A 56611-nucleotide genomic window follows, 5' to 3' on the forward strand; every position below is an offset into this window, starting at 1 on the left:
GGGGGCGAGCGCATCGTCTACGTCACCTCGCCGCACAACCCCTCTGGCTCGACGATGCCGCTCGACGAGGTCGAGGCGATCGCCGACGCGACCGCGCCGGAGACGCTGGTCGTCGTCGACGAGGCGTACGGGGAGTTCTCGGACGTCGACAGCGCGATCCCGCTCGCCGACGAGCGCGACGACGTGGCGGTCCTGCGCACCTTCTCGAAGGCGTACGGGCTCGCCGGGCTCCGGATCGGGTACAGCGTCGTCCCCGAGGCGTGGGGCGAGGCGTACGCCCGCGTCAACACGCCGTTCGCGGCCAACGAGCTGGCGTGCCGGGCCGCCCTCGCCGCGCTCGACGACGAGGACCACGTCGAGCAGTCGATCGAGTCCGCCCGCTGGGCCCGCGAGTACATCGCGGACGAGCTCGACGCGCCCACCGTCGACTCCGCGGGGAACTTCGTCCTCGCCGCGGTGGGGGACGGCGAGCGCGTCGCGGAGGCGGCTCAAGAGCGCGGTGTGATCATCCGCGACTGTACCTCGTTCGGGCTCCCCGAGCACGTCCGTATCTCGACGGGGACCCGCGAGGAGACCCGCGAGGCGGTCGAACTGCTCAACGAGACGCTGGCCGACCTCGACCTCGGTGTTCGGGCGTGACGGCGGGGGCCGACGACGCCGACGCCACCCCTGACCGCGACCGCGCCGACCGCGTCGCCGTCACGGGCACGCCCGGGACCGGGAAGACGACCGCGACGGCGCTGCTCGAAGGGGAGTACGACGTGATCCACCTCAACGACCGGATCAAGTCCGACGACGACCTCTGGACCGAGCGCGACGACGAGCGCGACACGCTCGTCGCCGACCTCGACGCGGTCCGCGAGGACCTCGGCGGCTGGTCCGGGGTCCTCGACTCGCACCTCGCGCACCGGTTCGCTGTCGACCGCGTCGTCGTGTTGCGCTGTCACCCCGAAACGGTCGAGTCCCGACTCGAGGCGCGCGGCGAGACGGCCGAGACGGCGGCCGAGAACGCCGAGAGCGAGGCGCTCGACGTGATCCTCTCGGAGGCGGTGGCCGAACACGGCGCGGAGAACGTCTACGAGGTGGACGCCACCGACCGCGACCCCGAGGCGGTCGCTGACGCGGTCCGGGCAGCGATCGAGGGGGAGCGCGAGCCGAGCGCCGGCACCGTGGACTTCATCGATTATATATGAGCCGGCCGCGAGCGTCGAGACGGTAGATGACCCTCGACCAGTACCGCTCCGTGGCCGACCGGCTGCTCGGCCCGTGGGTGTCCGCGGCCGACAGGCTCGGCCTCTCGCCCGACCAGGTGAGCGTGATCGCCTTCCTCGTCGCGGTCGGGGCCGCCGCGGCCTTCGCCGCCGGGTCGACGCCGCTGTACGCGGCCGGCGCGCTACTCGTCCTCCTCAACGGCTGGCTCGACCTCGTGGACGGCGCCCTCGCGCGCCACCAGGAGATCGCCTCCGACGGCGGGGACTTCCTCGACCACGTCCTCGACCGCTACGCCGACGTGGCTGTCATCGGCGGGCTCACGGCCGGCGTGGAGGCGTACGCGCTGGGCTTCGCCGCCGTCACGGGCGTCCTGCTCACCTCGTACCTCGGCACGCAGATCCAGGCGGTCGGGATCGGCCGCGAGTACGGCGGCCTCCTCGGCCGGGCCGACCGGCTCGCGCTGATGGGCGTCGTGGGCGTCGTCGCCGCGGTCTACTCGGCGCCGATCGTCGCCGGACTGAACGTCGTCGGCCTGCTGCTCGCGCTGTTCGCCGTCGTCGGTCACCTGACCGCGGTCCAGCGGTTCCTCGGCGCGTGGAGCGACCTGTAGCCGCTCGCGGTTCCCTCCCCCGGTCCGGTCCTGCCCAAGAGCGGCGCCTGAGCAGATGTTCGGATCGTCGTCGGCGATGGGTTCTCAGCCGTTCTCGCCCGCCCGTGATCGCAGTTCCGACCCCCGCGCGTGGACGTCGTCGACGGCGTCGCGGACGATCGACTCGTCGACGTCGAACGCCCGGGCGGCGTACGCCACCGACAGCCTGACGGCGAGACACGTCATCCGGACCTCCTCGTCGGCTCGGACGACCGAGGGCGGGGTACCCCGTCTGCCGGTCTGTCTCTCGTCGAACCCGCCGGCGATAGCGTACAGATCGGCGTACAGCCGGGCCGCCTGCGGGAGGTCGGACGGCGCGATGCGCCCGTCGGGGCCGTCGAAGTGGTACGCGTCAGGGCGGACACGCTCCTCGCGGACGATCCGATGGCCGTCGTCGTACGTTTCGATGATCGTCTCGGCAGAGTCGCTCACTGGAACCAGCCTCTCCGAACGCCTCGCGAAACGAGGGAACAATTTAAAAGCGTCCGGTCGATACGGGAGGTATGCCCACTTTCGAGCTGAACCTCTCGGACGACGTGTACGCGGAGTTTCAGCAGCTGGCCGATGAGGAGTTCGTTTCCGAGGAGCAGGCCGCCGAGGACCTCATCGCGTCCGGCATCGAGGCGTACAACGTGAGCGTCGTCGACGACGATCCCCGCGACGAGATGCTCGACGGCGCCGAGAACAACATGTTCGACACCGCCGAAGACCCCGGAAGCATCGAAGACGACCGGCTGTAAGGGTCGTCTCGACGCCTGACCCGGCTTCTTCCTAGAAACGCACCACGCCGACAGCGAGCGGCGTCCGGCGGACTACGGCCGCCGCGTGTGAGTCAGAAGCGGGAACTCCGTGCGAACGGTGAGCCGAAGGTCCCCGGCCAGCGGTCGCGCCTCGGCGGGCGCTTCGCTCTCGTCGATCAGGAGGCCGCCGCTCTCGGAGAGTCCGACGAACAGCACGTCGCCGACCGAGAGCGGCTCCGAAAGCCTGCTGCTGGCGCTCCCCCGTTCGTCTCGCAGACGAATACGTGCGTCTCGGGACACGTCGTCGCCGCCCGTCATCTCCACCCGGAACGCGGTGCCGTCGTCGGTGAACGCGACGTCGAACCGGACGCCCTGCTCTCGCGCCGCGTCCGCCCAGTCGGGCTCGTCCACGCTCGTGTCGCCGACCGCGGTTATCGCGGCCGTAACGTCGAACGCGATCGTTTCGCCGCCCTGGAGCTCCGTCTGATCGTACTCCAGCTGGCTCACGAATCCGGACTCGCTGACCGTTATCGACGCGTCGAACTCCCGCATCTCCCCGAAGCTGAGTCGCTCCGAGTAGCCGACCGACTCGTAGACGACCCCCAAGCCGCCCGCGGTCTCGACCAGTTCCGTCGCCGCTCCCCACTCCACCTCGGAGATGTACCGCCTGAACTCGCTCAGCCCGGTCACCTCGTCCGTCGGCGGTGCGCGCTCGTCCACCCTGTAGGCCTGCTCGAACCCGGACTCCATCCTGACGTACGCCACGTCCTCGTCGGCCGGCGACCAGACACGCTCGGTCTCCCCGTTCTCCGTTACCTCACGCGAGACGGCGTTGTCGTCGAACTTGCTCGTCTGCGTCTGGGAGAACTCGTTGTCGTCGAACACGTCGGTGCGCTCCCCCTCGTGCGTCAACGACCCCGCCTCGACCAGGGTCGATTCGTGCGTGCCGAACAGCGTCGCTCCGTCGACACCGTCCTGACGTGCCCCGTCCGGGTAGTCGAAATCGTCCAGTGTCGGCGCCGCGTCTTCGGTGCTTTCCGTCTGATTCTCCGAGCCGTTGTCGTCCCCGTCGGACGCTTCCTCGGACCCGTTCGGCGGCGCCGACTCGTCGGGGGTCGAACCGCTACAGCCCGCAAGTGGAAGAGAGACGGCCGCCGCGCTGGTGAGAACGTATCGCCTGTTCATATGTGGTCTACGGTACCCTCCAGACACGTACGTAAATACGTGCTGACTTGTTTTGTATATTATATTCTGGCTGGCGTTCGAATCGGGGTTCAGTCGACCGAATCTGTGTGTAGTAACTCTACAACAGGCATGTAGCTGACATACCTGCGGCGAGTCAGTACCCCAAGCCAAACAGCCGGTTCGCCGACAGCGTGGCCAGCCCGAGCGCCATCACGCAGGCGAGCAGCCCGAACGCGACTGGCCACCCCGCGGCGTCGGAGACGGCGCCGACGACGACGCTGCCGGAGGCCCCCGTGACCATGTACGCCGTCCGGACCAGCCCGAACCCGGCGCCGCGCTCGGCGTCGGAGAGGAGGTCCATGAACCGCGACTGTACCGGCGCGCCCCACGACATCGCGAGGCCGACGAGGCCGACGCCCGCGACCGTGACCGGCAGCCCCAGGTCGAGCGTCGCAGTCGCGACGAGGGCCCCGTACCCGACGACGCCGGCGCTCATGGTCACCATCGCGGTGGCGTCGCGGCCGATCCGGTCGGATATCGACCCGGTGACCGGCTGTGTTCCCCCGTGGACGAGGAAGTACGCCGAGAACAAAAGCGCCGACAGCGCGCTCGATAAGCCGGTCCCGACCTCGAGGAACGTCGGCAGGAAGGATGCGGTCGCCTGCCACGTGAACGCGCCCATCGTCGCCAGCGCCGTCGTGTAGAGGATCTCGGGCCGCGAGAGCAGCTCGGCGAGCGGACCGAACGCGAACCGCTCGCCCATCGGCTGGTCGGGGCGGAGCGGTTCGGTCGGCCGGACCCGCCACGCGAACAGCGCGAACACGGGGACCGCGACGGCAGCGCCGAGGAGGACCCCGGCGCGCCACCCGTACCGCGATCCGACGAGCGCGGCCGCCGGCGGCGCGGCGAGTCCCGCGAGCGGTCCCCCGGCCACGTGGACGCCGATGGCGCGGCCGGTGTCGTCGAACTGCCGCGTGAGGAACGTCGTCGCGACCGAGTAGTGGAGCCCCGCCCCGACGCCGAGAACGGCCGCGAACAGTCCGAACGCGAGCATCGAGGGCGAGGCGGCGAGGAGCACCGACGCGATCGCGGTGGCCCCCACCGCGGTGAGGATGACGCGGCGCTCGCCGTAGCGATCGCCGAAGACGCCGGAGGGGAACTGCGCCAGCGCGTAGGTGAGCCACATGCCGCTGAGCGCGAGCCCGACGGTGCCGTTGGTGACGCCGAACTGCGTCGTGATCTCCGGGACCAGCGGGCTGACGACCAGCCGCGCCACCATGGTGCCGGTGAACGCGAGCGTACAGAGCGCGAGCGCCGTGTGTTCGTACCGCCAGTTCACGGTCGCCGTACCGGACACGGGTCAAAGCGGCTTCCGATCGCGGTCAGACGAACCGGAGCCTCCCCGGCCGGACCGCCCGAGAGCTTACTCGGCCGCGAACCGGATCGGGTAGTCGGTGAGGTTCTCGTAGCCGTCCTCGGTGACGACGACGAGGTCCTCGATCCGGACGCCGCCCACGTCGGGGTCGTAGAGGCCGGGCTCGACGGTGATCACGTGGCCCGGCTCCAGCTCTCCGCCGCCGCTCGCGAGCCGCGGCGACTCGTGGACGTCGAGACCGATGCCGTGCCCCGTCGAGTGGATGAACCCGGTCTCCGTCTCCGGGTCGGTGCGGAAGGTCGGCTCGCCGGCCTCCTCGTACACCTCGCAGGCGGCGGCGTGGACGTCTTCCCCGGTCGCGCCCGGCTCGACCGCGTCGAGCGCGGCGTCGAGGGCGCGCTCGGTGAGTTCGTACCACTCGCGGAGGGTCTCGTTCGGCTCGCCGACGCAGAACGTCCGCGTCATGTCGGCGTTGTACTTCGTCGCCTTCGACCGGGGGAAGATGTCGACGATGATCGCCTCGTCCGCGCGGAGCGGGCCCGAGCCGCGGTCGTGGGGGTCCGCGGCCTGCGCGCCGCCGGCGACGATCGTCTCGTCGAGCGCGCAGCCGTGCCGGAGGAGGGTGACCTCGATCTCCTCGGTCACCCGCTCGCTGGTGAGCGGCTCGCCGTCGCGGAGCAGGACGCCCGTCTCCGCGTCGTCGCTCTCGGTCGCCACGTCCGCGCCGGCGATCAGGTCCTCGGCGGCGCGCATCGCCGCCTCGTTCGCCGCCTGGGCCTCGCGGATCGCCTCGATCTCGTCGTCGGTCTTGACCGCCCGGACTTCCCGGAGCCGGTCGTCGGTGTCGACGGTCACCGCCACGCCGCGCTCCCGGAGGGCGTCGGCGGTACCGACCGGGCCGCGGGGCGGCATCGAGACGGACTCGACGCCCTTGTCGCGGACGAACGCGGCGTACATGTCGTTTCGCGCCTCGCGCCCGCCGTACTCGTAGTCGTAGTCGGCGTGGCGCTCGACGCCGTCGGCCGTCGCCTCCTTCTTCGCCCGCCCGTACTCCAGGCCGCCGACGAGGACGTGGACCGCTCCGTCGGCGTACAGCGTGAGGAACGGGTCGGGCCCGGTGAACCCGGAGAGGTACAGCTGGTTGGCGTCCTCCTGCGAGGCGTCGATCAGGTAGCCGTCCGTCTCGAGGTCGGCGAGGCGGTCGTCGAGCCGCGGTCGGTTCATACGTGCCCCTGTTCGGGGAAGGGCAAAGCGGTTGTCCTCTCGGAACCGGCGAGACGGTGAGGGGCCTCGACGACCCGCGACAAAGCATATGCCCGCCAAGCCGGAACGACCGGGGCGTGATGTCGACGGACCGACGAACTACCCTCCTCTCGCTCGTACACCTCCCGTCCGGCTGGCTGCCGGTCGCCGTCGCCTGCGGGAGCGCTGCGGCGCTGCTCGGACTGGCGCTCACCTGGATCGGGCTCGCGGTCGCCGGCGTCTCGCCGGGGGAGTCCGAGGTCGCCCGGTGGATGGTCGGCGGCCCGATATCCGCGGTCGAGGGGTCGATCTGGTTCCTCCTCGACGCCCACTGGGTCCGGGTCCGGACGGGACCCGGGCTGTCGAACCACGTCATCTTCGGGCATCCGCTGATACAGGCCGACGCCGCGCTGTGGCCGCTCCGCGCGGTCCCGCTGACCTTCGCTCTCGGCGCCGCGGCCGCCGTCCGATACCTCGGTGTCGACGACCTGCTCGCCGGCGCCGTGACCGGCATGGGCGCGACCCTCGGATACCTCCCGACGATGCTCGCGCTGCGGGCGGTCTCTCGGGTGCCGTTGACGCGTCACGCGACCGACGGGACGGTGCCGATCTCCGACGCGGACGGGATACCTGTGACGGAGGCCGCCGGCGTCACCGCCGGTCCGGACTTCGCCGCGACAGTGCTACTGGTGACCGGACTGGGCGTCGTCGTCGGCCATCTCGTCGGTGCGAGCGCGACCTTCGCGACCGGGGACTGACGGCCGGATCGGTCGCCGCGAACGCCGTCCCGTCACCGCGAAACGCCTATATACTATATCCCGGGGAGAGTCCGTCTGTTTCGCTCGTGACGTGGTTTCGCAGGAGGCATCTCGAATACCGAATCTTACAGGGTTGTACACTCCGTTTTCGGGCGTGTCTCAGAGGGACCAACCACACAAACATTTAAGTATTTGGCTCACTTACCCGAAGGTGAGGAAAACACCGAGATCCGTCTCTCGGTTTCGTTGTTCCCTCCACGTACCAAACCAATGAGCGAGAACCTTCGAACGTACACGACAGAGACGGCCGACGACGAGCGCGAAACCGAGTCGGAGAGCCAAGAGGAGGAACTGCGGTGTCCCGAGTGCGGCGGTCAGCTAGCGACGGACACGGAACACGGCGAGACCGTCTGCGTCGACTGCGGACTGGTCGTCGAAGAGGACGAGATCGACCGCGGGCCGGAGTGGCGCGCGTTCGACTCCAAGGAGAAGGACAACAAGTCCCGCGTCGGTGCCCCGACGACGAACATGATGCACGACAAGGGGCTCTCGACGAACATCGGCTGGCAGGATAAGGACGCTTACGGTAAGTCGCTGTCCAGCCGCCAGCGCGAGAAGATGCAGCGGCTGCGGACGTGGAACGAGCGGTTCCGCACCCGCGACTCCAAGGAGCGCAACCTCAAGCAGGCGCTCGGCGAGATCGACCGCATGGCCAGCGCCCTCGGCCTCCCCGACAACGTCCGCGAGACCGCGAGCGTCATCTACCGCCGCGCGCTCGACGAGGACCTCCTGCCGGGGCGCTCCATCGAGGGCGTCTCGACGGCCTCGCTGTACGCCGCAGCCCGGCAGGCCGGGACGCCGCGGAGCCTCGACGAGATCGCGGGCGTCTCCCGCGTCGAGAAGGACGAGATCGCTCGGACGTACCGCTACGTCGTCCGCGAGCTGAAGCTGGAGATCCAGCCCGCCGACCCCGAGAGCTACGTCCCGCGGTTCGCCTCCGACCTCGGCCTCTCCGACGAGGCCGAGCGCCGCGCCCGCAGCCTGCTCGACACGGCGAAGGAGCAAGGGATCCACTCCGGCAAGTCGCCGGTCGGGCTCGCCGCCGCCGCCGTCTACGCCGCCTCGCTGCTGGTCAACGAGAAGGTGACCCAGAGCGAGGTCAGCGAGGTCGCGAACATCAGCGAGGTCACCATCCGGAACCGGTACCACGAGCTCCTCGAGGCCGAGGACTCCGTCGCGCTGAACTGAGCCGCTTTTCTGCCCGCCGCCGCGTCGGTCGCCCTCCGTCCGGGTCGAAACCGCGAAGGTGACGCGTCGCCACCCGCACGTATGGAGACGACCCGCCACTTCACGGCGACGACGTACATCGTCAACGACGGCGCGACGGCGCTTCACGACCACGAGCGGCTCGGCATCCGGCTGCCGCCCGGCGGCCACGTCGACCGCGACGAGCTCCCGCACGAGGCCGCTCGCCGCGAGGTCCGCGAGGAGACGGGGCTGACGCCGGAGCTGGTCGCCGCCGAGTCGCAGATCACGGGCCCGAACACCCGCGGGCTCCCGGAGCCGGCCCACCTCATGCTCCACGACATCAACGTCCACGAGGACGGGTCGGTGGGCCACCAGCACGTCGATCACCTCTACTACGCCCGCGTCGGCTCCCGAGAGATCGCTCCCGTCGGCGACGACGAGGTCGACCCGGACCAGTGGCGCTGGTACACCCGGTCTGAACTCGCGGCGAGCGACCTCCCGGAGGACGTCGTCGACCTCGGTCGGGAGGCGATCGCCGCCGTCGACGAGGGGTGAGCGGGACGGGCCGTCGAGAGCGCTCTCGGGGCCGCCGCCGTCCGCCGGTCGGAGCGGCGGAGCGGGGCGTCAGACGGCCGTCTCACGCTCCGGAAGGTATTTGAGTCGGTGTTGGCGACGTAAACGCAAGGATGGACGCACAGCGAAGGGAAGCGATCGCCGAGTGGGACGAGCGCTCGTTTTCCGACGGGCTCGCGGGGCTCGGGCGGATCGTCGACGACGGGTTCTCCGGCGCCGCGACCGACGGGGTCGGGTGGGTGTTCCTCGTCGACGGTCGCGTCGTCGGCGTGGTCGACGCGACGCTCGACGCCTTCGCGGAGGCCTCGGGGACCGTCTACCGGGCCCCCGACGACGCGCTCCCGGTGCTCTTCGCGATGCAGGAGCTCGGCGGCGAGCCGCGGGCGAAGTACTACACCAATGACACGCCGCTCAAGGAGGCGGACCGGAAGCTCTCGCAGGGCGGATTCACCGGCTACATCGAGCTGTCGGAGAACGTCCTCTCCGGCGACTACTACGTCGCGTACACCGGCGGCGAGTCGATGGCCGCCGCGTACGTCGGCAACGCGCGCCGGCTGGAGACGGGGGACGACGCCTTCGAACTCGCCGCGGACGAGGTCGGCATCTACACCGTGTACGAGGTCGATCTCGACGTCCGCCCGCTCCCGGACGACGCGGGGACGGCGGACGCTACGGACGACGGGACGACCGACGAGACGGAAGACGCGGGGAGCGACCCCGACTCGAGGGGCGACGACGGGAGGGACGCGCCGGGCGGAGCCGATGAAGCTTCCCCCGCGGACGCCGTTGATCCCGCGCCGAACACCGGGCGGGACGACGGCTCGGCGGCCCGGCCCCGAGACGACCCGACGACCGCCGCTCGCGACTCAGATTCGGACGGGCCCGACGCGGCCGAAGCGGGCGGTGAAGCGACGACGGGGGAGGGCGAAGAGTCGCCCGACGCGGTACAGATAGGAGCCGCCGACGCCGCGGAGATGGACGCCGCGGAGACGGACGTCGAGGCGGCGGGGGTGGCGGACCGCGAGCGCCGGCCACCGACCGAAGCGACCGGAGACGGTGCTTCGCGGGACACCCGGGGAACGCCGGACGCGGGAGACGCATCGAACGCCGAGGGCGCGTCGGGCACCGGGAACGCGTCGAGCGACGAGGACGTCTTCTCGGAGGAGGCCGAGTGGCGGGAGCAGAAGTCCATCCCGGCGCTCGACCCGTCGGAGGCTGGCGACGAACCCCGCGGGGCCGACGAGCGTCCCGACCCGCCGTCGCAGCGTTCTCGTTCGGCGGCCGACCCCGGGCGGGCCGAGCGGAGCGGATCGAACGCGAACGGCGGGTCGCCGTCGCCGCGCTCCACCGAGCGGTCCGCGTCGACGCCGTCGGCGGTCTCGAAGCGCGACGCCCGCGACGCCCGCGACGCGACGGGCGACGCGAGCCCGGAGCGGCTTCGGAAGCTCGAGGCGGCCCTCGAGGAGACGGAGACGAAGCGCCAGTCGCTGGCCGACGAACGCGACCGGCTAGCGGCCGAGCGCGACGAGATCGCGACCGAACGCGACGAGTTGGTCGACGAGGTCGAGCGGCTCGAGTCCGAGGTCGGCGACCTCCGGGAGGAGCGCGACCGGCTCCGCCGCGAGCTCTCCGAGGCGAAGGACCGGCTCCCGGACGCCGAGCGGACGCTCACCCCCGCGAAGGCGCGCAGCGGAACGAACCTGTTCATCAGGTACGAATCGAAGGAGGGCGCGACGCTGGCGGACGCCCACAACGGGAGCGTCGACCGCGAGGCCCTCCGCGAGAACCTCCGGGTCGAACACCACACCAGCTTCGAGACAGAGGGCCTCGCCGTCGACGGGCGGCCGTTCGAGGAGTTCCTCGGGGACACCATCGAGTACGGCTTCACCCGCTGGCTCGTCGAGGACCTCCCGTTCGAGGTCCGCGGTACCGGGAACGAGGGGACGCTTCGGGACCTCTACGACGCGCTCCCGGACATCGACCGCGCCGAGATCGGCGGGGCAGTGTCGGTCGAACTCCGCGAGGGCGGCGAGGAGGTCCGCGAGCAGCGGTCGTTCGACCTCGTGTTGCGCGATCGCATGGGGCACCCGCTGTTCGTCGCCGACCTGAACGACAGCCGGGACCCGACGCCCGAGGGGACGCTGGAGTCGCTCGTCGAGAACGGGCGCGACATCGCCGCCTCCAACGAGACGTTCGCCGGGGCGTTCGCGGTGACTGAGAGCTTCTTCGAGCCCGGGGCCTTAGAGACCGCGAGCGATGCGGTCGGCGGCGGCCTGTTCAGCCGGTCCAAGCGGGCGAGCTTCGTGAAGCTCTCGCGCAAGCAGGGGTTCCACCTGTGCCTCGTCGAGGCGCGCGACGGCGGGTTCCACATGACGGTCCCGGACCTGTAGTCGGTCCGACCGCCGCGGCTCGCGAGCGCGGGCTGAGAGAGAAAACGCGGCACCTACGTCGGCGGGCCAAATCGGAATCGCAGTCAGTTCTGGAGTTCCGCGGCGTCGTCGATCCGCATCGACCCCAGCTTATCAACGGTCTCGTCGAGCTTCTCGTCGAGTTCGTCGACGAACTCGTGGGTCCGCTCCGTGGTGATCGCTCCCTGGCTGGACGGCTCGATGAGGTTCTCCTCTTCGAGGACGCGCAGCGAGTATCGGACCTTGTGGTGCGGGTACCCAGTCTCGTTCGACATCTTCACGATGCCGATCGGCTCGTTCTCGATGACCATCCGCAGGACTTGGAGGTGACGTTCCAGCATGTCTACCTCTTTCTCTAGTCGATCTATCATGGCACATGTTAACTTGTCATGCCCCCGTTTAAAAGTTGCTGTCGGCGACCGCGGTCACCCTGTCAGATCGCACTCTTTGACGTGGCAGTAATTAACGTGTTCGATTGCGGCGCAGCGCGCGGCTCGGACGCGGCGCGCCCGATCGCGACGGAGACCGCGAGAGTGAGTACAGGTCCGGAAACTGCGAAGATACACGAACGAGCCTATTTCCTGTGAGCCGTTTATTCAGTGATCCTCATTCGTGGTTATGTCGCAGTCACAGACCGTAATCGGTTTTACCCCCCGCCGGGAATCGGCAGGTCGTATGACACTCACCATCGTCGGCTCCCAACTCGGCGACGAGGGCAAAGGCGCGCTCGTCGACCGGTGGGGAGGGGACGCGGACGTCGTAGTCCGTTATCAGGGCGGCGACAACGCCGGCCACACCGTCGTCGAAGGCGGCGCGGAGTACAAACTCTCGTTGGTTCCCAGCGGCGCGGTCCGGGGGACCGTCGGTATCCTCGGCAACGGCTGCGTCGTCAACCCGAAGACGCTGTTCGCCGAGATCGACAACCTGCGCGAGCAGGGGCTCGACCCCGACGTGCGCGTCGCCCGCCGGGCGCACGTGATCATGCCGTACCACCGCGTGCTGGACGGGATCGAGGAGGAGGTAAAAGCCGACGACGACGCCGGCGACGCGGTCGGCACGACCGGTCGCGGTATCGGCCCCACCTACGAGGATAAGGCCGGCCGCCGCGGGATCCGGGTCGCGGACCTGCTCGACCCCGAGACCCTTCGCGAGAAGCTCGAGTACGCGGTCCCGCAGAAGCGCGCGCTCGTCGAGGACGTGTACGGGCTCGACCTCGACAGCGAGGCGCAACGCGCCTCTGGCAGCCGGACGCAGTCCGGCGACGACGACAGCGATGACGACCGCGCGGCCGCCTTCGACGTCGACGCCCTCCACGAGGAGTTCGCCGCGATCGGCGAGCGCCTCGCCGACGAGGGGATGACCGTCAACTGTTCCGACTACCTTCACCGCCGTCACGAGGCGGGCGACGAGATCCTCTTCGAGGGCGCGCAGGGGACGCACATCGACGTCGACCACGGGAACTACCCGTTCGTCACCTCGTCGAACCCGACCGCGGGCGGCGCGGCCGTCGGCTCCGGGCTCGGCGTCACGACGGTCGGCGACGGCGAGGTCGTGGGCATCGTGAAGGCGTACCTCTCGCGCGTCGGCGAGGGGCCGCTCCCGACCGAACTCGACGGCGACGCCGACGAGGAGGCGCTCGCCGACGAGATCCGCGAGAAGGGCGGCGAGTTCGGCACGGTCACCGGCCGCCCACGCCGGATCGGCTGGCTCGACCTGCCGATGCTCCGTCACGCCGCGCGCGTCTCCGGGTTCACCGGGGTCGCGGTCAACCACGTCGACGTGCTCGCCGGGCTCGACGAGCTGAAGGTGTGTACCGGCTACGAGCTCGACGGAGAGACGCTCGACACCGTCCCCACCACGACCGACCGGTGGGAGCGCTGCGAGCCGGTATACGAGACGCTCGACACGTGGGCGCCGTTCGACTCCTCGGCGGTCGCCGAGGCGGGCTACGACGCGCTCCCCGAGGCGGCCCGCGACTACCTGGAGTTCGTCGCCGACGAGATCGACACGCCGGTCTACGCCGTCGGCGTCGGCCCCGACCGCGAGGAGACGGTCGAACTGACGAACCCGTTCGACGAATAGGAACTCGCCCGTCTACCGTCGGATTTCGGGCCTATTCCCGCGGATCTATCGCGTTCAGCGCGGCCATGTCTTCCGCCGTCAGCGACAGGTCCGCGGCCGCGAGGTTGGATTCGAGGTGGTCGACGCTCGACGTGCCTGGGATCGGGAGCGTCACGTCGGAGTGATCGAGGAGCCACGCGAGCGCAACCTGCCGCGGCGTGGCGTCGCGTCGCGCCGCGACCTCGTCGAGCGCGTCGGCGGACTCGTCGTCGTCGACCGCGTACATCGGGCCCCACGGGATGAAGCCCACGCCGCGGCCCTCGCAAGCGCGCAGCACGGCCTCGTCGTCGCGGTGGCCGACGTTGTACCGGTTCTGGACGGTCGCGATGTCGACGATGTCCGTCGCGGTCTCCAGCTGCTCGACGGTGACGTTGGAGAGCCCGACGTGCGCGATCTGCCCGGCGTCTTTCATCTCCGCGAACGCGTGGACCGACTCCGCGAAGTCGGTGTCCGGGTCCGGGCGGTGGAACTGGTAGAGGTCGATCGTGTCGGTGCCGAGGCGGTCGAGGCTACACAGGACCTGGTTCTTGAGGAAGTCCGGGTCGCCGTGGGGGAGCCAGTCGCCCTCGCGGTTGCGGAGCAGCCCGGCCTTCGAGGCGATCACCACGTCGTCGGGATCGCCGATCGCCTCGCGGATGAGCCGCTCGGAGACGCCCGGGCCGTAGGAGTCCGCGGTGTCGACGAAGTCGACGCCGAGGTCCACTGCCCGCCGGAGCACGTCCCTCGCGTCTTCCTCGTCGGCGGGCCGGCCGATGACGTCCTCGCCGGTGACCCGCATCGCGCCGAAACCGAGTCGGTCGACCGTGAACGCCCCGCCGATGTCGAACGTGTCGCGTCCGCCGCTGGTGTCGGAAGCCATGGTCCGTCCGTCTCGCGCCACGCTGAAAGCGGTAGGGGTGGCGGAAGGGGACGCGACGAACGGGCGCGGCGCGGCGCGCCGCCGCCCGTCTTGCGCCCGTCGCTACTCATAAACCGCCCCCGAGTAATCGTAGGGTATGGACGCCGAGCGCGAGGTACTCGACGTGTTGGCGCGGAACGCCCGCGAGGACATCGACGACATCGCGGCCCAGACGGGCCTCGACGCGGCGGCGGTAGCTGACGCGATCGACGCGCTGGAGGGCGACGGCGTCGTCCACGGCTACCAAGCCGTGGTCGACTGGGACCGCGTCGAGGAGGGGAAGATCCGCGCCGTCGTCGAGATCAACGTGGAACTCGACCGCGAGACGGGGTACGAGCAGGTCGCGGACCGGATCGCGAAGTTCCCCGCCGTCGACGCCTTACACCTGGTCTCGGGCGACTACGACTTCGCCGTCGAGGTGCTCGGCGAGAACATGCAGGACGTCTCCGAGTTCATCTCCGAGCAGGTCGCGCCGATGCCGGCGGTCACCCAGACCGTGACCCACTACATCATGGAGACGTACAAGGACGGCGGGATCCGGTTCGAGGACGGGGACGACGACGACCGCCTCTCCGTGTCGCCATGAGGATCTCGGACCGCGCGCGCACCCTCCCGGAGTCGGGGATCCGGAAGTTCTTCGAACTCGCTGAGGCGCGCGACGACGTGATCTCGCTGGGGGTCGGCGAGCCCGACTTCTCGGCGCCGTGGGCCGCCCGCACCGCCGCGATCGACTCGCTCGAACGCGGGAAAACGTCCTACACCGCGAACCGCGGGATGGCCGCGCTCCGCGAGCGTGTCGCCGCGCACCACGAGCGCTACGACCAGTCGTACGACCCGTCCGAAGAGGTCCTGGTCACCACCGGCGCGAGCGAGGCGGTCGACCTCGCCTTCCGCGCGCTCGTCGACCCCGGCGACACCGTGGCGGTCCACGAGCCGACGTACATCTCCTACGGACCGGGGATCGAACTGGCAGGCGGCGAGCGGCTGACGGTCCCCACGCGCGCCGCGGACGATTTCGCGCTCACCCGGGAGTCGCTGGAGGCCGCGGGCGCGGCCGACGCTGACCTGCTCGTGCTGTGTTACCCGAACAATCCCACGGGCGCGACGATGACCGACGAGCAACTCGCGGAGGTCGCGGCGTTCTGCCGCGACAACGAGCTCCGCGTGGTGGCCGACGAGATATACGCCGCGCTCACGTACGGGGGCGACCACGCCTCGATCGCGACTCAGCCGGGGATGCGCGAGCGCACGGTCGTCGTCAACGGCTTCTCGAAGGCGTACGCGATGACCGGACTGCGGCTGGGGTACGCGCTGGGGCCGACCGACGCGATCGACGCGATGAACCGGATCCACCAGTACACGATGCTGTCGGCGCCGACGACGCCGCAGTACGCGGCGATCGAGGCGCTCGACCGCTGCGACGACGAAGTGTCGGAGATGGTCGAGGAGTACAACCGCCGCCGGCGGCTGGTCGTCTCCCGGTTCAACGAGCTGGGCCTCGACACCTTCGAGCCGGGCGGCGCCTTCTACGCGTTCCCCGAGTGCGGCGGGGACGACGAGGCGTTCGCCGAGGAGCTGCTGGAGGCGCAGGGCGTCGCCGTCGTCCCGGGGTCGGTCTTCGGCGAGGGCGGAGAAGGGCACCTCCGGGTGTCGTACGCGACCTCGATGCGCGAGCTGAAGGAGGCGACCGACCGGATCGCGGCATTCGTCGAAGGACGCTGAGGCCGCGGTCGCGGCGCAGTCCCCGTCGCGATACGGCCGTCGCGGGGCGCCTGACGCGCTGGTGGCACACTCGCGGCGCGTAAACGAACAACTACTTCCAAATTTATTTCTGTTCGCCAAAGATTATCACGCTCGATCCTGATGTTTGAGCCATGGAGTTCCAGCTAACCGACGAACAGAAGCAGCTGCGCGAGGAGGTACGGAAGTTCGCCGACGAGGAGATCCGACCGGTCGCGACCGAGTACGACGTCGACGAGGCGTACCCCCACGAGGTGATGGACAAGGCCGCCGACATGGGGCTGCTCGCGCCGCATGTCCCGGTCGAGTACGGCGGGATCGGCTACTCCTCGCTGGAGAACGCCATCCTCACCGAGGAGCTGTTCGCGGCCGACCCCGGGATCGGGCTCTGTATCTCGAGCGCCGGGTTCGGCGCCGAGGCGCTGATGGAGTTCGGCACCGAGGAACAGAAGGAGCGCGTCCTTCCCGAAGTGACCGCGGGCGACGCAGTGATGGGGTCGGCCATCTCCGAGCCGCAGGCCGGCTCGGACGTGACGAGCGTGACGACGCGGGCGGAGAAGGACGGTGACGAGTGGGTCATAAACGGGTCGAAGATGTGGATCACGAACGGCACCGTCGCGGACTACTTCGTCGTCGTCTGCGAGACGGACCCCGATATCGACGACCGCTACTCGGGCTACTCGCAGATCCTCGTCGAGGGCGACCGCGACGGGCTCACCCGCGACAAGATAACCGGGAAGCTCGGCATCCGCGCGAGCGACACCGCGGAGCTCCGCTTCGACGACGTGCGGGTGCCGGAGGAGAACCTGATCGGCCAGCGCGGGATGGGATTCCTCCAGCTCATGCAGTTCTTCGACGAGACGCGGACCGCGGTCGCCGCGCAGGGCGTCGGCATCGCCCGCGGCGCGGCCGAGCGCGCGCTGGAGTACGCCGAGGAGCGCGAGCAGTTCGGCCGCTCCATCTCCGACTTCCAGGCGATCAAACACAAGCTCGCGGAGATGCACACGAACACCGAGGCCGCCCGCTGGCTCACCTACCGCTCCGCGTGGGCGGTCGACAACGAGGCCGGCGACCTGACCGCGCTCGCGTCGATGGCCAAGGAGTTCGCCTCCCGGACCGCGGTCGAGGTCGCCGACGAGGCGGTCCAGATCCACGGCGGCGCCGGCTTCGTCAACGACCACGACGTCGAGCGGCTCTACCGCGACGCGAAGATCACGCAGATCTACGAGGGGACGACCGAGATCCAGAAGAACATCGTCGCCCGCGAACTGCTCGACGAGGGGGTGTGAGGGCGGCGACGGACCGCCGGTCGCCCGCGACCGACATCTAAAACCCCCGGTAGGCCTATATCGTCGGTATGAACGAGGAGGAGGCCCTCGGAGAGGGTAACGACGCGCGCTTCGAGGGCGGCGACAGGGCGGACCCGGAAGAGCGCCTCAAGCGACAGCGCGACGATCTACAGCTGCTGAACCAGGTGATGCGCCACGACATCCGCAACGATCTCCAGCTCGTCGGGGCGTACGCCGAACTGCTCGACGACCACGTCGACGAGGAGGGGCGGGAGTACCTCGACGTGATCAAGCGGAACACGCAGAGCGCCGTCTCGCTCACCACGACGGTCCGCGACCTCGCCGAAGTGATGCTCCGCGAGGACGCCGAGCCGAGCCGTGTCGCGCTCGACCGGGTCCTCTCACAGCAGGTCGAGGAGGTGCGGTCCGCGTACTCAGAGGCCGTCTTCACGGTGGAGGGCTCGTACCCGGAGGTCGAGGTCGTCGGCGACGAGATGTTGAGCTCGGTGTTCCGGAACCTCCTGCGGAACGCGGTCCAGCACAACGACGAGACCCCGCCGAAGGTGACGGTGTCGGCGACCGTCGACGAGGGCGAGGGCGTCGCCGAGGTCCGCGTCGCCGACAACGGGCCGGGGATCCCCGAAGGCCAGCGCGACGAGATATTCGGGAAGGGGGAGAAGGGCCTCGACAGCCCGGGCGCGGGGATCGGGCTGTACCTCGTCCGCTCGCTCGTCGAGATTTACGGCGGGGGCGTGTGGGTCGAGGACAACGAGCCGAGGGGCGCTGTCTTCGTCGTCAGGCTTCCGCTCTGCTCGGAGTGACCCCGCGACGCGCCGTGTCGCGGCGGCTCACTCGTCGTCGTACTCCATCGCGACCGAGTTGATGCAGAACCGCTTCCCCGTGGGCTCCGGGCCGTCGTCGAACACGTGCCCGAGGTGCGAGTCGCAGTTCGCGCACCGGACCTCGGTGCGGCGCATCCCGTGGCTGGTGTCCACCGTCGTCGTCACCGACTCCTCCTCGGCGGCGTAGAAGGCGGGCCAGCCGCAGCCGGACTCGTACTTCGTCTCGGCCTCGAACAGGACCGTGCCGCAGGCGCGACACTTGTACTCCCCGTCGTCGGGGTGGTGGTCGACGTACTCGCCGGAGAACTTCGCCTCCGTGCCGCTCTCGCGCAGCACGCGGTACTCCTCGTCGGAGAGTCGCTCGCGCCACTCGTCGTCGGTCAGCTCCGCCGGGTCGCGCTCGTCTGTCTCGCTCATACCCCCGATACGCGCCCCACGGGCAAGGGGGTTGCGACGGGCGAGCCGCGGAGAAGTTGCGGCCCGCGGCCCCAAACGGTATCCACCCGGCGGTCCGATTCGCGCCCATGGCACGCGAAGTCACGCACGAAGACCGGGGGCCGACGATACTGGACGACGACGACAAGGGGGACGACGGCCTGATCTACGTCTGTCGGTGCGGGCTCTCCGACTCGCAACCGCTCTGTGACGGCTCGCATAGGGCCACGGCCGACGAGGAAGACGGCGTCGTGTACAAGTACGAGGACGACGACGCCGACGGCGAGCGCCGCGAGGTCGACGGGATCGCGTTCGAAGATGCGTAGCGGCGGGCCGCCGAGCGCGACGGCGCCGGCGGTCAGATCACGCCCATCTCCCCGAGCCGCTCGGGGAGGTAGGTGTCGGTGACGAAGTCGAGCCCGCGGCTCGCGAGGGACTGCTGTTCGGACTTCTTGCCGATGTCGAGCTGGAGCTCGATCTGCTCTTCCCAGTAGTCCGTCTGGAACCGCGGGTCCTCCAGCTCGGATTCGAGGGCGTTGATGTCCGAGTCGGATAGCGGGTCGGAGGGGAGGTCGTACTCGACGATGTCCTCGGGCTGGATCCCGATGAACCGCGCCTCGGGCGTCGCGAGGTACTTCGAGAGATGTGCGGACTTGATCGAGCCGTACGCGACGGAGCCGTAGATCCGGTAGGACCACGGGTCGCCGTCGGTGAACACCACGACCGGGAGGTCCAGCTCGTCGCGGAAGCGCTTCGTGAGCCGGCGGGTGGCGCGGGCGGGCTGGCCGCCGAGGTGGACCACGAGGGCGTCGTGGGCCTCGTCGAACCCGTTCTCGACCAACCGGTCACGCATCCCGCCGGTCTCGACGCAGAGGACGAACTCGGCGTCGTTGTCGAGGAACTCGATGGTGTCCGGGTTGTTCGGGATCTGGTAGCCGCCCTGCCCCACGTCGAGCTGACAGTGGATCTCGCGTTCACCGCGGTTGGTCTGCTCGCGGAGGAGCAGCGGCCCCATCACCTTCGCGCCCGACTCCTCCGGGCGCATGTGGAAGTCCTCGCGGGTGACGCCCGTGACGATCTCTAAGTCCTCCACGAGGTCGTTCGACTCGTCCTGGGAGTTGAACTGCGCCTCGTCGTTGTCCCACGACTCCGACAGGTAGTACAGCTCACGCAGCGTCGACGAGCGATCGTCGTCGAGCTGGTTCGCGAGGAACTCGATCGTGTAGGCGGCTTTCAGCAGCTTGCGCGCGCCCCGCACCGAGTTCGCGCTTCGCGTCGAGGTGCGGTCGCCGTAGGTCCAGACGCCGCTCTCCTCGTCGTACTCGATGTTGCTCTTCGTCCGCGTGGGGAGCGTCATCTCCGGAATCGACCCCGCCGCGAACTGGTCGTAGAAGTCGGCGGCCAGGTCGATCAGCTCGTCTCGTGCGTCGCTTTCGGTCGTCATTAGTCGTTCACCGTGAGTTTCTCGGTCTCCACGCCGCCGACGCTGACCTCGAACTCGGGGTCGCCGTCGACCGCGTACGTCAGTTCTCGCTCGTCGCCCGAGGGGACCTCGGGCTTCCACTGGACGAACCACTCGCCGTCCATATCCACCACCGTTCCGTCGGAGAGGTCGGTCGGCTCCGCCGAGACGATGTCGGTGATCTCCAGCTCCTCGTTCACGTCCGAGTGGTTCTCGACGGTGAGCGTCACCGCCTCGCCGTTCACCTCGCGCTCGACGCTGACGTTGTTCATGATCCGCGCCAGGGCCCCGTCGATGTCGGGGCGCGGCCGGCCGGTGACCTCCGAGACCTTGTCGGCCATCTCCGGGAGGATGCGACCGAGCACGTCCTGTTTCTCCCGGCGCTGCTGCATCGAGCGCCGCTTACTGAGGAACGACTTCAGTTCGCGGGCGGCCTCCCGGACCGCGAGCTCGATCTCGTCTTCGATCTCGGGGACGTTCGCGAGCGCGTCCTTCGACTCACTCGTGAACGGGACGTTCGTGGAGGCGACGTGGATGCTGATGACGGCCGGCCCGTTCGGCATCCCCGACCCCCCGGGCTGGTCTAACCCGTAGTTGCGCCACCCGATCTGTTTTATCACGTCCGTCGTCGCGCAGGCGCCCCGCTGGTAGACGAGCGGGACGCGGTTGGCGAACCGGAGCAGCTCGACCGACCCCTCGGCGGGGATCTCGCCGCCGTACGCGATCCCGGCCTCGACGATGAACGGGTCGCCGCCGTGGACCTCGGCGTCGCGGGTCGCCGCCGCGTAGAAGTCGGCGTCGTACTCCTTCCGTAGCCCGGCCTCGACCAGCTCCGCCGTGATCGGTGCGAGACACCCGGTCGGCGGCGCGAGGATGTCCGTCGTCCGCATCGCCTCTAGGAGGTCGGCCGCGGCGTCGCGGTCGCCCGCGATCGACTTCACCTTCGGCGGGTCGTCTGGCACGGTCCGCGCCCGCGACCAGAACGCCTCGACGACGTTCTCGCGCGCGGTCTCGCCGAAGGTCGCGTCGTGCTGCTCGGCGACGAACGACGCCGCGTCCGCGACGAGGCGTTCGAGGTCGTCGCGGGTGGTCCGGAACGCGTCGCCGTCGAGGTTCTCGAACCGGCGCGCGAGCGCCTCGGCCATCGCCTGAACCGCGGCGTCGTCCTTCCGCGTCGACGTGGCCTCGTCGACCAGCGCGTACACGTCGGGGACGAGCGGGGACTCCTCGGGGTCGTCGGCCCCGCCGTCGCCGCTCGACGCCGCGGCCTCCTCGTCCGCGCCGCCGCGGCCGGTGACCGCCCGCCACCCGGCGTCGACCGCGTTCTCGCGGACGGTCCCGCCGAACGTCTTTCCGGTGTCGTCCTCGACCGTCTCCGCGACGTTGTCGACGATGTCGGCGAGCTCGGAGCGGGTGATCCGGTCGTTGTTCCCGACCGTCTCGGCGACGCCCGCTGCGAAGGCGTTCGTCGCTTCCGCGCCCTTGTTGGCGACGGCCTCGGAGACCGCGCTCGCGATATCGCGGTCGTCGTGCGCTCGGGGCGGCGACCACGACAGCTCGCGGCCGTAGTACACGTCCCGGAAGTTGTCGATCACGCTGTCGGCGGTCTTCTTGCCGACCCGTGTGAACTCCTCTTGGAGGAACCCGGAGACCGAGTACGACTCGGTCGCCTCCAGCATCTTGATCAGCGTGCCGAGCTCGACGCCGTGGGGGTGCGGACGGATCTCCTCCGTCTCCGCCGGCAGCTCGTCGGTGGCGCGCTCGAACTTCATCGGCTCGTCGAGCCCCGGCTCGCGCAGTTCGAGCCGTGCGTGGGGGTTGACGACCGCGGTGTGTTTCACGTAGTCGTGGAGCTGCTGGCGGGCGCGCATGTTCGCCTCCATCTCCAGCTCGATCCGGGTCCCGTGGGGGCGGTCCCACGTCGTCTCCTCGTCGGCCTGGATCTCCGGCTCGTTCGTGTCCGTATCGATGATGAGCTCGAAGTACTGCGCCCGCGATTGGCCCTTCGGCCGCGAAGTGATCTTCGCCGGCTGGCCCGAGGTCAGCTGCGAGTACAGGACGGCCGCCGAGATCCCGATCCCCTGCTGCCCGCGGGACTGCTCGCGGGCGTGGAACCGGCTGCCGTACAGGAGCTTTCCGAACACCTTCGGAAGCTGTTCTTTCGTGATCCCAGGCCCGTTGTCCTCGATGACGAGCCGGTAGTAGTCGCCCACCTCCTCGATCTCGATGTAGATGTCGGGGAGGACGCCGGCCTCCTCGGTCGCGTCGAGGGCGTTGTCGACTGCCTCCTTGACAGCGGTGACGAGCCCCCGGGCGCCCGAGTCGAACCCGAGCATGTGTTTGTTCTTCTCGAAGAACTCGGCGATGGAGATCTCGCGCTGGCCCTCGGCCAGCTCCTCCGCGATCCCCTCCTCGTCGCCGATCGTCGACTGGAAGGACGTCATTCGGTACTCACTCCTTTCCCCGAGGCACCTAAAAACGCACCGGCGGCGCGGTGAAAGTGTATCCCCGCGGAAGAAGCCGTCTCCGACGGATGCGTGTGCCGCTCTCACGTGACAGTTCTCGGGACGCGTCTGAACTTGCTATCCCGTCGTACCGTCGGCCGCCCGGTCGTTACATTGAAATAATTTAAATTTATTGATTAATGTGGCACGGTGATGTGTCACAGACCAGCATTCGTGCCGGGAGGGAGCACTGAAATGACAGACGACGCGAGTGGCGAGGCGAACCGAGCGCGAACCACGACCCGACCGCCGGAGCCGGACCGACGGGCGGTACTCCGAGGCGCGGCCGCGACCGGCGCCGCCCTCGTCTGGGGCACGTCGACCGCCGTCGGCGAACCGAGAAGTGGGAACGGCGCCGGCGTCCGCGCTGCGGGCGGGTTCCCACCGAAGGGGATCACGACCTACGGCCGGAGCGTCGACCTCGGAAACGGCTCGGTCAGGACGTTCACCACCGAGACCCCGTCGGGCGAGCCGAAGTACCACGGCGTGGAGTTCGACCGGACGGCGCTGGAGGGCCTCCCGAACGCCGGCGAGCTCGAAGCGGCCAACCACCGGGCCGAGACCGACAAGTACCGCGCGGGCGGGCAGGCGACGCAGGTCCACTTCAAGCAGTCGCTCCAGTTCTTCGTCCCGTTCCCAGCCGCGGAGCGGACGCCGTTCACGTTCCTCGGGCTCAACTGGAATCCGGGCGGCCACTTCGGCGGGGCGGGCGCGTGGCTCAAGCCGCACTTCGATATTCACTTCCACATGCTCGATCCGGCGACCGTCGACGCCGTCGACGGACCTCGACTCCCGCCGTACGACACCGGGAACGGGGAGTACGCGCCCGGCAGTCCGCAGCCGGATCCCGACGGCGAGGTGACGGAGACGCGGTTCGATTACGACCAGCTCCCCGAGGGGTACGCGCGGTCGCCCGAGCCGGTCGCCGACCAGCGGTACATCACCGACATGGGCGAACACACGGCTCCCGCGGACGCGCCGGAACTCCCGGACGGCCCGGGCGAGCCGGGGGACCCGGACGCGTTCGCGAATACGCTCATCCAGGGGTTCATCGCACCCGACGAGAGCGAGCCGCCGCGGTTAGCGTTCGTCGAACCGATGATCACGCGGGACTTCCTCAGGGGCTTCGAGGGGCGGGAGACGTACGCGGTCCCGCAGCCGGACACGTACCCGCACGCCCGACGGCACCCGACCGAGTACGCCGTCCGCGACGTTCCGTCCGCGGACGCGGTGGCCGTCGTGTTGCGCGGGTTCGAGGAGACCTGATTTCGGAGCGTCGCCGCCCCGTCCCGGGGACGCTCTCGGGCGACGGTTCGGCCGCCGACAGGTTTCTCCCCGTGACGCCCCTTCCTCCGTCCATGTCAGGATGGACGGCCGACGAGATGCCGCGGTTGGACGGGAAGACGGTGGTCGTCACCGGGGCGAACAGCGGACTCGGGTTCGAGGGGACCCGGGAGTTCGCCGCGAGGGGCGCGACCGTCGTGATGGCGTGTCGGGGCGTCGAGCGCGCCGAGGCGGCGGCCGACGAGGTCCGGGCGGACGCCAGGGGCGGCCTCGACGGCGACCTCGACGTCCGCGAGTGCGACCTCGCGTCGCTCGACTCGGTGGAGGCGTTCGTCGAGGGCCTGCGGGACGACTACGACGCCGTCGACGTACTCTGTAACAACGCCGGCGTGATGGCGATCCCGCGTAGCGAGACCGAGGACGGCTTCGAGACGCAGTTCGGCGTCAACCACCTCGGCCACTTCGCGCTCACCGGACGGCTGTTCGACCTCCTCGACGCCGCCGAGGGGATCGGCGGTGACGCCCGCGTCGTCACGCAGTCCTCGGGGGCCCACGAGCAGGGCGAGATGGACTTCTCGGATCTCAACTGGGAGCGGTCGTACGGGAAGTGGCAGGCGTACGGACGCAGCAAGCTCTCGAACCTGCTGTTCGCCTACGAGCTCCAGCGCCGGCTCGACGCCGCGAGCGACGGGGACGGCGACCCGGGGATCCGCAGCGTCGCCTGCCACCCCGGCTACACCGACACGAACCTCCAGATGCGGACCGCCGAGGAGAGCGGGAACCCGCTGATGAAGGTCGGCATGAAGGCCGCGAACGCGGTCCTCGGGCAGGACGCCGATATCGGCGTCGAGCCGATGCTGTACGCGGCCACCGCCGACGTCGACGGCGGGGCGTACGTCGAGCCGGGCGGCCTGATGAACATGCGCGGGCACCCGACCGTCGGGCGGTCGAACGACGCCTCCTACGACCGGGACGACGCCCGGAAGCTCTGGGAGTACTCGACCGAGGCGACCGGCGTCGAGTACCCGGTGTAGGCGGTTTTCGCGCGCCGCTCGCGCGGCCGCGGCTCGCTCGGTCCGTCCCTCAGTGAAGCGTCCCGTCCCGGACGTGGGCGTCGTGCGCGAACAGCGCGTAGCCCACATCGACCGGCCGGTAGCCCGTCTCGTCGGCGATCGCGCGGATCGGCTCGATCATCGTCACGTAGTCGGCGGCGTCGAACGACTCCTTGCGCCCGTCGAGGTAACCCAGCCGCTCCAGAGACGCCCAGACCCGCGTGTCGACGACGGCGTGCCGATCGCCGTCGAGCGCGGCCACCACGCACGACGCGGTCGCCGCTTTGAACCCGGCGAGGCCGGTGATGAGGTGGATCGACGAGAAGTCGCCGTCGACGGCGCGCGCGTTGCGCGTCACCTCGCGGCAGCGCGCCTCGGGATTCTTCTCGACGTGGTACGCGCTCCGCGTGGACGACTCGTAGGCGATCTCGTACAGCTGATCCCGCGTCAGGTGCCCCTGCGAGCGGTACCGCTCGCCGAACTCGTCGAGCCGCTCCGGGAGGACGCCCTGCGTCTCGGCGTAGCGGTCGAGGTTCTCGGCGACGAACGCGTCGAGGTCGTCGAGGTGGCTGTTAGGGTCGTCGGCCTCCATGTAGAAAGCTCGTCGCTCGGCGAGTAAAACGGCGACGCCGTCGGCGGGAGGGAGAGACAGCGAGGGCGTCGGCCGACGGACGAACGACGGCGCCGTCGCTCGCGGTGCGTAATATACACGGAACGCGTTTCGAGAGCTGTCCGAGTTCGCCGGTAGCGGATGCCGCCGGACGAGTTACAGCCGAGTGAGGTTCGTCGCGCGCGGACCCTTGTCCGCCTCCTCGATCTCGAACTCTACCTCCTGTCCCTCCTCGAGGTCCGGGCCGCCGACGTCTTCCATGTGGAAGAACACGTCCTCGTCAGCGTCGTCAGTCTCGATGAATCCGTAGCCGCCGGTGTCGTTGAAGAAGTCGACCTTGCCTGTCGCCATCGCGGATCAACTGTCGCCCGACGAGGTGATAAGTGTTGTGTGCCGCGTTCGTGGGGAGGAAATAGGGTCGAGTTCGGGCGAAACCCTCCGGTAGCTTCGGATTCTAAATTTCCTCTCTTCTCAGGCTTTGGTTTCGAATGGGAAAACGCACTAAGGGAGTATCCCGTAGTAGTACCTAAGATGAGTGCCAGAACGACCCACCTCGACATCACGGGGATGAGCTGCGCCAACTGCTCGGCGGCGGTCGGCGACGCCGTCGAGTCGCTGGACGGCGTCTCGCGGGCGGACGCGAACTACGCGACCGACGAGGCGAGCGTCGAGTACGACCCGGAGGCGACGTCGCTCGCGGCGATCTACGACGCGATCGAGGACGCGGGCTACGGGGCGGTCTCGGAGACGGCGACCGTCGCCATCACCGACATGTCGTGCGCGAACTGCGCGGACGCCAACCGCGACGCCCTCGAGTCCGTGCCCGGCGTCGTCGACGCCGACGTGAACTACGCGACGGACGAGGCGCAGGTCCGATACAACCCCGCCGAGACCTCGCGGGCGGCGCTGTACGACGCCGTCGAGGACGCGGGCTACTCGCCGGTCCGCGAGGACGAGGACTCGAACGGCGAGGGGGAGGACGGCGACTCTGGCGAGAGCGCGCGCGACGCGGCTCGGAACGCGGAGATCAGAAAGCAGCTCCGGCTGACGCTGTTCGGCGCCGCGCTGGCCGCGCCGCTGCTGTTCTTCATGGCCGACAAGCTCCTCCTCGGGGGCGCCGTCGTCCCGGAGCGGGTCCTCGGCGTCGAGATCGGCTGGGTCCAGTTCGCGCTCGCGACGCCGGTCCAGCTGGTGCTCGGGCGGCCGTTCTACAGGAACTCGTACAAGGCGCTCGTCACGAACGGCCGCGCCAACATGGACGTGCTGATCGCGCTGGGGTCGTCGACGGCGTACGTTTACTCCGTCGCCGTCCTCCTCGATCTGGTCGCCGGGAGCGTCTACTTCGACACGGCGGCGCTGATCCTCGTCTTCATCACGCTCGGCAACTACCTCGAAGCCCGCTCGAAGGGACAGGCCGGCGACGCGCTGCGGAAGCTCCTGGAGATGGAGGCCGACACCGCGACCCTCGTCGACGAGGACGGGACCGAGCGCGAGGTCCCGATCGACGAGGTCGCGGTCGGCGACCGGATGAAGGTCCGCCCCGGCGAGCAGATCCCGACCGACGGCGTCGTCGTCGAGGGACAGTCCGCGGTCGACGAGTCGATGGTGACCGGGGAGTCCGTCCCGGTCGAGAAGGGCGAGGGCGACGAGGTCGTCGGCTCGACGATAAACGAGAACGGCCTCCTCGTCGTCGAGGCGACGAAGGTCGGCGCGGACACCGCGCTCCAGCAGATCGTTCAGACGGTGAAGGAGGCGCAGTCCCGCCAGCCCGACATCCAGAACCTCGCGGACCGGATCTCCGCGTACTTCGTGCCCGCGGTCATCGCGAACGCGCTGTTCTGGGGCGTCGTCTGGTTCCTCTTCCCCGAGGCGCTCGCGGGCTTCGTCGACTCGCTCCCGCTGTGGGGGCAGGTCGCGGGCGGACCCGGTTCGACCGGCGGGACCATCTCGGTGTTCGAGTTCGCCGTCGTCGTGTTCGCCTCGTCGGTGCTCATCGCGTGTCCCTGCGCGCTCGGGCTCGCGACCCCGGCCGCGACGATGGTCGGGACCACCATCGGGGCGCGGAACGGCGTCCTGTTCAAGGGCGGCGACGTCCTCGAACGCGCGAAAGACGTCGACACGGTCGTGTTCGACAAGACGGGAACGCTCACGGCGGGCGAGATGGAGCTCACCGACGTGGTCGCGACCGGTGAGGTCCCCGACGGCGGCGCGGTCGCCGAGCGCGGCGACGCGGCGGCGACGGACGACGCGACGGCGACGGCCGAAGACGAGATCCTCCGGCTCGCCGCTAGCGCCGAACGCGGCAGCGAACACCCCCTCGCCCGGGCGATCGTCGACGGTGCCGAGGCGCGCGGCCTCGACCTCGGCGAGCCCGAGTCGTTCGAGAACATCCCGGGGCACGGAGTCAGAGCCACCGTCGACGGCGACGAGGTACTCGTCGGCAACCGGAAGCTGCTGCGCGACGCCGGGATCGACCCCTCGCCCGCGGCGGACGCGATGGAGCGGCTCGAACGCGAGGGGAAGACGGCGATGCTCGTCGCGCGGGTCCCCGCCGGCGCGGACGACGGGGAGCTCCTCGGCGTCGTCGCCGACGCGGACACGGTGAAACCGAGCGCAAAGGACGCGGTGAGCCAGCTCCGCGAGCGCGGGGTCGACGTGATGATGATCACGGGCGACAACGAGCGCACGGCCCGCGCGGTCGCAGAGCAGGTCGGCATCGACCCCGAGAACGTCCGCGCCGGCGTCCTCCCCGAGGACAAGTCCGACGCGGTCGAGGCGATCCAGCGCGACGGCCGTCGGGCGATGATGGTCGGCGACGGCGTCAACGACGCCCCCGCGCTGGCGGTCGCGTACGTCGGCACCGCGATCGGCTCCGGGACCGACGTGGCGATCGAGGCCGCCGACGTGACGCTGATGCGCGACGACCCGCTCGACGTGGTGAAGGCGATCCGCGTCTCCGACGCGACGCTCCGGAAGATCAAACAGAACCTCGTGTGGGCGCTCGGCTACAACACCGCGATGATCCCGCTCGCGTCGCTCGGGCTGCTCCAGCCCGCCCTCGCGGCCGGGGCGATGGCGTTCTCGTCGGTGTCGGTGCTGACGAACAGCCTCGCCTTCCGCCGGTACGATCCCGACGGAGACTACGCGCTCCTCGGGTTCCTGCGGCGCTGAACGCCACCGACGGTCCCTCGTCGGGCTCTCTCCCCGACTCTCTCGGCTCGCCGTCCCGAAGTCCCAAGACGGCGCGGAGCGTACGACGGCGCATGTCCACCCTCCTCGTCGTCGGCGGCAGCGGGTTCATCGGACGCGGCGTCTGTCGGTTCGCGGTCCGCGACGGCCACGAGGTCCGCAGCGTCTCGCGGGGCGGCCGCCCGGACCTCGCCGCCGACTGGGTCGACGGCGTCTCGTGGACGAGCGCCGACCTCTTCCGGCCGAACGCGTGGCGCGATCGCCTCGACGGCGTCGACGCCGTGGTTCACGCCGTCGGGACCCTCACCGAGGCGCCGACCGACGGCGTGACCTTCGAGCGCGTCAACGGCGACGCGGCCCTCCTCGCGGCGCTGGAGGCGGAGCGGGCCGGCGTCGACGCGTTCGTCTTCCTCTCCGCGGCCGGGAAGCCGCCCGGCGTCCGGAACGCCTTCCTGACGGCCAAGCGACGCGCCGAGACCGGGATCGCCGACCTCGACCTCGACGCCGTCACCCTCCGACCGGGACCGGTGTACGGGGAGGGACAGCCGCACGTTCCCGGCGTGGTCGACCGCCTCCTCCGGTTCGTCGCGAGCGCGCGGCCGATCGCGTCCCGGCTCGGCGAGTCGCGGCCGCTCTCCGTGGACACGGTCGCGCGGGCGACGTACCGCGCCGCGCTGGATCCGGACGAGCGGTTACTCGACGTCGGTGATATTCGCGAACTCGCCGGGTGAACGGCGAGAGTAATCGGGCGCGTTAGCGCGCGCTCTGCTCTTTGGCGATCTCCAGCGAGATGAAGAAGCCGAAGTAGGCGGGGATCCCCGCGAGCATGAACATGTACAGCACCCACTGCGGGGCCGCCGAGAAGGCGACGTTGTACAGCGACGACGCGAGCCCGACCCACACGAGCGCGAACAGCAGGTCCTGTAACATTCCGGTGCCGTTCTCGCTGAGTACGTGCCGGGCGCGGTCGGCGACGCTCGGGTCGGTCAGCTCGTCGTCCGGCGTCTCCGCGGCGTCCGAGTCGGGCATATGGTGAGTGGCTGAGGGGGATACGTCGGTGTTGCGGAATCGCGCGGCGTCGACCGCGCGGCGAGTCGATCCGTCCGTCGGCGAGGAACCGAACCTCGGGGTTCAGTCCTCGTCGAGGTAGTCGACGACGAGGACGGGGACGTGCGTCGAGCGCAGGGTACGCTCCGTGACGCTGCCGAGCAGGGCGCGGCGGACGCCCGCGCGGCCGTGGCTCCCCATCACGATGATGTCGATATCGTGATTCTCGGCGTAGTCGGCGATCACCTTGTGGGGTCGCCCGCCCGCGACGTGTTCGACGACGTCGACATCGCGCTCGGCGCCACGGTCGGCGACGACGCCGGTCGCCGCTTCGGCCTGTTCTTTCAGCTCGTCCATCTCGTCGAACCGACCCTGCTTGATTCGGTCCACCTGTTCGGTCCCGAGGCTGATGTTCACGGAGTCGATGTCGACGACGTACAGCGCGTGGACCTCGGCGTCGTACTTCTCCGCGAGGTCGAGGGCGTGGTCGACCGCTGCCTCCGCGACGTCGCTGCCGTCGGTGGGAACGAGGATGCGGTCGTACATTATCGCTCCTCCTCCGTCGTCTCGTCGTCAACTGCGCGACCACCGTCCGTCGCGACGTCTTCACCGCCGTCGGCGACCACGTCCTCGGCGGTCTGCTGTTGCCCCATCGGTTCGGGACTGTGACACTGGCGCACCATCCGCTTGGTCTCCAGTGGCGGTTCCGGCGTCGCCATCGAGACGACAATCGTGACGAGGAACACGAGCGGCGTTCCGATTAAAGCAGCGCCGATCGGCGGGACGTACTGGGCGTAGATCGGGACGATCGCCTGTCCGGAGCCACCGGCGATGTCGGCGAGGAAGCCCAGGTAGGCGGGCAGGACGCTGTTGATGATCGAAGTGATCCACAGCAGGAGACCGACGGACATCCCGGCCAAGGCCCCCTGGCGGTTGGTGTTCTCCCACCAGAGCCCGAGGAAGAACATCGGGAACAGCACGGTGCCGGCGAGCGAGAACGCGTAGGCGACGAGTTCACCGATGAGCGCCGGCGGGTTGAACGCGGTGACAGTGACCAGGGCGCCGATGCCGATGATGGTCGCCCGCCCGATGAGCACCTGCTGGCGCTGGGTCGCGTCGGGGTTGATGAGCTCCGAGTAAATGTCGTGTGCGACGGCCGAAGAGGCCGTGATGAACAGTCCGGCGGTCGTCGCGATGGCCGCGGCCATCCCGCCGGCGGCGACGAGGCCGACGAACCAGCGCGGCAGGCTCGCGAACTGGGCGGCCAGCACGACGATAACGTCCCCTTCCGCGCCGGACATCGCCTGTTGACCGCTGTAGACGGCGTCCGGGGAGAGGTTGTTGACCGCGGCGAACAGGTCGACGCCGAAGGCGGCCATCGCCGGCGCGGCCCAGTACAGGAGCATGATGAAGAACAGCCCCGAGACCGTCGACCACCGGGCCGTGCGCTCGTTTTTGACCGTGTAGAACCGGACCAAGACGTGCGGGAGTCCGCAGGTCCCGACGATGAGCGAGAACGCCGTCGCGACCCAGAGGTAGTAGCTGTTCCCGCCGATGAACGGTTCGGAGAACTGCCGGCTGAGTTCGCTGAACAGGGTGCCGTACTCGATCTGCGGAAGCACGGTGGAGTAGCCCTGCGAGAAGCCGACGACGTAGACGCCCGCGAGGAACGCGATGATGAGGATAACGTACTGGACGGCCATGTTCTTCGTCGCGCCCAGCATTCCGGAGAGCGCGAGGTACCCGACCGTTATGGTCATCATCACGACGATCATCGGGACGATGTCGAGCCCGAAGACGTACTGGCCGACGAGCCCCATCCCGCGGGCCTGGCCCACGGAGTAGACGTACGCGATGAGCAGCGTCGTGAACGCGGCCAGCGCGCGTGCCATCGGGGAGTTGAACCGGTCCGCGACGAAGTCCGGCGCAGTGTACTTCCCGAACCGGCGCATTTGCGCCGCGAGGAAGATGAGCAGGACGAAGTACCCGGTGGTCCAGCCGACGATGAACGCCAGCCCGTAGAATCCGGACAGCGCGACTAGCCCCGCGAGGCCGAGATACGAGGCGGCCGACATCCAGTTGGCGCCGATCGCCATCCCGTTCTCGATGTTGCCGATACCCCGGCCGGCGACCCACATGCCCTCGGCGTCCGCCACCTTGAACACGAACCCGATGACGAGGAACGAGGCCATCATCAGGAAAACGATGATCGCCGGGAGGAGCTTGAACGAGATGTCGAGCGCCTCAGCTTGAAGCGGGGCCATCATCCCTGCTGCCCCCCGTCGTCGACGCTCCCGGAGTCCGCGGGCTCCGCGGCGGTGTGTTCGATGCCGTACTTATCGTCCAACTTGTCGCGCTGACGGGCGTAGACGGCCGCCAAGACGAGGGCGCTCGTCGGCGCTCCGAAGGCGACGAGGAAGTAGTGGAGGGGGAACCCGAGCACCGGTACCGTCGTCGTCGTCATCGGCCCCGGAGCGAGCATCGTCAGTGTCACCGGGCCGAAGACGGCAAGCGCCCAGACGATGAATCCGGTCCAGACGATCCTGAGATGGTCCCGCATGTACGCGGTGCTCGGTTTCAGCAGGTTCACCTCTTCGCTGAGGTAGTCGGTGTCCCTGTGCGTCTGTGCGGCTCCGGCAGAGGCGACGCCCCCGTCGGTGGCCGCGTCGTCGGATGCGCGGCCCCCGTCGGTGACCGCGTCGTCGGATGCGCGGCCCCCGTCGGTGACCGCGTCGTCCCGTTCGCGTGAGGTATTATCTGTCATGTTTTGGCGTGAGTCGTGAGTTTGTTTATCTGAGTTTTTCGTGATAGTTGCCGTCGCGTCGTCCGTCGTGGTCGTGGCTGAGACGGATCAAAAACGGTGCGCCGAGCGCTACTCGGCGTCGGCCTTCTGCTGGATCTCCTCGACGATCTCGGGGTTCCGAAGCGTGCTCGTGTTCCCGAGCTCCTTGCCGTCGGCGATGTTCTCCAGCAGGCGGCGCATGATCTTCCCGGATCGGGTCTTCGGCAGGTCGGGCGTGAACACGACCTGCTCGGGTCGGGCGATCGGGCCGATGGCGTCTTCGACGCCCGCGACGATCGCGTCGCGGAGCTCGTCGTCGCCCTCGTAGCCGTCCTCGGTCGTCACGTAGGCGTACACCGCCTCGCCCTTGATGTCGTGATTGCCGCCGACGACGGCCGCCTCCGCCACCCCTTCGACCCCGACGATGGCGGACTCGATCTCCATCGTCCCCAGCCGGTGGCCGGAGACGTTGAGCACGTCGTCCACGCGGCCGAGGACGGTAATGTAGCCGTCCTCGTCGATCTTCGCCCCGTCCTCCGGGAAGTACACCCAGTCGTCGGGGTCGTCGCTGTCGGTGTCGGAGTACTCCGCCCAGTACTCCTCGATGTAGCGCTCGTCGTTGTTGTACAGCGTCCGGAGCATGCCGGGCCACGGCTTCTGTACCGTGAGGTACCCCGCCTTCCCGGGCTCGACCTCCTCGCCGAGCGTGTCGAGTATCTGAACGTCGAGCCCCGGCAGCGGCGGTCCCGCGGCGCCGGGCTTCATGTCCTTGACGCCGGGCAGCGTGGTCACCATCATCCCGCCGGTCTCGGTCTGCCACCACGTGTCCACGATCGGGCACTCCTCGTCCCCGATGTGCTGGTAGTACCACTTCCACGCGCGCGGGTTGATCGGCTCGCCGACCGTGCCGAGCAGGCGCAGCGAGGAGAGGTCGTGACGGTCGGGGTACTCCGCGCCCCACTTCATGAACGCGCGGATCGCCGTGGGCGCCGTGTACAGCTGGGTCGCCTCGTACTCCTCGACGATCTCCCAGAGCCGGTCCTGCTCGGGGTGATCGGGCGTCCCCTCGTACATCATCGTCGTCGTGCCGAGCGAGAGCGGCCCGTAGACGATGTAGGAGTGACCGGTGATCCACCCGATGTCGGCCGAGCAGAAGTACGTGTCATCCGGCTTGATGTCGAGGACGGACTGCGAGGTCCACGACACCCACGAGAGGTACCCGCCGGTCGTGTGTTTCACGCCCTTCGGCTTCCCGGTGGTTCCCGAGGTGTACATCAGGAACAGCATGTCCTCGGCGTCCCGGGTGACGGGCTCGACCTCGGCGCCCTCGTGGGCCGCGACGAGGTCGCCGTAGTCGAGCTGGTCGCCGCCGAGGTCGTGACCGAAGTCGTCGCCGTTCGGCCCGAGCCGGTCGACGACGACGGTCGTGGTGTCGTGGTCGACGCCCGCGAGCCCCTCGTTCGCCTTGTCGAGGTGGTCGAGCGGGTCGCCGCGGCGGTAGTAGCCGTCGCAGGTGACGAGGTACTCCGACTCCGCGGCGTTCATCCGCGTCGCGAGCGCGTCGGCCGAGAACCCGGCGAACACGACGCTGTGGGGCGCGCCGATGCGAGCGCACGCCAGCATCGCGATCGGCAGCTCCGGGATCATCGGCATGTACATCGTGACCACGTCGTCCTCCTCGACGCCCTGCTCCCGAAGGGCGGCGGCGAACTCGTTCACCTCGCGGTGGAGCTCCTCGTAGGTGTACGAGCGGTCGTCCTCGTCGACGGGCTCGCCGACCCACTCGATGGCGACCTCGTCGCCGCGGTCGTCGAGGTGTCGGTCGAGGCAGTTCGCCGACGCGTTCAGCTCGCCGCCGGTGAACCACTCGTAGAACGGCGGGTCGTCGTCGTCGAGCACCCGGTCGTAGTCGGTTTCCCACTCCAGCAGGTCGGCGGCCGTCTCCCAACACTCCGGCCAGTTCTCCTCGAACTCCTCGTATATCTCCGGGTCGGAGACGTTCGCCTGCTCGACGAACGACTCCGACGGCTCGAACACCTCTTGCTCCGCTAATCTCGCTTCCAGTTGGCCGTCTCCCTCTGTCATGGTACGGTCGTATCCAACCAATATCACCATATAAACGCTGACGCTAAATACGAAAAATCGTGATGGATACCCCGGCGAGGCGCCCTCGACCCCTACTCGTCGGCGCCGACGATCCTCCCGTCCTCGCGGGAGGCCCGATCTCCGTCCTCCTCGAAGACGCCGTCGAGCAGGGCGCGCTGGGCCTTTCGGAGGTGGTTGTGGAACGTCGGGGAGGAGACGTCCATCGCGTCGGCGACCTCCTCGGCCGTGCTGCCGCGCGGCCAGTCGAAGTACCCGCCGTGGTACGCCGCCGACAGCGCGGCCCACTGGCGGTCGGTGAACCGGTCGGCGATCCCGTCCCGCAGCGCCGACTCCGTGCGCGGCGAGCGCGCGACCGACTCCTTGCTCGCCAGCCTGACGCCCGCGAACCGGTCGCGGAGCCCGTCGGCGACGGGCCTGACGTTCGTTCCCTCCGGGAAGTCGGCGACGACGCGGACCCGCCCGTCTGCGGCCGACGCGTCGCGCACCGTCGCCCCGTGGTCGATGAGCGCCCTCACGAGCGACCCGCCCGCGAGGCGCACCGACGCCGAACACCCGTCCTCCCGGGTCTCGATCACGCGGAAGTCGGAGACGCCCCTGACTTCCTCGACGACGGTCGCGAACTCCTGCGGACCGGCCCCGTCGACGGAGAGGTACGCCCGGGAGACCTCGTCGTCGACGTCGACGGTCGAGGCCAGTTCGATCCGGCAGTCCAGCCGCTCGCTCGCCCGGGCGAGGAACGCGCCGTCGTCGGTCGCGCGGAACTCGACCTCGGTGACCGCGTCGGAGTGGAGCAGCTCCCGCCACCGGTCCGCGGTGATCAGCCGACCGAGGCAGCGTCCGAGGACCGCGAGCGAACGCGTCTCCGCGTCGTCGACCGGGTCTGCGGCGGCGGCGACGACGCAGAGCGCGCCGTGGACCGCGCCCTCGTAGGCCGCCGGCACCGCGACCGCGGGCCGGCCGCCGGTCTCCTGTCGGCCGTCGGTCGAGACCGGCGCCTCGTCGGCTATCGCGTCCTGCCACGGGCCCCGCGCGGACACGTCGCGCTCCGCGAGCGTCGCCCGGTCGACGCCCGCGGTCGCGGCGATCTCGACCCGCTCGCCCCCGACCGCCCGACGGGCGAACCACGCCTCTGTCCAGCGGTCCGCCTCGGTCAGCCCGGCGGCGACGGCGGCGACGGGGTCTGACGGCCCGGACTCAGTGAGCGCCTCGAACCCCGGGAGGACGGTCGTCCCGGTCCGCCCGACGGTGGCGTCGGCGTCGGCGCCGGCGTCGACGGCGAGGGCGGCCGCCAGCGCCTCCCCGTCGAGCGGGTCGAGGTACGGGTCGAGCGTGCCGAGCGACTCCCAGCCGCCGGCGTCGCGGACGGCGCGCGGGTCGACATCTCGGTCGACGAGGTGCCGTCTGGCGAACGTCTTCCGGAGGGCGCTCGGCGTGACCCGCTCCTCGGGGGCGGCGTCGGTGCGATTCGTCGCTCGCGCCGCTGTCTCGCGCACGATCATCTGGACCCGGCGGGGCGAGACGTCGACGTACGGGTCGTCCGCGCCGAGCCCCTCGCTCGTCGCGTACCGGTCGAGGTCGGCGGCCAACGAGGCCGGAACGACGGTCTCGCGGTCGATCCGCTCGTCGATGTCGGCCGGCGGCGCCCCGTCTCCGTCCTCACGCTCGCCGTCCTCGGCCGCCGGTACCGCGAGGAGCCGCGCGCCGGCGCCCGACTCCGCCTCGTGGAGGTGTCGCGGGGCGACGCGGGTTATCTCCTCCGTCCGGAGGCCGGCCTCGCCCGCCAGCCTGACGACGAGCGCCGCTCGATACGTCTCCGCGGCGGTGACGAGCGCGTCGTAGGCGTCCGCGTCGAGTCCGTCGACCATTCGTTTCGTGAACCAATAAGAAGCCGAAACAAAACTGTTCCGGAAACGCGGGTCTCGGTCCCCTGAGCTACCGCGTCGTCGCGAGATTCCTCCGTTCGGAAACGACGTTCCGGAGAAGTACTTCGCATCTGCTCGCATTCCCGAAATACTTCCGCCCGCACCCTCGCCAACGCGATCCCGCCCCGACATCCCGACACGCCGACGCGGCAAAAGTGGCTGTACGGTCGGTGGCAGCAGACGGAAGCCGACCGGTGCGGAACGTTCGCCGGCGTCGCGGGCGGGTGGCGGCGACCGAAACTACGGCCGGCTGTTCTCGTCTCTGACGGTCGACTCGATCTCGCCCACGACCTCCGGGTTCCGGAGCGCGCTCACGTCGCCGAACTCCTCGCCGCGGGCGATGTCCTCCAGCAACCGTCGCATGATCTTCCCGGAGCGCGTCTTCGGAAGTTCCGGGGTGAACACGATCCGGTCCGGGCGGGCCACGTCGCCGACCGCCCCCGCCAGCCGGTCGGCGACGGCGTCGCGGAGCCCCTCGTCGGGCTCGACGCCGCTCTTCGTCGTCACGTACGCCACGATGCGGCCGTCGCCGTCGCCGACGACGGCGGCCTCGGTCACGCCGTCGGCGTCGACGATGGCCGCCTCCAGCTCCCCGGTGTTGAACCGCTGGGCGCGGACGTTGATCACGTCGTCGACGCGACCGAGGATCGTGACGTAGCCGTCCTCGTCGACGGTCGCGCCGTCGCCGGTCCGGTAGCGCCAGCCGTCCTCGCCCCTGAGCCAGTACTCCCGGAGGTAGCGCTCGTCGCCCTCCCGGAGCCCGCGCAACATTCCGGGCCACGGCGACGCGAGCGCGAGGTACCCGGACTCGCCGGGATCGACCGGCTCGCCGTCCTCGTCGACGACGCGGGCGTCGATCCCGGGCAGCGGCGGGCCGACCTTCCCCGGTTTCATGGGGGTTATCCCGGGGAGGGTGGCAAGCGCGATGGCCCCGGTCTCAGTCTGCCACCACGTGTCGACGACCGGCGCGTCGCCGCCGCCGACGTGCTCGCGGTACCAGCGCCACGCCTTCGGCGTGATCGACTCGCCGACCGTCCCGAGCAGGCGGATCGACGAGAGGTCGTGCGACTCGGGGTACTCCGCGCCCCACTTCATGAACGACCGGATCGCGGTCGGTGAGGTGTAGAAGACGCTCACCGCGTTGCGCTCGATCAGGTCCCAGACGCGGTCGCGGTCGGGGTAGTCGGGCGATCCCTCGTACAGCACCGTGGTCGTCCCGGTCGCGAGGGGGCCGTACACCCCGTAGGAGTGCCCGGTGATCCAGCCGATGTCGGCGGCGCACCAGTAGGTGTCGTCCGGGCGCACGTCCAAGACCTTCCGCGTCGTCCACGCGACGTGCGCGAGGTAGCCGCCCGTCGCGTGCTCGACCCCCTTCGGCCGGCCGGTCGTGCCCGAGGTGTACATCACGAACAGCAGATCCGTCGCGTCCCGGGCGACCGGCTCGACGGTCTCGCCGTCGTGCGCGTCGACGAGCGCGCCGTATTCGTGTTCGTCGTCGCCGAGCGAGACGGCCAGCTCGTCGCCGAGGCGATCGACGACGACGGCGGCCGACAGCTCGCTCTCGGCGCGGATCCGGGCGTTGTCCGCCTTCGATTTCTGGTTGAACGCGTCCTCGCGGCGGTAGTAGCCGTCGCAGGTGATCAGGTACTCGGAGTCGGCCGCGTCGATCCGGGTCGCGAGCGCCTCCGCGGACAGCCCCGCGAAGACGACGTTGTGCGGCGCGCCGATGCGAGCGCACGCCAGCATCGCGATCGGTAGCTCCGGGACCATCGGCAGGTACAGCGTGACCACGTCGTCCTCCTCGACGCCGAGGTCGCGGAGCCCGGCCGCGACCGCGTTCACCTCGCGGTGGAGGTCGAGGTAGGTGTACGACCGGCGCTCGCCGCGCTTGCCGAACCACCGGATCGCGAGCTGGTTCCGGCGGTCGTCGAGGTGGCGGTCGACGCAGTTCGCCGCGGCGTTGAGCCGCCCGTCCGGGAACCACTCGTAGAACGGCGGCTCGGAGTCGTCGAGGACCGTCTCGTACTCGCGGTCCCACGTCAGGAGGTCGGCCGCCGCGCGCCACGCGTCAGGCCCCTCCCGCTCGAACCGCTCGTACACACCCGGGTCATCGGCGGCGGCTCGCTCCAGGAAGTCGGCCGGCGGCGGGACGACGTCCTCGTCGCCGTCTGTCAGCCGCCCCCCGCCACCGGAGTCGTCCATACCACGTGATGGCCCGCGGAGGAACGTATACTTTGTCCGACCGCTCGCCGGGCGAAACGGTCCGGGCAGGACGGTCCGGCCGGAGCGGTCTGCGCGGGGCCGGGCGGCGGTCGGACGGTCTTCGGCGAGCGCCCGACCCGCGGCGGTCAGGCCGACTCTTCGGCGGGCGCCGCCGCCATCTCGGCAGCCTTCGCTCGGGCGCGGGCGACTATCGAGGGCTTCGCCTCGAAGTCGACGGTCACCTGGTCGCCCGCGTACGTCTCCTCGGCGACGTACCCGTGGTCGTGGACCCACGAGACGAGGCTCATCGCCTCGTCGGAGACCGGGAGGACGAGCCGCTCGCGCTCCCAGTCGGGAAGTTCGTCCTCGACCCGGTCGCGGAGTTCGGCGACCCCGGCGCCCGTCTTCGCCGAGACGGCGATCGGGTCGGGCGCGACGCCGGAGAGCGCGGCGCGCTTGTCGGCGAGCGCTCCCGGCTCCAGCCGGTCGATCTTGTTGAACACGGTGACGACCGGGGCCTCGTTGCGCTCGTAGAGGGTGTCGTGGCTCGTGACGAGCTTCTCGCGCATGGCCTCGACCGGCTCGCTCGCGTCGACGACGAGGAGGACGAGGTCGGCGCGGTACACCGAGTCGAGCGTCGACTCGAACGACTCCACGAGCCAGTGGGGGAGGTCCGCGATGAACCCCACCGTGTCCGTCAGCAGCACGTCGCGCTTCTCCATCTCGGCCCGGCGCGTCGTGGTCCCGAGCGTCGTGAACAGCATGTCCTGCGACTCCGCGGTGGTGTCGAGGTCGCGGTGACGCTCGGCGTTCTCGTCGACCGCCAGCTCGTCCGCGAGCCGGCGCATCAGCGTCGACTTCCCGGCGTTGGTGTACCCCGCGAGCGCGACGAGGTCGAAGCCGGAGTCGCGGCGCTGCTCGCGGCGCGCCTCCTCCTTCTCCGCGATCGACGCCAGCTCGTCGCGGATCTCGGATATCTGTCGTTTGATGTCGCGCTCGACGCTCTCGTCGTACTCGCCGAGCCCCATGAACCCGGGGCGCTCGTCGCGCTTCGCGAGGCTCGCCTTCGCCTCCGCCCGGGGGAGCTCGTAGCGAAGCTCCGCGAGCTCGACCTGGAGCTGCGCCTTCCGCGTGTTCGCGCGCTGGCCGAATATCTCGAGGATGAGCGTGAATCGGTCGACCACCTCGACGCCTTCGGGGAGCTTCCCGCCGACGTTGAACGTCTGGTACGGCCCCACGTCGTTGTCGATGATCACCGCGTCAGCGTCGGCGCGCCGGACGAGGTCTCGCAGCTCCGCAACCTTCCCCTCGCCGAACATGAACGCGGCATCCTCGGTCCGGGTCTGGGTGAGTTCGCCGACCACGTCGTAGCCCGCCGCCGCCGCTAACTGACGGATCTCGGAGAGGTCGGCCGCACCGGAGTCGACGCGTTTGGCGACGACCGCTCGGCGTCCGTCGGTTCCTGAGTCGGCGTCGGCCGCCCCCACTCCGGCGCCGTCGCTCATCGGAGGAGGTCCCGGACCGCGTACGCGGCGTGGTGTGCTGCCTGCACTGTCTCGCGCTCGCCTATGCTCTCGACGTATTTAAACTCGGGCTGGAAGCTGAGTCCGACGCGGTCGGCCGGCTCCTCGTAGAACTCGCCGCCCTCGGCGACGATCGGACCGTCGGGCGGCGCGGGGAGGTCGCCCACCGCGTCGGCAGCGAGCGCGACGGTCGCCTCCAGCGTCGGCCCCTCGCGCGCGGCGGCGAACCCCATCCCTTCCACGGAGCGGACCCGGGAGGAGTCGATCCGCGCGTGGACCGCGGCCGCGACCATCAGGTACTCGCCGTCTTCCTCGTGACGGCCGCTGATGTCCACGCCGACGACCTCAGGGGCGGGAACCGTCCACCACCGTTCGACCGGCGCGCGCGTTCGCGTCGACTGCTCGTGCGTCCATGCGAGTCCGTACGTGGGCCGTCGAGTTGAACGTTTTCGTGGGTCGCCGCGCAGAGCGGCCCGGCGGCCCGAACGGCACGGTCAGTTCCGGAGGCTGTCGACGACGTCCGCGACGCGGTCGACCGCCTCGTCGACGTCGCCCTCGTCGACGTCGAGGTGAGTCGTGAACCGCGTCGTGTAGTCGTCGAACTCGACGCAGCCGACGCCGGCGTCCTTACAGGCCGCGTAGAGCGACTCGGCCGGGATGCCGGCCGCCTCGGTGTCCGCCACGACGATATTCGTGTCCGGCGCGGGCGCGTCGACGCCGTCGAGCGCGTCGAGGCCGGCCGCGAGCCGCTCCGCGTTTGCGTGGTCCTCCGCGAGGCGGTCGACGTTCTCCAGCGCGCGGAGCGCCGGCGCGGCGATCATCCCGGCCTGGCGCATCCCGCCGCCGAACAGCTTGCGGACCCGGCGGGCGTCCTCGATAAACGCCTCGTCGCCGGCGAGGATCGAGCCGACCGGGGCGCCGAGCCCCTTCGAGAGACAGAACGTGACGCTGTCGGCGTGGGCGACGATCTCGCTCGCGTCGACGCCGAGCGCGACCGCGGCGTTGAAGACACGCGCGCCGTCGAGGTGGACCGGCACGTCGGCCTCGCGGGCGGCCTCGGCCGCGGCCGCGATCCGGTCGACCGGGACCGCGATCCCGCCGCGGTAGTTGTGGGTGTTCTCCACGGTGAGGAGACCGGTCCCGGGGCGGTGGAGGTCCTCGTCGACGAGCCCCTCACGGACCGCCTCGGGGGTCGGGACGCACCGCTCGCCGGCGTCTATCGTCCGCGTCTGGACGCCGGAGAGCTTCGCCGCCCCCGCCAGCTCCCAGCGGTAGATATGCGACTCGCGCTCCAAGAGGAGCTCTTGGCCCGGCTCCGTGTGCGCGTGGACCGCGATCTGGTTGGCCATCGTCCCAGAGGGGACGTACAGCGCGGCCTCGGTGCCGACCGCGTCGGCGGCCTGGCGCTCTAACTCGTTGACCGTCGGGTCGTCGCGGTACACGTCGTCGCCGACCTCGGCGGTCGCGGCCGCGTCGCGCATCTCCTCGGAGGGCGTCGTGACGGTGTCGGACCGCAGGTCGATGAACTCGTCGTCGGACATCTGTTGTAGGCCCTACCGCGGCGCCGGGCATATATCCCGCGCTCGGCGAGCGAGCGGCGCAGCGAACACGGGGCGGAAGATCCGCGCTCGGCGCGGTCGGTTCCGCGTTCGGTCCCTTCTTATTGACCGAGATCGATCCGTAACGTATGGCAACGGAAGCCGCGACAGACGACGCAGCCGACGCACCGGACGCCTACGGCGCGCTCCTCGACCGCGTCCAGCGGTGGAACGCGGTCGGGAGCGCCTCCGGCGTCCTCGGCTGGGACCAGCAGGTGATGATGCCCGAGGGCGGCACGCCCGCGCGGTCGAAGCAGCTCTCGGCGCTCTCCTCGGTCCACCACGACATGGTCACCGCCGACGAGACGGGCGAACTGCTCGACGAACTCGACGACGCCGACCTCACGGACGAGCAGGCCGCGGTCGTCCGGGAGGTCCGCCGCGAGTACGAGCGCGCCGACGCCGTCCCGGTCGAACTCGTCGAGGAGATCTCCGAGACGGGCTCCGAGGCGCTTCAGGCGTGGGAGGAGGCGAAGGCCGAGAACGACTTCGAGACCTTCGCGCCGTACCTGGAGAAACACGTCGAGCTGAAGCGGGAGTACGCGGAGCACATCGATCCCGACCGGGACCCCTACGAGGTCCTCTTCGAGGAGTTCGAGCCGTGCCTCTCGATGGAGCGCGCGGAGTCGATCCTCACCGAGCTCCGCGAGGCGCTCGTCCCGATGATCGAGGAGATCCGCGCGTCCGATGTCGACCTCGCCGTCGACACCTTCGAGGGGACCTTCCCCGAGGACGAGCAGGAGTCGCTCTCGCGAGAGGCGCTCGAGCTCGTCGGCTACGACTTCGACCGCGGCCGTCTCGACGTCTCCTCGCACCCGTTCACGTCCGGGAACCAGTTCGACTGCCGGGTGACGACCCGGTTCGACGAGACCGACCCGCTCGGCGCGGTCGGCTCGACGATCCACGAGTTCGGCCACGCGCAGTACAACCTCGGGCTCCCGCAGGAGCACTTCGGCACGCCGCTGGGCACGTCGCGCGACCTCTCGGTCCACGAGTCGCAGTCGCGACTCTGGGAGAACCACGTCGGCCGGAGCGAGGCGTTCTGGCAGGAGTTCCTCCCCGTCTTCCAGGAGCACTTCCCGCAGACTGAGGACGCGACGGTCCGCGACGCCTACGAGGCGTTCAACCAGGTGTACGAGGACAATCTCATCCGCGTCGAGGCCGACGAGCTCACCTACCACCTCCACATCGTCGTCCGGTTCGAGATCGAGCGCGACCTGATCCGCGGCGACCTCGACGTCGAGGACGTGCCCGAGGTCTGGAACGACAAGTACGAGGAGTACCTCGGTATCCGTCCCGAGAACGACGCGGAGGGGTGTCTCCAGGACATCCACTGGAGCCACGGCAACTTCGGCTACTTCCCGACCTACTCGCTCGGTTCCGTGATGGCCGCGCAGCTGTTCGAGGCCGCCGAGGCCGAGATCGACGACCTCGACGCGAAGATCGCCGAGGGCGAGTTCGGCGACCTCCGCGACTGGCTCGGCGAGAACGTCCACCGGCACGGCGCCCGCTACGAGACGAACGAACTGGTGGTGCGCGCGACCGGCGAGGACTTCTCCGCCGACGCCTTCCTCGACTACGTCGACGAGAAGTACGGCGAGCTGTACGGGATCTGAGGCGCCGTCGAGCGCTCCGAACCCGCTTTTCTACCACCGTCGACGGTCCTCGGCGAGACGCGCTCGTGCGTCAGAACGACCGGTCCGTCGCGGCGGCGTCCGCGTCGAACGCGCCGACGGTCTCCACTGCGGCCGCCCCCGCAGCGTTGCCGACCGTCGCCAGCCGGCGGAGGTCCGACGCACCGCCGTGCCGCGCGGCGAGGACAGCGCCCGCGAACGCGTCGCCGGCGCCGGCCGGTGTGGCAACCGTCGCCGAGGGGGGAGCGACGGTCAGGCGCTCCGTGACGGCCCCGTCGTCGATCCGCATCGCCCGCGTCGCGTCGCCGCCGTCGGTGACGAACGCCGTCGCGGAGTGGTCCGCCGGGAGCAGTTCGAGCAGGCCCGCCGGCGTCGGCTCGACGCCGGCCACCGCGAGGTCGTCCGTCCCGGCGAACAGCAGGTCGCAGCGCGGGAGGACCTCTCGCAGCGCGTCTCGGTACTCTTCCGGGCCCGACCACTGGTTCGGACGCCCGTTGAGGTCGAACGCGACGCGGGTGCCGCGCTCCGCGGCCGCCGCGGCGAGGCGGCGGACCGTCGCCCCGTTCACCGCGGCCGGCAGCGTGACTCCCTCCAGCAGGATCCACTCGTACGAGGCCGCGAACGACGCCGGATCCTCCGGTGGTGTGAACCCGTAACAGCTTCCGGCCACCCACGCGTTCCATTCCTCGTCGCCCGCCGCCCCGGCGTACAGCGTCAGCGGTGACGGCGCGTCGACCCGCGCGAGGCGTTCCGTGCCGACCGGGCCGTTCGCGAGGTCCCCGGCGGCGGCCGCCCCGAGCACGTCGGTCCCGACGTTCGTGACGAGGTCGACCTCGCAGCCGGCCGTAGCGGCCCATCGGGCGGCGTTCGTCGCCGTGCCGCCGACGTGCCACTCGAAGCCGCTCCCGGGCGCGATCGGTCCGCCGTCCGTGGGGTAGAGGTCGACCGTCGTGTCGCCGACGACCGCCACTCCTCGGTCGCTGTCACTCACTGTCGCACCGTGTTCGCTACGCTGTAGCGGTACCCGCATGAATCTATCCACTCGATTCCCCCTCAGCCGCGCCCGCGATCCGGCCACCCATGGCCGAGACCGAGCGTGCGTCCGGCTGTGGGATATTTCCGGCCGGAGGGCGTCCCCGATCCATATGTCGCAGCCGCATTCCGAGGTCGACCTCAAGCCGGACCTGACCGACGACGTCGCCCTCATCACGGGCGCGAACCGCGGTATCGGAGCCGAGATCGCAGCGGGTCTCGCGGAACTGGGAGCGACCGTGTACGCCGGGGCCAGAGACCCGAACGACGTCACCGCGGCGGACCAGCGCGCCGTCGAACTGGACGTGACCGACGACGGGCAGATCCGGGCGGCGGTCGACCGGATCGAACGAGAGCGGGGGTCGTTGGACGTTCTGGTGAACAACGCCGGGATCTTCTCCCGGTCGGGACCGCTTCACGAGATGGACGAGGCCGACTTCGACCGGACGATGGCCGTGAACCTCCGCGGCCCGGTCCTGCTGACGAAGCGGGCGCTGCCGCTGCTTCTGGACGGCCCCGGCGGGCGCGTGGTCTCCATGTCGTCGGGCCTCGGACGCTTCACGGAGGGACGAATGGAGGGCGAGTATCCGCCGTACCGGCTGTCGAAGGTCGGTCTCGGAGGGTTGACGGCCTACCTCGACGGGGAGTACGGCGATCGGGGACTCATCGCCAACGCTGCCTCCCCCGGGTGGGTTCGGACTGACATGGGCGGGGACGGTGCGCCCCGCCCGCCGTCGAAAGGGGCCGAGACCCCGGTGTGGCTCGCCAGGTTCGCACCGGGGAGCCCGGGGGGACTACTCTGGAAGGACCGCGAGCGGGTCCCTTGGTGAGGGCGACGCGGACGCCCCAAGGGGCCGTCCCCGCACTCGCTCCGCGCTTATCCCAGCCGGAACCCGGTCATCAGGACGATGAGCACGAGCATCATCGCTCCCTCGAACAGTCCGACGACGAGGTTCTTCTTCTCGATCGATTCGAGCCGCGAGGCGTCCGGATCCGGCGACAGCGTCTCGTAGTAGGCGCTGAGCTGGAGCCGGTGCGGCACGGCGATCCCGAACGCGAACAGCCCCCAGCCGAGTGCGAGCGCGGCCCCCGACCACGCGCCGCCGAAGCCGTAGCCGAGGCCGAGGTCGGGCGTCAACAGCACCGTTCCGGACAGCACCGTCGTCAGCGAGAAGCCGACGAGGAAGAAGACCGCCTTCGGCACCAGCGTCGTCGTGACCGCGGCCGACGCCTCCTCGCCGAGACCACCGAGCGTCGGACCGATGATCGCCGGGAAGATCAGCGCGAACCCGAACCAGACCGCCCCGGCCGCGACGTGCGTGTAGAAGAGCAGTTCGGTGCTCCCGAGCGCGAGGCTCGCCCCGAGGAACGCCAGCGGGACGAGGAGGCTCCCGGCCGCGAACGCCGGATTCGCGGCCCGGGCGAGGTGTTGGACTCGATCGACGAACCCCTGTTCGACGATGCGGCGATCGGTCTCGTTAGCGACTGCCATGCCGTCTGATAACAATCAACTCTAAAATGCGTTCTGGTCGACACGAACGCGGCCGGTTTCCGCCGCGGCGGTCACTTCTCGATGATGCTCTCCTCGACGGCCTCGCCGAAGTGGCGCGCGACGTCCTCGTAGTAGACGAGCGCCTCGTCGCCCGGCTTGACCTCGGTGACGGCCTTGCGGCCCTCGCCCGTCGCGATCTTCACGGTCTCGGCGTTCTGGATGAGCGTCTCGATCCGGTCGGTCCCGTCCTCCGTCTCGATCTCCGCTTGGATCCGGAACATCGGGCGCTTCTCGATCTTTACCCGGCCCACGACCGCCTCGCGGGTGTGGCCGTCTGTGTCGACGACCTGGACCTCGTCGCCGCTCGACAGTTCGGCGAGGTAGTTGGTGCCGCCCTCCGAGTTGCGGACGTAGGCGTGGACCGCCCCCGCGTTCACGCGGAACGGCCGCGAGGCGACGTACGGCGACTCCGCCGTCTCGGCGTGGACGAAGAAGAGCCCGCGAGACATCGAGCCGACGAGCATCCCCTCGCTGTCGTCCATTAGCGACCCCGTGTCGATACAGACCCGGTCGGCCCTCCCGGTCTGTTCGATCTCGGTCACCTCGGCGTAGCGGAGATCGAGCGTCTCGCGGTCCGCGGCGTCGCGGGCCTGGACCGCGCCGCGGATCTCGTCGGGTGAGTCGGCGTCGAGGAGGACGCCGTCGGCGCCGATCTCCAGCGTCTCGAAGGCGGTCCGGGCCTCCGCGGCCGTCGTCGCGCCGGCGACGAGGTGGGTCTCCTCGCCGACGCGGGCGATCAGGTTCTCCAGCGGGATGATCGACCAGTCCTCGCCCACGATCACGGTGAACTCGGCGTCGTCGGCGGCGGCCTCGGCGAACGCCTCGTACCCTGTGCCGAGGATGCGGACGTATGCGCCCTGCGCGCGGTCGTCGCGGCGGCGCAGCGTGGTCAGGTCGGCCGACCCGGAGAGGTCCTCCGGCATGTCGATCGTCCCGTCGCCCTCCCCACCCTTCCCGACGAAGTACGCGTCGGCCTCGGCGTCGCTCTCGGCGTCGTCGATCACGTCCGCGTCCGATCGGAAGGCGGCCACGTTCACGTCGCCCAGCTCCCGGACCCGGCCGACGTCCCCCTCGTCGACGAGCACCCAGTCCGCGCCGGCCTCGATGGCGGCGGTGACCCGTCGCTTGCGCGCCTCCCAGTCGCCGACGGCGCCGTCGGCTTTGACCCAGACCGTGCGTGTCATTGTCGGAACCTCACGGCGCGGCGGCTTGAAAACTGCGAAAGGAACAGGGAGTCCGACCGGATCTCGCACGGTCGACCGCGGGCGCTCGGCCTGCCCTCAGGCCTCGACGAACCCGCCCGCCCGCAGCGCCTCGTCGACGCCGGCGTCGTCGTGGACGACCGCCGACACCGCTCTCGCGATCCCCTCCGGGTCGTCGTGCTGGAAGATCGACCGCCCCATCGACACCCCGGCGGCGGCGCCGTCCATCGCGCCGCGTACCATCTCGACCGTCTCCCGGTCGGTGCCCTTCGAGCCGCCGGCGATGACGACGGGGAGCCGCGTCGACTCCGTCACGCGGGCGAACGAGTCGCCGTCGCCCGAATACCCGGTCTTCACCACGTCGGCGCCGAGCTCCTCGGCGAGCCTGACGGCGTGTCCGAGGGCCTCCGGGTCGGACTCGTCGACGCCCGGGCCCCGGGCGTACGCCATCGCGAGGACGGGGAGCCCCAGCCGCTCCGCGTCGGCGGTCAGCTCCGCGAGGTCCTCGATCTGGTTCGGCTCGTACTCCGAGCCGACGTTGATGTGGAAGGAGACGGCGTCGGCGCCCGCCCGGACCGCGTCCGCCGCCGTGCCGGTGACGCGCTTGTCGCTCTCGTCAGGGCCGATCGTCGTCGAGCCGTTGAGGTGGACGATGTACCCCGCGTCGTTCTTGTTCGGGTGGACGCGCTCCGCGATCCCGCGCTGGGTGAGCACCGCGTCCGCCCCGCCGCTGGTGACGCCGTCGATCGTCGACTCGATGTCGACGAGCCCCTCGACGGCGCCCATCGTGATCCCGTGGTCCATCGGGACGATCAGGTAGCGGTCGTTCGTGGAGATGCGGTCGAGTCGTGCCGAGAGTCCTGCTGTCATAGTGGGGTGGGTCGTTGTGTGAGAGTGTGGCAATCGTAGGTAAGTGGGTTTCGTTCGGGGACGTATTGGCTCCGAGGCGCCAGGATCAGACCGACTCTGTCGCCTCGGCCCGCGAGCGGCGGCCGCGCTCCGCGCCCTCGGTCAGTTCGCGGGAGAGCGCCTCCAGCCGGTCGGCGACCGCCGCGGTCGGGAGGTCCTCCGCGACGCCCTCGGCGACGATGTCGACCAGCGCGGAGCCGACGATGATCCCGTCGGCGCCGCCAGCGACGATCCGCTCGGCGTGCTCGCCGGACGAGATGCCGAACCCGACCGCCTTCGGCACGTCGTACTCGCGGAGCCGGTCGAGGCTCGCCGTGGTCTGGTCTGAGACGTCGTCTCGGGCGCCGGTCGTCCCGAGCCGGGCCTGGACGTACACGTAGCCCGAGACGCGCTCCATGAGCCGGTCGAGGCGGTCCGCGCGCGTCGTCGGCGCGACGATGAAGACGAGGTCGAGCCCGAACTCGTCGCAGGCCTCGCGCAACGGGTCCGCCTCCTCGGCCGGCAGGTCGGGGACGACGAGGCCCTGAATCCCGGCCGCGGCGGCGCGCTCGACGAAGGGCCGCGGTCCCTCGCCCTCACCGTACTGGTAAATGAGATTGTAGTACGTCATACAGACTAACGCGGCGTCCACGTCGAGGTCCTCCGCGAACGCGAAGAACCGCTCCGGCGTCATCCCCGCGTCGAGCGAGCGGACGAGCGCCTCCTGTATCGTCGACCCCTCCGCGATCGGCTCGGAGAAGGGGAGGCCGAGCTCGATCACGTCCGCGCCGCCGCGGTCGAGCGCCTCGACGTACGCCTTCGACGACTCGTAGTCCGGATCGCCGACGACGAGGTACGGGACGTAGGCCGGGCCGTCCGCGAACGCCGCGGCGATCGCCGAGGAGTTGGCGGGCTCCCCCATTCAGATTCCCTCCGTGAACATCGACATGTCCGGCGCGTTCGGCACGTCCCGCTGGTCGGTCTCCTCGATGGCGGCGTCGAGGTCCTTGTCGCCGCGCCCCGAGACGTTCACGATCACGCGCTCGCCGAGGTCCTCGTGGTGCTCCTCGAGGTAGCCGAACGCGTGCGCCGTCTCCAGCGCCGGGATGATCCCCTCCGTGTTCGAGAGCCGGTGGAACCCCTCCAAGGCGGCGTCGTCGTCGACCGCGACCGGGTCGACGCGGCCCTCGTCGACGAGGTACGCGAGCTCCGGACCGACGCCGGCGTAGTCGAGCCCGGAGGAGACGGAGTGGCTCTCCATGATCTGCCCGTCCGAGTCCTGGAGCAGCTTCGTCCGCGCCCCGTGGAGGACGCCCTCGTCGCCCGCGTACAGCGACGCGGAGTTCGGCGCGACGCCCTCCTCCTCGTCGACTTCGAGGGTGGAGCCGCCCGCCTCGACCGCGTGGAGGGCGACGGACTCGTCGTCGACGAAGTCGGCGAACGTGCCCATCGTGTTCGACCCGCCGCCCGCGCAGGCGACCACGTCGGTCGGGAGCCCGCCCGTCTTTTCGATCGCTTGCTCGCGCGCCTCCTCGGAGATGACCGCCTGGAAGTCGCGGACCATGACCGGGAACGGGTGCGGGCCGACGATCGACCCGATCACGTAGTGGGTGTCCTCGACGGTCTCCGCCCAGTCGCGCATCGTCTCGGAGATGGCCTCCTTGAGGGTGCCGCGCCCGGTGGTGACGGGCTTGACCTCCGACCCGTTGAGCTTCATCCGGAACACGTTGGGGCGCTGGCGGTTGATGTCGCGCTCGCCCATGTAGATCGTACAGGGCATGTCCAGGTGCGCGGCCGCCATGGCCGTCGCGGTGCCGTGCTGGCCGGCGCCCGTCTCCGCGATGATGCGCTCTTTGCCCATGTACTTCGCCAAGAGGACCTGCCCGAGCGCGTTGTTCAGCTTGTGGGCGCCGCCGTGGAGGAGGTCCTCGCGCTTGAGGAACACCTCCGTGTCGTAGCGCTCCGAGAGCCGGTCGGCGCGCTGGAGCGGCGTCGGCCGCCCGCCGAACGCCGCGAGCCGCTCGCGGAACTCGTCCATGAACCCGTCCTCGTTGTTCAGGACGTAGCGCTCGTACGCGTCGGCCAGCTCCTCGATGGCGGGCATCAGCGCCTCCGGGACGTACTGGCCGCCGTACCGGCCGAACTTCCCGTCGTCGCGCCCGCGCTCGCGGCCCGGTCGTCGCGAGGGCACCGCGCCGTCCGTTGCTTCCGTCGTCCGCGTGTCGGTCTCGCTCATGTGGGTGTCTCCGTTGTCTCCGTCGCGTCGTCGTCCGCGGCCGCCGCGTCATCGCCGTCCGCGGTCGCCTCGTCGCCGCCGGCCTCCGTCCGCACCAGTTCGCGGGTGTTCGCCGCCACGTCGCCGTCCATGATCGCGCTCCCGACGAGCAGCGCGTCGGCGCCCGCGGCCCGCATCCGGCGGACGTCGGCGGGCGATCCGATGCCGCTCTCGGCGATCAGCGTGACCTCGTCCGGGACGTGGGGCGCCACGGACTCGAAGGTTCCGAGGTCGACGACTAGCTCCGCGAGGTCGCGGTTGTTCACGCCGATCGTCGTCGCGCCCGCGTCGAGCGCGCGCTCCAGCTCCTCCCGGTCGTGGACCTCGACGAGGACCTGGAATCCCCGGTCTCGGGCGGCCTCGAGCAGTGTCGGGAGGTCGTCGCCGACGAAGCGGGCGATGAGCAGGACCACGTCGCTCTCGACGGCGTCGAGCTGCGCCTCGTCGACGACGAAGTCCTTCCGGAGGACCGGTACGTCCACCGCGTCGCGCACGCGCTCGAGGGTGTCGACGCTCCCGCCGAAGTGCCCCGGCTCGGTGAGCACGCTCAGCGCGGCCGCCCCGCCGGCGACCATCCCCTCCGCGAGCGCGACGGGGTCGTCCTCGCGGCTTCCCTCGGTCGTCGGGCTCGTGGGCTTCACCTCGGCGATAAGCGGGACGCGGTCCTCGGCGTCGGCCCGTTCGAACGCGGCCGAGAGGTCGCGCGGCGAGACCGAGATGTCCCCGTCGGCTCCCCGGGCCGCGCTCGCCCGCTCCCGGGCGCCGGACAGGATCGACCTGACCGCCGGCGCCAGCTCGTCTGGATCGTCCATTACTATACACTAATGTACGTATCTGTTCATAAGGCTTGCGGGGGCGGCCGGGACGCCGTAGCTTCTCACAGAGAAGCCGAACACGTTCCCGTGCCGATGACTTAAGTGATTCACCCTTCCAACGAAGGGTATGAGCCTGTCCGGTACGTCCGGCGTCTTCGCCCGGCAGTTCGACGAGATCGGTCGGACCGTCCAGATCGGGTTCGCCGGCGGTCGCGTCATCTCGGTGTCGTTCCCCGCCGAGCACCCCGGCGACGCCGACGGCGACCACGACCTGTTAGACAGGATCGACGCGTACCTCGGCGGCGAGCGCGACGAGTTCGCCGAGGTCGCGCTCGGCCTCACGGTTCCGACGGACCGGCGCGAGGCGCTGGAGGCGCTCCGGAGCGTCCCGTACGGCGAGGAGGTCTCCGTGAGCCGACTCGCGCGGCTCGGCGGGTTCGACCCCGACGACCCGGACGACCTGGAGGTCGTGACGGGAGCGCTCGCCGACAACCCGATCCCGGTCCTGCTGCCGGACCACCGGGTGAGCGGCGGGCCGTACGCGACGCCGAGCGACGTGCGGAGCGAGCTCCGGCGCGTCGAGGGAATCTCTCGGTAACGGCACCCCGGCGTCAGCGCGCGAGACCGGCGTATCGCGTATAAGAATTCTTTGTTATCGTTCATTATAGATACACGACCGAGTCAGCTCTAATACCGCCGCGCCCGGGCCGTTACAACTGTCGTTGGTGATTCGATATGAACGGTGAGAAGCGAACGGGAGCGGAGACGGACGGACCGATGACTGCGATGTCGCGTCGGGGGGCGCTCGGCTTCCTCGGAGTTGCCGGGTTCGCCGGGTTGTCGAGCACGACCGCGAGCGCGAAGCAGAGGAAGGGTAACGGAAACGGCGGGAACGGAAACGGCGGGGGCGGCAACGGTGCCAGCGCGGAGATCAACGTCTTACCGAACCCGAACTTCATCACGAACGCAGCCGGGGAGGTCCCGCCGTTCGACCCGGACGTTGAACTGTTCGATCCGGCGCCGGTCTCGATCCCGCTCGACGAGATCATCGAGGGAAGCGAGGAGTACGACTCGACGCTCGGTCGCTCGCTGAACGACGGGAAGCATCAGGTCGTCCGACCGCCGGCGGGGTACGACCGCGAGGAGGGGTACGACGGCTCGTGGGCCCCGGTGACGTGGGGCGAATACGGCGCGGTCGGCGGAACGGCGACCGTCGGCGGCGTGAAGCCGGACAACGGGAACGGCGGCGCGACCGGAACGCGCGTCAACATCAACGTCGAGAACGCGCTGCCGAACGGTCAGTACACGATCTGGGTCGTCAAGTTCGCCGCGCTCGCGGACGACAGCGACCTCGGCCCGAGCGACCCGTTCGTGACGCCCGCCGGGAACGGGCTGGTCGGCTTCCACAACCTCGGCCAGAAGTTCGGCGGCGACGGCGACTCGGAGAACGACTTCACGGTCGACGAGAACGGCGACGGCGGGATTCGCGTCTTTAACGAGGGCGGCGACCTGACCGGGATCCCCGGGTTCAACGAGCCGGGATACCCGTTCGTCGGCGAGGCCGACGACTACGAGCAGAGCGCGGACCGACTCAGCGAGATCGCGAACGACCTGCGAGAGGAGGACGAGATCCACTTCGTCGGCGCGTTCCACTACGACGACCAGGTGTGGGGCGTCTACCCAGGCCCCTGGCACGTGAACCAGTTCAGCGCGGTCTTCCAGTTCTGACCGCGACGGCAGCCCGGCCGACCGGCCGGCTCAGATCTCGAAGTCGGGCGTGTCGAACGCGCCCTCGTCGGCGTCGACGTCGTAGCGCTCGATCCCGGTGAGCGCGACGTCGAGCGTCGCCTCGGCGTCCCACCGCCCCGTGTTGATCGCGAGGTCGTAGATAGAGCGGTCGGACAGATCGATCCCGTAGTAGGACTTGTACCGCTGCTCCTCGATTACCTCCCGGACCTGCATCTCCGAGGTCATCTCCTCACGGTCGGCCGTGCGGTCCGCGCGGACCTCGTCGGGCGCGTCGAGCCAGATCCGGATGTCGGCGCGGTTGCCGGCGAGCCAGCCCGCCAGCCGCGACTCCAGCACGAACGCCTTGTTCGCGGTTCCCCACTTCTCGGCGATGCGACGGAGCCGCTGGTCGAGCGCCCGGTCGATCTCCTCGGACTCGCCGGTCTCGGCGATGAGCTGCGAGAGGCTCATGTCCCGCTCGGCCGCGATTTCGCGGAACAGCTCGCCCCCGGAGACGTAGCCGCAGTCGAGCGCGTCGGCGATCCCCTCGACGAGCGTCGTCGCCCCGCAGCCCGGCGGGCCGGAGACGGTGACGAACAGGTTCCGGTCGATCCGTCTGTCGGGCTCCGGCGAGGTGCCGCTCATGCGTGTTGCGCCACGGAAGGCCGTCGGATAAACGGGTCGGTTGCGGGAACGCCCGCCGGACCGGCCGGGCGGGCCGTCTCGCCGCCGGGCGGACGATGCGGTTCGACGCAACCGATTTCCCGTCCGGAGCCCTCGTGATCGCCGTGAGCGAAACCACGGACCGCGGCGACGAGGCCGCCGCGCGGGCGCTCCTCCGCGACGCGGTCGAGCGCGGCGCGATCGCCGACCCCGACTTCGACCCGGAGTCGGTCCCGATCGCGGACGCCGACGTGCTCGCCCGGCTCTCGCCGCCGGTCCGTCGCTGGTGGGTCGAACGCTTCGGCGGGTACGTCGGCGAGAACGGCGGCTTCTTCACGCCGCCGCAGCGCGAGGCGATCCCCCACGTCGACGACGGCCGGAACTGCCTCGTCGCCGCCCCGACCGGCAGCGGGAAGACGCTCGCCTCCTTCCTCGCGGTCCTCGACGACCTCTTCGCCCGCGACCGCGACGGCGAACTCGAGAACTCCGTCTACTGCCTCTACGTCTCGCCGCTGAAGTCGCTCGCGAACGACATCGAGCGCAACCTCGAAACCCCGCTGGCGGGGATCGGCGAGGCGGTCGCCGCCGCGGAGGCGGAGAGCGCGACCCGCGACGGCGACGACGGGGCGGCCTCGGACGGCGCCTACGACCCCGGCGTCAGGCAGGCGATCCGCCACGGCGACACCTCGAAGGCGGACCGACAGGCGATGCTCTCGGAGACGCCGCACGTCCTCAACACCACGCCGGAGACGCTGGCGATCCTGCTCAACTCGCCGAAGTTCAAAGAGAAGCTCCGGACCGTCGAGTACGTGATCGTCGACGAGATCCACTCGCTGGCGGCGAACAAGCGCGGTACCCACCTCGCGGTGTCGCTGGAGCGACTGACGGAACTGGCGCGCAACGAGGGCCCGGACGCAGGCGAATCGGCCGGCGGCCCGGCGCCGCACGCGCCCGGCGACATCACCCGGATCGGCTGCTCGGCGACGGTCGAGCCGCTCGACGGGATCGCCTCGTTCCTCGTGGGGCGCGAGCGCGCCGCGGGCGCCGTCGGCGAGTTCGAGGGGTTCGAGACGCGCCCCTGCGAGGTGGTCGACGCGCGGTTCGCCCGCGAGTTCGACCTCGAACTCCGGACGCCGGCGGCCGACCTCATCCACACGCCGCGGTCGGCGGTGACCGACCGCTTCTACGAGTCGCTTCACGACCTCGTCGAGGCCCACAAGAACACGCTCGTGTTCACGAACTCACGGTCTGGCGCCGAGCGAACCCTTCAGGAGCTCCGCCAGCGGTTCGACTACGACGAGTCGGACTCGGGCGTCCACCACGGGAGCCTCGGCGAGACGCAGCGAACGCGGGTCGAGGAGGGGCTGAAGTCGGGCGATCTCGACGTGGTCACCACCTCGACGAGCCTCGAGCTCGGCATCGACATGCCGCACCTCGACCTCGTGGTTCAGGTCGGCTCGCCGAAGTCGGTCGCGGCGCTGCTCCAGCGCGTCGGCCGGGCGGGCCACAGCCCGGGCGAGACCGTCGAGGGACGGGTGTTCGCCCTCGACCGGGACGAGCTGATCGAGTGCGCGACGCTGCTCGCGCGCGCCGAGGAGGGGTTCGTGGACCGGGTGTTCCCGCCCGAGGGCGCCTACGACGTTGCCGCCCAGCACGTGTACGGAATGGCCATCAACCGGATCCGCCCCGACCGCGAGGTCCGGGAGGTGCTGCGCCGCGCGCACCCGTACCGCGGCTTCGACGACGAGGCGTACGAGCGGCTGTTCCGGTACCTCACCGGCGACTACGACGGACTGGAGGAGAAGAACGTCTACCCGAAGGTGTGGCGCGACGGCAACGACCCGCCCGACGGCGAGCACCACTACCCCGAGTACCCGGTCGGCGAGACGCTCGTCGGGAAGCGCGGGCGGCTCGCGCGGGTCATCTACATGACGAACGTAGGGACGATCCCCGACTCGTTCACCTGCGACGTGTTCACGCGCGACGACGAGTGGGTCGGCACGCTCGACGAGTCGTATCTCGACACGCTGGAGTCCGGCGACGTGTTCGCGCTTGGCGGCGAGCGGTTCTCGTTCCGCTACCGCCGCGGCTCGAAGGTGTACGCCGACCGGACGAGCGAGCGCCCGACCGTCCCCTCGTGGTTCGCCGAGCGCCTTCCCCTCTCGGCGGACCTCGCCCGCGAGGTGTTGGTGTTCCAGGCCGAACTCCTCGACCGGCTGGCCGGCGATGACCCGAGCGCCGGCCCCGCCGCGGTCCGAGCGTGGCTCCGCGAGTTCCCCCTCGACGGGAACGCCGTCCGCGCGCTCGCCCGGATGTACGACGAGCAGGTCCGGTACGCCGGCGCCGAGGCCGTCTCGACGCCCGACCGCCTCGTCGTCGAGGAGGAGCTCGACCGGAGCGAGTACAAGCGCCGCTTCTACGTCCACTCGACGTACGGGCGCCGGTTCAACGACGGCCTCTCGCGGCTCGTCGCGGCGGCGGTGGCGAACCGGACCGACGCCAACGTCGCGGTCGCGGTCGCGGATCGCGGGTTCAGCCTCGCGCTCCCGCTCAACCGCAAGGTCGACGTGGCGGGTATCCTCGCCGACCTCGACCCGGAGACGGTCCGGGAGGACCTCCGCGAGGCCGTTCAGGGGACCGACCTGCTCCAGCGCTACTTCCGGATCAACGCCGGGCGCGCGCTGCTCATCCTGAAGCGGTACAAGGGGTACGAGAAGTCGGCGGCCGAACAGCAGGTCTCCGCCGAAATGTTGCTGTCGTTCGCGGCCGATCTGGAGGAGTTCGCCGTGTTGGAGGAGACGTACCGCGAACTGCTGGAGGACCGCC

General features: G+C 70.0%; 52 protein-coding genes (2 of these 52 only partly in view). 23 read left to right on the forward strand and 29 right to left on the reverse strand.

Going from position 1 to position 56611, the window contains the following annotated elements; genetic code table 11:
- The 3 genes in view from hisC to Z052_RS08340 are tightly spaced (at most 26 nt apart) and all read left to right on the forward strand, a layout consistent with a single transcriptional unit that may run on beyond the window.
- Positions 1-639, forward strand: the 3' portion of a protein-coding gene (gene hisC, locus Z052_RS08330) for a histidinol-phosphate transaminase (protein ID WP_089307673.1). 456 nt of this gene lie to the left of the window's left edge; 639 of the gene's 1095 nt are visible here — the last part of the coding sequence; its start codon lies off the left edge, out of view; it ends in the stop codon at positions 637-639.
- Positions 636-1193 (forward strand): adenylate kinase family protein, encoded by a 558-nt coding sequence (locus Z052_RS08335; protein ID WP_094519793.1) that lies wholly within the window; start codon positions 636-638, stop codon positions 1191-1193. The genes hisC and Z052_RS08335 overlap by 4 nt, the downstream gene beginning before the upstream one ends.
- A gap of 26 nt (positions 1194-1219) precedes the next feature.
- Positions 1220-1822 (forward strand): CDP-alcohol phosphatidyltransferase family protein, encoded by a 603-nt coding sequence (locus Z052_RS08340; protein WP_049929608.1) that lies wholly within the window; start codon positions 1220-1222, stop codon positions 1820-1822.
- Positions 1823-1906: 84 nt separating this feature from the next.
- On the opposite strand, the gene Z052_RS08345 is transcribed toward Z052_RS08340, so the two are convergent.
- Positions 1907-2293, reverse strand: coding sequence for a hypothetical protein (locus tag Z052_RS08345; protein ID WP_049929607.1), 387 nt, complete (start codon positions 2291-2293; stop codon positions 1907-1909).
- A gap of 71 nt (positions 2294-2364) precedes the next feature.
- Between Z052_RS08345 and Z052_RS08350 the strand changes: the two genes are divergently transcribed.
- Positions 2365-2601, forward strand: coding sequence for a hypothetical protein (locus Z052_RS08350; RefSeq protein WP_008442562.1), 237 nt, complete (start codon positions 2365-2367; stop codon positions 2599-2601).
- Positions 2602-2673: 72 nt separating this feature from the next.
- On the opposite strand, the gene Z052_RS08355 is transcribed toward Z052_RS08350, so the two are convergent.
- The 3 genes from Z052_RS08355 to Z052_RS08365 all read right to left on the reverse strand — a co-directional run bounded on the left by Z052_RS08355 (position 2674) and on the right by Z052_RS08365 (position 6385).
- A complete protein-coding gene (locus Z052_RS08355; RefSeq protein ID WP_049929606.1) occupies positions 2674-3786 on the reverse strand; it encodes a hypothetical protein in 1113 nt (370 codons plus the stop codon).
- 154 nt (positions 3787-3940) lie between these two features.
- On the reverse strand, positions 3941-5125 hold the full coding sequence (locus Z052_RS08360; RefSeq protein ID WP_094519804.1) for an MFS transporter: 1185 nt from the start codon (positions 5123-5125) through the stop codon (positions 3941-3943).
- Between the two features lie 84 nt (positions 5126-5209).
- Positions 5210-6385: a Xaa-Pro peptidase family protein gene (locus Z052_RS08365; protein WP_049929604.1), complete on the reverse strand. Its 1176-nt coding sequence runs from the start codon at positions 6383-6385 to the stop codon at positions 5210-5212.
- 119 nt (positions 6386-6504) lie between these two features.
- Between Z052_RS08365 and Z052_RS08370 the strand changes: the two genes are divergently transcribed.
- The 4 genes from Z052_RS08370 (at position 6505) to Z052_RS08385 (ending at position 11372) form a co-directional block, all read left to right on the forward strand.
- Entirely contained in the window at positions 6505-7161 is a 657-nt protein-coding gene (locus Z052_RS08370; RefSeq protein ID WP_094494700.1) for a hypothetical protein, read from the forward strand.
- A gap of 270 nt (positions 7162-7431) precedes the next feature.
- Positions 7432-8409, forward strand: coding sequence for a transcription initiation factor IIB family protein (locus Z052_RS08375; protein ID WP_049929602.1), 978 nt, complete (start codon positions 7432-7434; stop codon positions 8407-8409).
- Between the two features lie 81 nt (positions 8410-8490).
- On the forward strand, positions 8491-8964 hold the full coding sequence (locus Z052_RS08380; protein ID WP_094494699.1) for an NUDIX hydrolase: 474 nt from the start codon (positions 8491-8493) through the stop codon (positions 8962-8964).
- Positions 8965-9095: 131 nt separating this feature from the next.
- On the forward strand, positions 9096-11372 hold the full coding sequence (locus Z052_RS08385; RefSeq protein WP_094519791.1) for a hypothetical protein: 2277 nt from the start codon (positions 9096-9098) through the stop codon (positions 11370-11372).
- 83 nt (positions 11373-11455) lie between these two features.
- On the opposite strand, the gene Z052_RS08390 is transcribed toward Z052_RS08385, so the two are convergent.
- On the reverse strand, positions 11456-11761 hold the full coding sequence (locus tag Z052_RS08390; RefSeq protein ID WP_049929599.1) for a hypothetical protein: 306 nt from the start codon (positions 11759-11761) through the stop codon (positions 11456-11458).
- A 304-nt stretch (positions 11762-12065) separates the two neighbouring features.
- On the opposite strand from Z052_RS08390, the gene Z052_RS08395 reads away from it, so the two are divergent.
- The gene (locus Z052_RS08395) at positions 12066-13472 is read left to right on the forward strand and encodes an adenylosuccinate synthase (protein WP_049929598.1); all 1407 of its coding nucleotides are present in this window, start codon (positions 12066-12068) and stop codon (positions 13470-13472) included.
- 31 nt (positions 13473-13503) lie between these two features.
- Here the strand turns inward: Z052_RS08395 and Z052_RS08400 are convergent, their stop codons facing one another.
- Positions 13504-14370: an aldo/keto reductase gene (locus Z052_RS08400; protein WP_049929597.1), complete on the reverse strand. Its 867-nt coding sequence runs from the start codon at positions 14368-14370 to the stop codon at positions 13504-13506.
- Between the two features lie 136 nt (positions 14371-14506).
- Between Z052_RS08400 and Z052_RS08405 the strand changes: the two genes are divergently transcribed.
- The 4 genes from Z052_RS08405 to Z052_RS08420 all read left to right on the forward strand — a co-directional run bounded on the left by Z052_RS08405 (position 14507) and on the right by Z052_RS08420 (position 18259).
- Positions 14507-14995: an Lrp/AsnC family transcriptional regulator gene (locus Z052_RS08405; protein WP_049929596.1), complete on the forward strand. Its 489-nt coding sequence runs from the start codon at positions 14507-14509 to the stop codon at positions 14993-14995.
- Complete coding sequence (locus Z052_RS08410) at positions 14992-16131, forward strand: pyridoxal phosphate-dependent aminotransferase (RefSeq protein WP_094519790.1); 1140 nt, start codon at positions 14992-14994, stop codon at positions 16129-16131. Before Z052_RS08405 ends, Z052_RS08410 begins: the two co-directional genes overlap by 4 nt.
- Before the next feature lie 152 nt (positions 16132-16283).
- Entirely contained in the window at positions 16284-17438 is a 1155-nt protein-coding gene (locus Z052_RS08415) for an acyl-CoA dehydrogenase family protein (protein WP_094519789.1), read from the forward strand.
- 68 nt (positions 17439-17506) lie between these two features.
- Positions 17507-18259 carry a sensor histidine kinase KdpD gene (locus Z052_RS08420; protein ID WP_089307668.1) on the forward strand — a complete coding sequence of 251 codons (753 nt, stop codon included), beginning with the start codon at positions 17507-17509 and terminating at the stop codon, positions 18257-18259.
- Between the two features lie 27 nt (positions 18260-18286).
- On the opposite strand, the gene msrB is transcribed toward Z052_RS08420, so the two are convergent.
- Positions 18287-18697, reverse strand: coding sequence for a peptide-methionine (R)-S-oxide reductase MsrB (gene msrB, locus Z052_RS08425; protein ID WP_049929592.1), 411 nt, complete (start codon positions 18695-18697; stop codon positions 18287-18289).
- 107 nt (positions 18698-18804) lie between these two features.
- Between msrB and Z052_RS08430 the strand changes: the two genes are divergently transcribed.
- Positions 18805-19041 carry a CDGSH iron-sulfur domain-containing protein gene (locus tag Z052_RS08430; protein ID WP_094519788.1) on the forward strand — a complete coding sequence of 79 codons (237 nt, stop codon included), beginning with the start codon at positions 18805-18807 and terminating at the stop codon, positions 19039-19041.
- Between the two features lie 32 nt (positions 19042-19073).
- Here Z052_RS08430 and Z052_RS08435 read toward each other — a convergent pair whose 3' ends face one another.
- Both Z052_RS08435 and Z052_RS08440 read right to left on the reverse strand, forming a co-directional pair.
- Entirely contained in the window at positions 19074-20159 is a 1086-nt protein-coding gene (locus tag Z052_RS08435) for a DNA topoisomerase IV subunit A (RefSeq protein WP_049929589.1), read from the reverse strand.
- Positions 20159-22621: a DNA topoisomerase VI subunit B gene (locus tag Z052_RS08440; protein WP_094519787.1), complete on the reverse strand. Its 2463-nt coding sequence runs from the start codon at positions 22619-22621 to the stop codon at positions 20159-20161. The genes Z052_RS08435 and Z052_RS08440 overlap by 1 nt, the downstream gene beginning before the upstream one ends.
- A gap of 255 nt (positions 22622-22876) precedes the next feature.
- On the opposite strand from Z052_RS08440, the gene Z052_RS08445 reads away from it, so the two are divergent.
- A complete protein-coding gene (locus tag Z052_RS08445) occupies positions 22877-23947 on the forward strand; it encodes a hypothetical protein (RefSeq protein WP_094519786.1) in 1071 nt (356 codons plus the stop codon).
- A gap of 92 nt (positions 23948-24039) precedes the next feature.
- A complete protein-coding gene (locus Z052_RS08450; RefSeq protein ID WP_094519785.1) occupies positions 24040-24999 on the forward strand; it encodes an oxidoreductase in 960 nt (319 codons plus the stop codon).
- Between the two features lie 49 nt (positions 25000-25048).
- Here Z052_RS08450 and Z052_RS08455 read toward each other — a convergent pair whose 3' ends face one another.
- Positions 25049-25609: a hypothetical protein gene (locus Z052_RS08455; protein WP_049929586.1), complete on the reverse strand. Its 561-nt coding sequence runs from the start codon at positions 25607-25609 to the stop codon at positions 25049-25051.
- Between the two features lie 174 nt (positions 25610-25783).
- Complete coding sequence (locus Z052_RS08460) at positions 25784-25978, reverse strand: cold-shock protein (protein ID WP_004045866.1); 195 nt, start codon at positions 25976-25978, stop codon at positions 25784-25786.
- Between the two features lie 180 nt (positions 25979-26158).
- On the opposite strand from Z052_RS08460, the gene Z052_RS08465 reads away from it, so the two are divergent.
- Both Z052_RS08465 and Z052_RS08470 read left to right on the forward strand, forming a co-directional pair.
- Positions 26159-28798, forward strand: a complete 2640-nt coding sequence (locus Z052_RS08465; RefSeq protein ID WP_094519784.1) for a heavy metal translocating P-type ATPase — start codon at positions 26159-26161, stop codon at positions 28796-28798.
- 92 nt (positions 28799-28890) lie between these two features.
- The gene (locus Z052_RS08470) at positions 28891-29547 is read left to right on the forward strand and encodes an NAD(P)-dependent oxidoreductase (RefSeq protein ID WP_049929584.1); all 657 of its coding nucleotides are present in this window, start codon (positions 28891-28893) and stop codon (positions 29545-29547) included.
- 22 nt (positions 29548-29569) lie between these two features.
- Here Z052_RS08470 and Z052_RS08475 read toward each other — a convergent pair whose 3' ends face one another.
- From Z052_RS08475 to Z052_RS08520, 10 genes are all read right to left on the reverse strand, one after another.
- A complete protein-coding gene (locus tag Z052_RS08475; protein WP_089307662.1) occupies positions 29570-29845 on the reverse strand; it encodes a hypothetical protein in 276 nt (91 codons plus the stop codon).
- A gap of 102 nt (positions 29846-29947) precedes the next feature.
- Positions 29948-30409 (reverse strand): universal stress protein, encoded by a 462-nt coding sequence (locus tag Z052_RS08480; RefSeq protein ID WP_086215797.1) that lies wholly within the window; start codon positions 30407-30409, stop codon positions 29948-29950.
- Complete coding sequence (locus Z052_RS08485; protein ID WP_049929581.1) at positions 30409-32130, reverse strand: cation acetate symporter; 1722 nt, start codon at positions 32128-32130, stop codon at positions 30409-30411. The genes Z052_RS08480 and Z052_RS08485 overlap by 1 nt, the downstream gene beginning before the upstream one ends.
- On the reverse strand, positions 32127-32627 hold the full coding sequence (locus tag Z052_RS08490; protein ID WP_094519783.1) for a DUF4212 domain-containing protein: 501 nt from the start codon (positions 32625-32627) through the stop codon (positions 32127-32129). The genes Z052_RS08485 and Z052_RS08490 overlap by 4 nt, the downstream gene beginning before the upstream one ends.
- Positions 32628-32735: 108 nt before the next feature.
- On the reverse strand, positions 32736-34730 hold the full coding sequence (gene acs / locus Z052_RS08495) for an acetate--CoA ligase (protein WP_089307659.1): 1995 nt from the start codon (positions 34728-34730) through the stop codon (positions 32736-32738).
- Between the two features lie 92 nt (positions 34731-34822).
- Entirely contained in the window at positions 34823-36616 is a 1794-nt protein-coding gene (locus Z052_RS08500) for a bacterio-opsin activator domain-containing protein (protein ID WP_094519782.1), read from the reverse strand.
- A 297-nt stretch (positions 36617-36913) separates the two neighbouring features.
- Positions 36914-38875, reverse strand: a complete 1962-nt coding sequence (acs, locus tag Z052_RS08505) for an acetate--CoA ligase (RefSeq protein WP_089307657.1) — start codon at positions 38873-38875, stop codon at positions 36914-36916.
- 146 nt (positions 38876-39021) lie between these two features.
- Positions 39022-40380, reverse strand: coding sequence for a GTPase HflX (gene hflX / locus Z052_RS08510; protein WP_086215791.1), 1359 nt, complete (start codon positions 40378-40380; stop codon positions 39022-39024).
- Positions 40377-40733: a DUF2209 family protein gene (locus tag Z052_RS08515; RefSeq protein ID WP_094519781.1), complete on the reverse strand. Its 357-nt coding sequence runs from the start codon at positions 40731-40733 to the stop codon at positions 40377-40379. Before Z052_RS08515 ends, hflX begins: the two co-directional genes overlap by 4 nt.
- A 159-nt stretch (positions 40734-40892) precedes the next feature.
- A complete protein-coding gene (locus Z052_RS08520) occupies positions 40893-41939 on the reverse strand; it encodes a low specificity L-threonine aldolase (RefSeq protein ID WP_089307655.1) in 1047 nt (348 codons plus the stop codon).
- Positions 41940-42085: 146 nt separating this feature from the next.
- Between Z052_RS08520 and Z052_RS08525 the strand changes: the two genes are divergently transcribed.
- Entirely contained in the window at positions 42086-43612 is a 1527-nt protein-coding gene (locus tag Z052_RS08525; RefSeq protein ID WP_086215788.1) for a carboxypeptidase M32, read from the forward strand.
- A gap of 70 nt (positions 43613-43682) precedes the next feature.
- Here Z052_RS08525 and Z052_RS08530 read toward each other — a convergent pair whose 3' ends face one another.
- Positions 43683-44621 (reverse strand): carbohydrate kinase family protein, encoded by a 939-nt coding sequence (locus Z052_RS08530; RefSeq protein ID WP_094519780.1) that lies wholly within the window; start codon positions 44619-44621, stop codon positions 43683-43685.
- A 154-nt stretch (positions 44622-44775) separates the two neighbouring features.
- On the opposite strand from Z052_RS08530, the gene Z052_RS08535 reads away from it, so the two are divergent.
- Positions 44776-45492, forward strand: coding sequence for an SDR family NAD(P)-dependent oxidoreductase (locus Z052_RS08535; protein WP_094519779.1), 717 nt, complete (start codon positions 44776-44778; stop codon positions 45490-45492).
- A gap of 47 nt (positions 45493-45539) precedes the next feature.
- On the opposite strand, the gene Z052_RS08540 is transcribed toward Z052_RS08535, so the two are convergent.
- From Z052_RS08540 to trpC, 6 genes are all read right to left on the reverse strand, one after another.
- A complete protein-coding gene (locus Z052_RS08540) occupies positions 45540-46154 on the reverse strand; it encodes a hypothetical protein (protein WP_049929571.1) in 615 nt (204 codons plus the stop codon).
- 71 nt (positions 46155-46225) lie between these two features.
- Positions 46226-47398 (reverse strand): 3-dehydroquinate synthase II, encoded by a 1173-nt coding sequence (locus tag Z052_RS08545; protein ID WP_094519778.1) that lies wholly within the window; start codon positions 47396-47398, stop codon positions 46226-46228.
- Between the two features lie 96 nt (positions 47399-47494).
- Positions 47495-48286, reverse strand: a complete 792-nt coding sequence (locus tag Z052_RS08550; protein ID WP_049929569.1) for a 2-amino-3,7-dideoxy-D-threo-hept-6-ulosonate synthase — start codon at positions 48284-48286, stop codon at positions 47495-47497.
- Between the two features lie 85 nt (positions 48287-48371).
- On the reverse strand, positions 48372-49226 hold the full coding sequence (gene trpA, locus Z052_RS08555; RefSeq protein WP_086216587.1) for a tryptophan synthase subunit alpha: 855 nt from the start codon (positions 49224-49226) through the stop codon (positions 48372-48374).
- Entirely contained in the window at positions 49227-50540 is a 1314-nt protein-coding gene (gene trpB, locus Z052_RS08560; protein WP_049929566.1) for a tryptophan synthase subunit beta, read from the reverse strand.
- The gene (gene trpC, locus Z052_RS08565; protein WP_094519777.1) at positions 50537-51391 is read right to left on the reverse strand and encodes an indole-3-glycerol phosphate synthase; all 855 of its coding nucleotides are present in this window, start codon (positions 51389-51391) and stop codon (positions 50537-50539) included. Before trpC ends, trpB begins: the two co-directional genes overlap by 4 nt.
- 130 nt (positions 51392-51521) lie before the next feature.
- Here trpC and Z052_RS08570 point away from each other — a divergent pair, with 130 nt between their 5' ends.
- Together Z052_RS08570 and Z052_RS08575 are read left to right on the forward strand one after the other, a co-directional pair.
- Positions 51522-51992, forward strand: coding sequence for an MGMT family protein (locus Z052_RS08570; RefSeq protein WP_049929563.1), 471 nt, complete (start codon positions 51522-51524; stop codon positions 51990-51992).
- 137 nt (positions 51993-52129) lie between these two features.
- A complete protein-coding gene (locus tag Z052_RS08575; RefSeq protein WP_094519776.1) occupies positions 52130-53122 on the forward strand; it encodes a hypothetical protein in 993 nt (330 codons plus the stop codon).
- A 30-nt stretch (positions 53123-53152) separates the two neighbouring features.
- On the opposite strand, the gene cmk is transcribed toward Z052_RS08575, so the two are convergent.
- Positions 53153-53767, reverse strand: coding sequence for a (d)CMP kinase (gene cmk, locus Z052_RS08580; protein WP_049929561.1), 615 nt, complete (start codon positions 53765-53767; stop codon positions 53153-53155).
- 134 nt (positions 53768-53901) lie between these two features.
- Between cmk and Z052_RS08585 the strand changes: the two genes are divergently transcribed.
- Positions 53902-56611, forward strand: partial view of an ATP-dependent helicase gene (locus Z052_RS08585; protein WP_094519803.1) — the 5' portion only. The gene runs 254 nt beyond the window's last position; the window shows 2710 of its 2964 coding nt (coding positions 1-2710); it begins with the start codon at positions 53902-53904; its stop codon lies off the right edge, out of view.

Origin of the sequence: Halorubrum sp. C191, assembly GCF_002727095.1 — an archaeon.
GTDB lineage: Archaea > Halobacteriota > Halobacteria > Halobacteriales > Haloferacaceae > Halorubrum > Halorubrum ezzemoulense.

Bases quoted from the DNA above. Each gene is read 5' to 3' on its own strand.
- Z052_RS08340 (WP_049929608.1), top strand. From the start codon at position 1,220: ATGACCCTCGACCAGTACCGCTCCGTGGCCGACCGGCTGCTCGGCCCG.
- Z052_RS08350 (WP_008442562.1), top strand. From the start codon at position 2,365: ATGCCCACTTTCGAGCTGAACCTCTCGGACGACGTGTACGCGGAGTTT.
- Z052_RS08355 (WP_049929606.1), bottom strand. From the start codon at position 3,786: ATGAACAGGCGATACGTTCTCACCAGCGCGGCGGCCGTCTCTCTTCCA.
- Z052_RS08365 (WP_049929604.1), bottom strand. From the start codon at position 6,385: ATGAACCGACCGCGGCTCGACGACCGCCTCGCCGACCTCGAGACGGAC.
- Z052_RS08370 (WP_094494700.1), top strand. From the start codon at position 6,505: ATGTCGACGGACCGACGAACTACCCTCCTCTCGCTCGTACACCTCCCG.
- Z052_RS08375 (WP_049929602.1), top strand. From the start codon at position 7,432: ATGAGCGAGAACCTTCGAACGTACACGACAGAGACGGCCGACGACGAG.
- Z052_RS08380 (WP_094494699.1), top strand. From the start codon at position 8,491: ATGGAGACGACCCGCCACTTCACGGCGACGACGTACATCGTCAACGAC.
- Z052_RS08385 (WP_094519791.1), top strand. From the start codon at position 9,096: ATGGACGCACAGCGAAGGGAAGCGATCGCCGAGTGGGACGAGCGCTCG.
- Z052_RS08390 (WP_049929599.1), bottom strand. From the start codon at position 11,761: ATGATAGATCGACTAGAGAAAGAGGTAGACATGCTGGAACGTCACCTC.
- Z052_RS08395 (WP_049929598.1), top strand. From the start codon at position 12,066: ATGACACTCACCATCGTCGGCTCCCAACTCGGCGACGAGGGCAAAGGC.
- Z052_RS08400 (WP_049929597.1), bottom strand. From the start codon at position 14,370: ATGGCTTCCGACACCAGCGGCGGACGCGACACGTTCGACATCGGCGGG.
- Z052_RS08405 (WP_049929596.1), top strand. From the start codon at position 14,507: ATGGACGCCGAGCGCGAGGTACTCGACGTGTTGGCGCGGAACGCCCGC.
- Z052_RS08410 (WP_094519790.1), top strand. From the start codon at position 14,992: ATGAGGATCTCGGACCGCGCGCGCACCCTCCCGGAGTCGGGGATCCGG.
- Z052_RS08415 (WP_094519789.1), top strand. From the start codon at position 16,284: ATGGAGTTCCAGCTAACCGACGAACAGAAGCAGCTGCGCGAGGAGGTA.
- Z052_RS08420 (WP_089307668.1), top strand. From the start codon at position 17,507: ATGAACGAGGAGGAGGCCCTCGGAGAGGGTAACGACGCGCGCTTCGAG.
- msrB (WP_049929592.1), bottom strand. From the start codon at position 18,697: ATGAGCGAGACAGACGAGCGCGACCCGGCGGAGCTGACCGACGACGAG.
- Z052_RS08430 (WP_094519788.1), top strand. From the start codon at position 18,805: ATGGCACGCGAAGTCACGCACGAAGACCGGGGGCCGACGATACTGGAC.
- Z052_RS08435 (WP_049929589.1), bottom strand. From the start codon at position 20,159: ATGACGACCGAAAGCGACGCACGAGACGAGCTGATCGACCTGGCCGCC.
- Z052_RS08440 (WP_094519787.1), bottom strand. From the start codon at position 22,621: ATGACGTCCTTCCAGTCGACGATCGGCGACGAGGAGGGGATCGCGGAG.
- Z052_RS08445 (WP_094519786.1), top strand. From the start codon at position 22,877: ATGACAGACGACGCGAGTGGCGAGGCGAACCGAGCGCGAACCACGACC.
- Z052_RS08450 (WP_094519785.1), top strand. From the start codon at position 24,040: ATGTCAGGATGGACGGCCGACGAGATGCCGCGGTTGGACGGGAAGACG.
- Z052_RS08455 (WP_049929586.1), bottom strand. From the start codon at position 25,609: ATGGAGGCCGACGACCCTAACAGCCACCTCGACGACCTCGACGCGTTC.
- Z052_RS08460 (WP_004045866.1), bottom strand. From the start codon at position 25,978: ATGGCGACAGGCAAGGTCGACTTCTTCAACGACACCGGCGGCTACGGA.
- Z052_RS08465 (WP_094519784.1), top strand. From the start codon at position 26,159: ATGAGTGCCAGAACGACCCACCTCGACATCACGGGGATGAGCTGCGCC.
- Z052_RS08470 (WP_049929584.1), top strand. From the start codon at position 28,891: ATGTCCACCCTCCTCGTCGTCGGCGGCAGCGGGTTCATCGGACGCGGC.
- Z052_RS08475 (WP_089307662.1), bottom strand. From the start codon at position 29,845: ATGCCCGACTCGGACGCCGCGGAGACGCCGGACGACGAGCTGACCGAC.
- Z052_RS08480 (WP_086215797.1), bottom strand. From the start codon at position 30,409: ATGTACGACCGCATCCTCGTTCCCACCGACGGCAGCGACGTCGCGGAG.
- Z052_RS08485 (WP_049929581.1), bottom strand. From the start codon at position 32,130: ATGATGGCCCCGCTTCAAGCTGAGGCGCTCGACATCTCGTTCAAGCTC.
- Z052_RS08490 (WP_094519783.1), bottom strand. From the start codon at position 32,627: ATGACAGATAATACCTCACGCGAACGGGACGACGCGGTCACCGACGGG.
- acs (WP_089307659.1), bottom strand. From the start codon at position 34,730: ATGACAGAGGGAGACGGCCAACTGGAAGCGAGATTAGCGGAGCAAGAG.
- Z052_RS08500 (WP_094519782.1), bottom strand. From the start codon at position 36,616: ATGGTCGACGGACTCGACGCGGACGCCTACGACGCGCTCGTCACCGCC.
- acs (WP_089307657.1), bottom strand. From the start codon at position 38,875: ATGGACGACTCCGGTGGCGGGGGGCGGCTGACAGACGGCGACGAGGAC.
- hflX (WP_086215791.1), bottom strand. From the start codon at position 40,380: ATGAGCGACGGCGCCGGAGTGGGGGCGGCCGACGCCGACTCAGGAACC.
- Z052_RS08520 (WP_089307655.1), bottom strand. From the start codon at position 41,939: ATGTCCGACGACGAGTTCATCGACCTGCGGTCCGACACCGTCACGACG.
- Z052_RS08525 (WP_086215788.1), top strand. From the start codon at position 42,086: ATGGCAACGGAAGCCGCGACAGACGACGCAGCCGACGCACCGGACGCC.
- Z052_RS08535 (WP_094519779.1), top strand. From the start codon at position 44,776: ATGTCGCAGCCGCATTCCGAGGTCGACCTCAAGCCGGACCTGACCGAC.
- Z052_RS08540 (WP_049929571.1), bottom strand. From the start codon at position 46,154: ATGGCAGTCGCTAACGAGACCGATCGCCGCATCGTCGAACAGGGGTTC.
- Z052_RS08545 (WP_094519778.1), bottom strand. From the start codon at position 47,398: ATGACACGCACGGTCTGGGTCAAAGCCGACGGCGCCGTCGGCGACTGG.
- Z052_RS08550 (WP_049929569.1), bottom strand. From the start codon at position 48,286: ATGACAGCAGGACTCTCGGCACGACTCGACCGCATCTCCACGAACGAC.
- trpA (WP_086216587.1), bottom strand. From the start codon at position 49,226: ATGGGGGAGCCCGCCAACTCCTCGGCGATCGCCGCGGCGTTCGCGGAC.
- trpB (WP_049929566.1), bottom strand. From the start codon at position 50,540: ATGAGCGAGACCGACACGCGGACGACGGAAGCAACGGACGGCGCGGTG.
- trpC (WP_094519777.1), bottom strand. From the start codon at position 51,391: ATGGACGATCCAGACGAGCTGGCGCCGGCGGTCAGGTCGATCCTGTCC.
- Z052_RS08570 (WP_049929563.1), top strand. From the start codon at position 51,522: ATGAGCCTGTCCGGTACGTCCGGCGTCTTCGCCCGGCAGTTCGACGAG.
- Z052_RS08575 (WP_094519776.1), top strand. From the start codon at position 52,130: ATGAACGGTGAGAAGCGAACGGGAGCGGAGACGGACGGACCGATGACT.
- cmk (WP_049929561.1), bottom strand. From the start codon at position 53,767: ATGAGCGGCACCTCGCCGGAGCCCGACAGACGGATCGACCGGAACCTG.